Source organism: Pedobacter arcticus A12 (genome assembly GCF_000302595.1).
GTDB classification, from domain to species: domain Bacteria; phylum Bacteroidota; class Bacteroidia; order Sphingobacteriales; family Sphingobacteriaceae; genus Pseudopedobacter; species Pseudopedobacter arcticus.
This window is the reverse complement of sequence record NZ_JH947127.1, coordinates 57,672-115,342: the sequence shown is the minus strand read 5'-3', so window position 1 is coordinate 115,342 and position 57,671 is coordinate 57,672. Positions and strand designations below refer to the sequence as shown.

Below are 57,671 nucleotides of genomic sequence, written 5' to 3'. Positions count from 1 at the left end.
GCTGAAAACCCTGCGTAATTTCAGAAGCTTTTTGAACAGCTTCCTGCGCTTTGATTGTAAAATTGTTAAAGTTCATAATATTGTTCCTCGGGTAGAGTGGCAACAAAAATATAACCAAATAAGGGTTTAGTCAATAAAAGTGACGAATGTCTTAATAGGTTGAGCGATAGTGACTTTTTGTCTTAGGGGCTTGGTTTTTTGCTGACGAAATTTCAGTTGTTTGTTTTGTTCTCGTCGATATTGTATATGAGTAAATTAGATATCCAATTGCTTTAAAAAATTATAAGATATAAAACCACTGCAACTGAAGAGAGCGTTCCAAAAAACGTAGAAAACCTAAACAATCATATGCGAGAACAGCTGGAAAGGGAACGAATGTAAAATTAGTTCTTAAATCTGATTTTTATACGGATAACCTTTGCAGAAAATATAAGGAGCTCTACAATCTGCCGGATTGCATGAACTTTTGATGAATATTGAAAAGAAAATAAAATTTGAAATAAGGAGTGAAGATTAAGAACATCAGAAGATTTAAAAGACCGAAGATTCTTAATCCCCATTTGCTTTATGCCAATGCTTTTTCTAAAGCACTTGTTTGATGATCTACCAGTTTTTGTAACGGGCCACTGGCCATCATTTTCATCATCATATTAAGTTCTGCCGATACAATTAGTTTGGCAGTAGTGCCGTTAACATCTGTAACAACTAACCATTTCATATTTAAAGCAAAAGGTGCTTCTTCTGATGGGTCTATTGATATTTCCGAATTCTCAACTCTCGAACTTACTTTTAACGCCAATTTCGCCATGTTTTGTATGGTGAATTTTGCTTCATCTGCAGTACTGCTCCAGTTATAGATATTTTCGGGCATCAATTGCTGATGGTTGTTTAAATCGCTTAAAAAAGCATAAACTTTTTCTATCGGTTGTGCAATGCTTACGCTACTTTCGAAAGTTGTCATGGTTATTATATTTTGTTTACTGACCCCAAGTTGCAGGATTTTTTCTCCAGTCGCTCAGTAGCTCAATATCATTTTTCTGAATAAAGTTATGTTCAGCAGCATATTCAATTAGTGCGCTGTAGTTGGATAAAGTTGCAAACCTACATTTAGCTTCAGCAAAGTTTTCTGTAGCGATATCAAATCCGTAAGAAAAAATGGCAACTAAGCCAGCTACCTCATAACCTGCTTCGCGTAAAGCATGAACAGCCTGTATGCTACTTTTGCCTGTAGAAATTAAATCTTCTACTACAACCACACGCTGTCCGGGATTGATTTCGCCCTCAATTAAACTTTGGGTGCCATGTTCTTTGGCTTTTGATCTTACGTATATAAAAGGTAAACCTAAATCTTGCGCTACCAAAGCACCTTGAGGTATTCCTGCTGTTGCAACACCGGCAACTACACTGCATGATCCGTATTCTTCCTGTACCAGCTCAGCAAGTTTCTGTCTGATATAAGTTCGGATAGATGGATGTGATAGCGTGATACGGTTGTCGCAATAAATGGGTGATTTCCACCCTGATGCCCATGTGAAAGGGGCGGTTGGTTGTAATTTAATTGCTTTAATTTGCAACAAAAACTCAGCAATTTTCTCTTCAATCTCACTTTTGTTGTACATGACGCGAAAATACAATAATATTAGACAAATAAATTAAACATCATTTAAAAGCTTTTTTATTTTCAAAAAAGGTATCTTCATCAAATGAAAAAACACTACCTGCTTGTTGTTGTTTGTTTTTTATGCTTTTCGGCATTTGCGCAAATTGACACATCAGGAACTGTTGATTTTTTAAAATTAAAGAACAGCAAAAAACTTGTTTTTATTGAACTTCAGTTATCTGATTATAATAAGGTTAAGGTCAAAAAAATTAGAAGCTATTCTTCGCTTACAAATAAAGAAACTGCCACGTTTTTGAGCCAAAATTTCAGATGTTTCCGTATTTCTATTGGCGATAGCTTAACCAGCTTTTTATTTAAAAAGCAATTGCCTAAAATACTGCCTGCTTACTATATTTTTGATGCCGATAGTAATTTGCTACACAGCAGTTTCGGTGTGAATAAACTGGTGAAAGACTTTGAATTAATGAGGGACAGTGCTTTGGAAAAAGCCAAAAAATTGAGTCATCTGAAATTTTATAAGGACAAATTAGCGCAAAATACAATCACAAAAAAAGAATTAAAAGATTTTATCGGGCTAAAATTACAATTGAAGCAATACGATAACGGCGAATTGATAGAAAAATTTGCTACTGAAATGGATGAAGCAGATACTGAAAATTCAGAAATATTACTTTTGATTATGCGGGCAGGACCATTTTACAGTGGCTTAGCAAGTAAGAAGGCGGTTACCCATAAAGAGTTATATAATGCTATTTATAAGAAAGAATACTCTAATTATTCCCCTCGGTTTGATAAAAGGGCATTAACAAATTCCATCGCCTACGCTACAGAAACAAGAAATTTAAAAATGATCCAAAACGTGGCCAGATCCTATCAGTACAGGTATAATAAAAACGATTATGATAAGGAAATATACAGCCCATGGGTGATGATGAACTATTACAGAAGCACAAAAGATACCTCAAACTTCTTGATTTATTTATGCAAGTACTATGATAAATACCTGCTGGTTACACCAGATTCATCTAAAAAATATGAAGCTAAATTAGCTGAAAAAAGAAAAAATGAAATGGTGAAGAGTGGTGTTAAAAACGGCAGTATCGTAACCGTAGGGAGTAAAGATTATTTTCCAGATAGACTATATTACGGGGCAAATCAAATTGTTAAATACCATATTAGAGATCCATTCTATCTGAATAAAGGGATAAATTATTGTCGGCATACACTTTTATTGTCGCCACACTTTTACAGAGCAAAAGCAACGTTAGCGCAACTACTTTACCTATCTGGCTTTTCTGCTGAAGCCGAGAAATTACAGCGGGAAGTAATCAACACTCCGAATATATCCGAAGCCTTACGTTCAAAGTATAGGAGTGATTTAGAAAAAATCCGATACCTCAATGTGGAATAAGCAACAAAAATGCATCTTCTCTTAAAGTCGTGAGATTTTCATGACCAAAGAAAACCAAAAAAGAACCTATGAAAAAGCTATATATCTTACTATTCTTTTTTTACTGTGCTTCAAAGCCGGTTTTTGCACAAACTAACTTTAACGATGTTTTTTATAGCATAGATTCTTTAGAAAGTATCGGTCAACCACAGGCGGCCTTAGCGAAAGTGGAAAAGCTACAAGCTTTGGCTAAAAAGGAAGCCAATGAAACCTTATTTCTGAAGTGTACCGTTTATAAGATTAAGTTCATCAGCTATTTGCAGGAAGATGCCATTGCAAAAATCATCAGCAGTTTAAACCAAGAGATTAAAGTTGCAGCATTCCCAACAAGAAATATTTTACAATCTTTTGAAGCCGAGATTTATAATAAATACTACAATCAAAATCGGTATAAAATAAGTCAACGAAGTGATTTAGCTATCCAAAACACAGATTTTACTTTTTGGGGAACTATCAAACTATTAGAAGAGACAGGCTATTTATATCAAGCTTCATTAAATAATCTTAAAGAATTACAGCGCATTCCAATAGGTAATTACGATGCTGTTTTAATTGGTGACCAAACCACCAGAAAATATCGGCCAACGCTTTACGACTTGTTGCTTAACAGAGCTTTAGATTATTATTTAAGCTATAATGCGACTATCAATCAACCCAAACCGCTGTTTTTGCTTTTTAATCCAGATTTATTTAAACCAACTATTGGGTTTATACAAATTAATTTGACCGACGAACAGGCAAACCACAACTATTTAAAAGGTTTAAAGCTGATTCAGCAAGCTACTGCTTTTCATTTAGCAAATCATAACGAAGAAGCGGTAGCAGATTTGGAACTGAGAAAGCTGGATTTTATTTATAAAAACACCAATATCTATAATAAAGACAGTTTGTATATAAAAAGGTTGGGAGAATTAGCTGGGCAAACAAAGTTAAATGGTATTGCATCTGAAGCTACGGCAAAGCTTGCGCAGTATTATTACAATAAGGCCGAGAAAATTAAGGCATTTGATTATTACCAGCAATTAAAAGAGCTGACATTAGATTCAGCTTATACGATAATTGCAAAAAATGGTATAAAAGCCATTGAGGAGGTAAAAGCGGACTTAACCTTTGAAGAGATAAATACGCCAGATCAGGCTGTTTTAGGATTAGTGAATCATAAGAATGCAAAAAAGCTGGTTTTAGAAATCTATAAAATAAATGATAACGAAATTGGCGCATTAAAGACTAATAATTTTAATTTCGTAACCCAGCATGCAGATAGTGTATTTATTAAATTAAGAAACAAACAGGTTTATAGGATTGATACTTTAAACCTATCAGAATTTACAGATTACCAGAACCATATCTACGAGTTTAAACTGGATGCACTGCCAACGGGTGATTATTATATACTGAATGAATACAGTTCGTCTCAAGAAAAACACAGCACAACCTATCTAAAGGTTAGCAATATTTCCATTATTAGTTCTACGCAAAATAAATACAACAAAAATACCTTCATCGTTCAGGAAAGACAATCTGGAAAGCCTATTAAAAATGCGGAAATCGCTGCTTTGGGGTATAGTAGGCTTACAAAAAAGATGGAAAAAGTTGTGAATGCTGTTGCGGAAGTGAATGATGGTTTATTCGTAATAACTCCAAAAGTAGTAGATAGATACGATTATCTGGACCTAAAGATCATCTATAAAAAAGACACCCTAAACCAGGAAAGAATATCGTTTAACAAAAGGAATTATAAAACACAGTTGGTAGCAGACAAAAACAGTTCTGTAGTTTACACAGATAGGGCTATTTACCGCCCCGGGCAAACCGTTTATTTTAAAGGGATCTGTTTTGATAAAAGAGCGGAAAAAGCAAAGCTTGCAAGCAATTCTGTGGTGGAGTTTCATGCCAAATCTCAGGACGGAACCAAATTAGCCGACATGAAATCCATCACCAACGAGTTTGGAAGTTTTGAGGGGAGTTTTGTTATTCCGCAACAAGTTTTAAACGGTAGAATAAGGTTTGAAGTTAATGATAACGATGCGGGTAGCGTATTGTTAGAAGAATATAAAAGACCAAATTTTGAAGTTAGTTTAATACCAGAAAAGCAAACCTACAACTTAAATGACAGTGTAACTTTTAAAGGAAAAGTACTGGCTTATAATGGTTACGCCTTGCCAAATGCAAAAGTAGCGTATGTTTTGAATCGGTCTTTAAACTACATTCCCAACTTTGAACAATCAAACTTTGGCCAGCAACTTTTGAAAGCAGCTACCGTTTTGACTGACGGTAATGGAGAGTTTAAAGTGAGCTTTTTGGCTTCTCATTTTGTTAGAGTTCCGATAGAAAAGCAATTGATCAACTATAGCTTAGCCGTAACCGTGACCGATGAAAATGGAGAAACACAGATTAAAAGTGCTCACACTCGTGTAAAGAAGAACAATATTTTTATTTATGCAGAAATCCCCTCTAAAGTCACGAAAATTGATGCTAAACCGTTTAAAATAAGCTTAAAAAACTTGAGCTTTCATCCGGTTAATGGAAACATTGAGGCTTCGCTAAGTAAATTAGAACCTAAAAAATTGTATTCAAAAACTAGGTTGTTTAAAAAAGTAGATAGTTCGTTTATTTCGTTAAAAGATTACCAAAAACATTTTCCAGATGTAGCGCCAATTGGAGATACCGAAAAATCATCAAACTCGATTAGGATTGAGTCGCTTACAATGAATGGTGATTCTTCTGCTTTTACGCTGAAATTCGATAAAATAAGCAACCTAGAAACTGGGGACTATCAGATAGAGATTAAAGCTAAATCTGTTGATGGAGATACTGTAAGTCGTGTTTTCGATTTTTATTATATCCATAAACCAGCAATTGCCCAAAAAATCAACAATTGGCTAACGGTAGACCGAACGCAGATTTTACAAACCGAGAAAGCAACTTTTAGCATTAACATGCCCCAAGTCTATGTGTTGATGGAGGTTTTTGATGAAGAGAAAAAAATACAGAGCCAATGGATTAAAACAGGGAAGCAACCAAGATTAATTACCTTAGGTTTAGGGGATAAACCCTTGCTAAATATTTCTTTTTTGATGGTTTACAAAAACAGGGTTCTTACTTTTAATCAAAGCCTTACACTCAAACAAAAGCAAGAAAAGCTGAATTATCAATTTTTAAACTTCCAAAGCAAACTGGAGCCGGGACAAAAAGATAAAATCAGCTTACGCATCACCACACAAAACGGTCAGCCAGCGGATGCAGAAGTGGTAGCGACGATGTACGATGCGTCTTTAGATGCAGTTTATAGCTCTCAAAATTGGCAAACCTTATTTAAAAACAAAAGTGGCTCAAGGTTTTCTTACTTCAACAGTGTATGGAATATCTATAGTTTTAATCGTTCGGTACAAAGCAGTACGAGAAGTGAGTCATATTTTTCTCCATACTTTTCTCCCAAATTTTATGAAAGCATCGACTTTGGTAATTATAACTATGTTGGAAATTATAATTCCGCATTCCGTGAGTACAAAAATCGCGTAAAGCAAATCAGCGTCAACACCTACCAGGATTCTTTGATTAAAGTGCAATATCTGCAAAATGCAAAGGCAGTAAAAACAGGTTTTGATTATAATGGGAGAGTGGTTGATTATCAAACTGGCTTAGGAGTTCCTGGCGCAATTATCAGACTAAAAGATAAAAATATCAGTACGGTAAGTAACTCTTTCGGTTATTTTAAGATCAAAGTTCCAGAAAATAGCAAGATTTCCATTGAGTATGCAGATCAAAAACTTGTAGAAATAACCTGTAAAAGCGATACAAACTATCCAATAATTACCATCAACAGATCAGTTGATAAGGGCATTAAAACCATTAAAGGAAACCCCAATATGGAAATAATGATTAGAGGAACTAATGTTTTAAGCAGTGGAGACGTTCAAATTAATACGTCATTAGGAGAAGGACCCATAAATGGTTTAAATGAAGTTGTAGTAGTAGGTTACGGAACTCAAAAGAGAAGCGACCTAACAGGTGCTGTTGCTGGTGTACAGGCCGAAGCAGTTAATCAGATTTTTACCAGCGCTGATGATTTAGTAGGTAAAACCATGCGGACAAATTTTGCCGAAACGGCACTTTTTATCCCACAATTAAAAGCTGACGAGCGTGGTGTTTTTACAATGCCTTTTACCTTACCAGATGCCTTAACAAAATGGCACTTTAAAGCTTTCGCTTACGATAAAGAACTGAACAGTATAGCTATTGATACGCAACTTGTAGCACAAAAAAGCTTGATGGTACAGAGCAATATGCCTCGTTTTTTTAGAACTGGAGATACCGTAAACGTTAAATTGAGGGTCATCAATCTTACAATAGATAGTTTAAAAGCTAATTTAAGAGTTGAGTTTTATAACCTGTTAAATAATAAGGTTTTAAATGTTTTGATTAACAGCCCGGAAAACCAGTTTAACATTAGCCCAAACAGTAATGCTATGGCAGAGCTTAGTTTGGCGATACCAGAGGGAGTGGAAGCAATAGGCTATCGATTTATTGTAGATGCTGGGAAATTTTCAGATGGTGAACAAAATAGTGCTCCAGTTTTATCAAACAGTATTTTGCTTACCCAAAGCATGAGTATGCTGGTTAAAGAAGGGGAAAGTAAAACTTTTATTTTCGAGGATTTTGTGAAAAATAACAGTAAAACGTTACAGCACAAAAGCCTCACTTTTGAATGGACCGCAAACCCCAATTGGTTGGTAGCGGAAGCAATTCCTTACTTGGCAGAACCTAGATACGAAGGTTCGGAACCAATTTTTAGCGCTTTGTATGCAAATGCGATTGCAACCCGCATTTTGGATAAAAATCCGGGAATAAAAAACTATTTCGCCAAATTTAAAGATAGTAGCAACAATGCCAGCATAACCCAGTTAGCTAAAAATCCCGAGCTGAAATCAATCTTATTGCAGGAAAGCCCTTGGTTAAAAAATGCAGCAAGCGAGAAAGAACAGCAACGAAAGCTTGCATTGTTTTTCCAGATGGATTCGATACAAAAACAGCAATCTATTTACAGCAACAAGCTAAAACAGTTACAGTTGGCAAACGGCGCTTTTCCATGGATGAGCGGTACTTATGAAGACCAATTTATTTCCCAATATATTTTGGCTGGTTTGGGCCAATTAAAAGGTTTCGGAGCGCTAACAACAGATAAAACTCAAGAAGAAGTTACGCAGAAGCTTTTGGTTTATGTGAAAAGTAAAATAGAAGGCAAGGATAATGTTTATTTAGATGCACATGCCTGGTATGCAATCAGCTATTTTGAAAAAACAGTTCCCACGGATTTAAATGTTAAATGGCAGGCTTACGTTAAAGATATAAAAGCACACTGGCTAAGTTTTAGTTTATATCAGCAAACTTTAGCCGCGTTTACTTTATCACGATTAGGCGAAAAAGAGCTTTCCAAAACTATCAGTAGCTCAATAAAAGACCGAGCAATTAAAACCAAAGATATGGGCGCTTATTGGCCAAGCGTAAACTGGGGCTGCTTTTGGTACCAGTTACCTATTGAAACACATGCTTTGGTGATAGAGATGCTGGAGGAAACCGAACCAACTTCAACGCTTTTGCCCGAACTTAAATTATGGCTGTTGCGTCAAAAGCAAACCAATAATTGGGGAACAAGTAAAGCTACTACATTGGCTTGTTACGCTTTGTTAAAACAGTCAAACGTTTTAGAAAATAACCGTATTCCCGAAATAAAATTAGGTGGCAAAAGTGTTTTTGAACTTAAACCAGCTTTAAAAGCCGAGGATCAGACAGGTTATATCAAAACCAATTGGCTCAAAGATGATATCCGTCCGGATTTTGGAAAAGTAGAAATTACCAATGCACCACAAACAGCGTTCGGTGCAATGTACTGGCAATACACCGAAAATCAGGATAAGGTAAAGCCGGGAGCAAATGGCTTAAAGCTGATTCGTAAATACTATCTGAAAAATCAACAGAATAGTACCTATATGGAGATTGACGCAAATTATCTGGCTAAAATTGGTGATCTAATAAAAGTGATTGTTACTTTAAAAAGCGATCGAGATTACGAGTATGTGTTATTAAAAGACATGCGTCCTTCCGCTACCGAGCCTACACAACAGATATCGAGGTATAATGCTCAGGATGGTTTGTTTTATTATCAGGTGAGCAAAGATGTTTCTACCAACTTCTTTATCAATTATTTAAGAAAGGGGAATTATGTGTTTGAGTATGAATTAAGGGTAGCGCAGAGCGGAAAATTTAGTACAGGAATAAGTACAATAGAAAGTATGTATGCTCCCGAATACAGAAGCAATAGCGCCGGAAAATTTTTGTCTTTTGGTAAGTAGAGCTTAGTTTAAATGCACTCGCCAAAAACTTTAACCGACGAATAATTAGCTTATAAAAACGTAGTTTTGTTTAAAAAACGCAGATTATTAAAATAAAAGCATTGGCAACAACAAGTAAATACAATATTTATATCAACGAGAAGTCATTAATTATCACTTCTGAAGTTCCTAAAGATCTTATCAATTATCAATTGGTTGAAGCCCAGTCTTTTGATTTTGAGAAGTTTTATCAAGCCTTGAGGAAAAATCCCAACTCCTTGTTTGTAATGGTTTGTAATGACCCAAAAATGGTATTTAAAACTATCAAAGATAAGGTTCGCGTGATTGAAGCGGCTGGTGGATTGGTGAAGAATGAAGACGGGAAATACCTTTTTATATACCGCAATGGCCGATGGGATTTACCAAAAGGCAAACTTGAACCTAAAGAAAAGAAGAAAGAAGCTGCTGTTAGGGAAGTAGAAGAGGAGTGCGGGCTAAAAGTTAAAAAGCTGAACGAGAAAATAATAAAAACTTATCACGTTTACGAAATTAAAGGTAAGCCCGTTTTAAAAATTTCGCACTGGTATGCGATGCAAGCTAAAGGTAACCAGAAATTGGTTCCGCAGTTAGAAGAAGGAATCACCGAAGTGAAATGGTTTGCCAAACAAGATTTCAGCATTATAAAATCCAACACCTTTGGCAATATTTTAGAAGTAATTAATTTCGTTTGTTAGTTTTTAGTTAGTTAGTTAGTTAGTTATTAGTTAGTATTAGTCATTAGGCTTTTTTTTAACCGAAAGTTCGGTTCGTTATTAGTCATGTCAGACGCTCCCTCTCCTTCGGAGAGGGTTGGGGTGAGGCTCTCTTAGACTTTTCCCAAGCTGCAGATTGTGTCCCTTTAAAATATCTAATTGTTCCGGCAATGGTAGCATAATTCATCATACAGAAATAAAAAGGAATAAAAAGCACTTTTATTTTGATGGATCTTGATTCTAAAACAGCACCTATTATTGCTGACAGATAAAATAAAAACTGCAAAGCAAGGATAATCTGGTAAAGTACCAGCGCTGGATAGCTGATACAGATTGCCACATTCAACAACAGCACAAAAATCATTAACCATGGGGTAATGGTCCATCGTAAAACACGGTGACTGATGTACTGAAAAGTAAGAATGGGATTATGGAAGGGATTGGCCGATTTTCTCAATCTAAAAATAGACTGTATGCCACCCGCAGCAATTCTTATTTTTCGTTTCAGTTCCTCTTTTGTATTTGCAGATGCGGTTTCCAAGGCGTAGGCATTGGGTTCGTAAGCAATGATATATCCTTTTTCGGCAATACGCATGGCAATCATGTGGTCATCCACAATGGTATCTGATTCTACAGGTGGATAAAGCGCTGTTCTAATACTGAACAGCTCGCCAGCGGCACCAACATTCGAGTACAGCTCGTAATCCCATTTTTTTAAAGTTGATTCGTATTTCCAGTAAAAGCCTTCACCTGCAGCGCTGGCATCTGCACTTTGGGCTACCATAATCCTTTTTTCGCCCGCAACGGCACCAACTTTTGGGTTTTGGTAGTGTTTTACCAACTCTTTAATTGCTACGGTATTTAAAAAAGTATTGGCATCAGTGAAAACAGTTATGTCATTTTTGATTAGGGGAAGCGCTCTTTTTATAGCAGCCATTTTCCCCTCCCGAATATTTTCATGCAACAGCGTTACTTCGGAATATCTGGCAACCAGGTTTGGCGTGTTATCAGATGAACCATCGGTAATAAAAATAATTTGTAATTTTTCTTTCGGATAAGCTAAGTTTAAACAGTTTTTGATCTTTTCTTCAATAATATCTTCTTCGTTAAAGGCAGCTATTAATAAAGAAACGGTCGGTAAATCGACATCCGTTGAAAATTTAAATGGCTTTTTGAATGCTTTTTTTAGTTTAACAATTGCAAAAAGAAATATCCCATAGCCAAAAAAAGTGTAAAAAATGATAAATAGAAAAATCCAAAAAAGTACAATCATTATTTTATTTTAAAACCTAAATTTTTACTATTTTTTTGATGTGTTAAATTCCATAAAACTGCTTTCAACACCCATTTAATAAGGCGACTTTTTCCCGTTAAGGCATATTTTACAATCATTTTAGGGCAAGCTATAAAAATATAGTAAGTGCTGAAAAACAAAGTATTTAAAAGACCAGTATTTTTTCGGATAAACAACATCCGATTACGGGTTATGAAATAGGTTTTTATGGCACTTTCTTTTCCAACAGATATCGATTCTTTGTGGTAAATAAAGGTTTTTCCAGTAAAATAAATCTCTTTTCCAGTTTTTTTAAACTTCTCGCACCAGTCTAATTCCTCATAATAAAGAAAATAGTTTTCATCCATTAAACCGGCTTTCTGCATATCTTCTGTTCGGCACATTACGGCGGCGCCATGGCAGAATCCTGTTTTTTGGGTAACTCCATCAAATTGCCCAACGTTTTTTTCGAACTGACCAATCTGTTTATTTCTTGCTGTAAGATAGTTTAACGGAGTATATCCAGCATATTGAATAATGCTTTTATCATCATCGTAAAGAATTAAAGGAGATAATAATCCAATGCTTTCTTCGGCCTCTAATTCTTCAACCATTTGCGTAATACAGCCGTAAGGCACTTCGGTATCGTTGTTTAGAAGAAAAATATAATCACCTTTTGCAATATTAATTCCATAATTATTGCCTCCAGCGAAACCTAAATTGGTTTTTGTACGAATAAAGGTAAGATTGGGATAAGTATTATGGAATACTGCCTCGTGATTTTCCTCGCTGGCGTTATCTACCAATATCACCTCAATGTTTGCATAACCTTGGTTTTTTAAAGATTGAAGCAGTGCAATAGTTGCTAAAGGCTGATTAAAGTTTACGGTAACGATTGATACAAGCTTCATCCAAGATGATTAAGATGCTAAATTAAAATAATTTGTTTTAACGCAATAATACAATTAACAGGATGGAAAGTTCAATAAGTTTTCAAAATATGCAAGAAGCTTCTGTAGATGAGAAATTAAACGACTTAATAGTAGCACTTAATAAAGTGGACATTAATTCTGCCAATATTAAAACCCTGCAACACAAATTTAATAAAGCGATAGATAATAAGTTAAGCGAGTCTGAACTGATTGCCGAATTTAAAACCGTTGATGATGATGAGCTTTCGCGTTTACAGAAATTAGATAAAATTGAATCTATCCTTAAAAATAATTTTATCGATACAAAAGTTGCTAAATCTGTAGCTGTAAAACACTATGTAGAAATGCTTATTCCTGTATTAATTGGGTTTGTAATGGTAACTCTTGGTTTTGCAATGATTATATTGCCAGCACCTAAATACTTCGAAATGTTTACTATATTTTATTTTAGTGTAAACGATGGTTTTACTTTAATGGATTTAATTTCATTGGTAATTGTATTAACTGGGGTGTTTGTTATTGTTAAATCATACTTTAAATTTGCGAACCAATAATTAAAAAGTGGGTAAAAAAATACTTTTAGTTGATGATGAACCTTTTCAGCTTCGCTTGATGCAACAAGTGTTGAGTCAGAATGGTTTCGACGTAGTCACTGCTACATCGGTGGCAACCGCTTTTGAGATTTTAGATAATGAAATTCAGGATTTGATCATTTCGGATATTGAAATGCCCGAAGCTGATGGGTTTGAATTTAGAAGGAGATTGCTAGAAAACAATCAGTTAAAAAACATCCCTTTTTTATTCCACACCGCACACAATAAGGAAATACTGATTGACAAAGGTTTAGCCCTAAAAGCGATTGATTATATTGATAAAAACACACCTATAGTTCAGCTAGTTGCTAAAGTAAAAAATATCTTAGCTGCTGTTGTAGAGCAAAAAGAGAAGTCGATAAACGAGCTTAAGCTTGTAGCAGATAAGCTCAACCTAAAAAATGTACCTAACAAAAGCCTAAAACTCAAAAAATTTGAGGTTGATGTTTTTCACAAAACTTTTCAGAACCACCCCGGCGGAGATTTTATTGATTTTATTAAAATAGATGACCGTTACACTTTTATTGTGCTGGGCGATGTGATGGGAAAGAAATGGGGTGCTTGGTTTTTCTCCTTCACCTTTTTAAGCTATATACGTTCTGCAATTAGGCTCTGTGTGTTTGATGGTAATTTGTCTGTAGCGCAAATTATGCAACGCATTAACCAAGTAATTCATGTAGATGAGTTTTTGGATGATATTTACTCAACCTTAAGTTTGGTTTTAATTGATGATGAAGAAGGGTTGATTACTTATTCAGGAGCTAGTGATTTACCGCTGTTAAAGTTTGGCAACGCAACAAACGAAATTACACAGTACAAATCAAAAGGCTTGTTGCTGGGTTTTTTTAAAAACGGTAATTTCAATGAGCAGCTGATTAGTTCCGAATCAAATGATAAGATATACCTGCTTTCTGATGGAGCCATCGATTTTGAAGCAAACGGAGTAAAGAAAACGGATTTAGGGATGTTTGCCAAGGAGCTTAAGGCCCATTTACAACAGAACCTCACTTTTAAAGAAATTACCTCAAGCATATTTAATAACAAAAAATACCAGGTTGATGATTGCAGCCTAATACAAATTAAACGTCTCTAAAATGGATTACAGTAAAAGCATCATAAACAATGTTGTGCTGATAAATATTAATTTATCGGAAGCAAGTTTGAACCAGTCTGAAGATTTTAAAAAGTTTTTATACGATACTACCGAAGTAACACCGCCAAAACTAGTGTTAGATATGAGCGAAATCCAGTATATGGATAGTTCTTTCATCGGTGCATTGGTTGCAGGTTTAAAAAACGTATTATCGAAAGGTGGAGAGATGGCGCTGGTAAACGTTAATACCGACGTGATGGCCTTATTTGAACTTACCCGTTTAGATAAAGTTTTTAAGATTTATGACACTAAAGAAGAAGCAATAGAGGAGCTTAAATAATGGTCTTTAAATCCCAAAAACTTATTCTTGAAATACCAGCTCAAATTAGTAGCTATAGAACTTTTATAGATACTTGCTGTAACTTTGTCGGTGATTTTGAACCATTGTCTGGTGATTTTAAACGGCTTGCAAAGTTTAAACTGGTGATTATGGAACTGCTTACAAATGCGATGAAGCATACTAAAGCGATATCTTTTTTAGAGCTTGAAATCGGCGCTGACGAAATAAGCATCAGAAAAATAGATGCAGGTAGCAGGTTTTCGTTTTTAGATTCCAAAACCGGAAAATCTTACTGTTTTCCATTAACAGGTTTCCGATATCCAACACAGATGTTAGCAGTTTTTGGAGATAATTATTCGTTAGATATTTTAATTAAAAACGAAGATCTGATCGAATTTTTAGAACCAAAAGAAATTGATTATCTATCTGCCCACGAGCTGCCCGAAAACTTCGGTTTAATGGTGATCAAGCAATGTGCAAGTTCTTTCCATTACCACTACAACGTTCCCGATGGGAGAAATACCTTTGAAGTGGTTTTTAATTTTAAATAATTCTATCTTGCTAGCGTAAAAAAATTAACCAACTTATTGATGATCTCAATAGCGCTCGCAAGTAATAACAATTATGCGGTATTAATGGCAACATTAATCAAATCTATCCTGTACAACCATCATACCGCAGAACCAATAAACTTTTACCTATTAAACGATCATATCTCCAAATCAAATCAAGAAAAAATAAATTCTTTGATTGTTGATGCAGATAAATCGCAGCTCATCTGGAAAAATGCTGAGGAAGTATTTCCGAAAGATGTTAAGTTTCCGATGGATGATTCCGCATTTCCTTCAACAGCATATTTAAGGCTTTTTGCACCATTTGTGGTTCCAAAAGAGGTAAAAAAGCTAATTTATTTTGATGTGGACATGATTGTACAGGCAGATGTATCTGACCTCTGGAATGTAGATATGCAAGGTTATGCAATGGCTGCAGTGTTAGATGTTGGTAAAATAGCTGGTTGTAAATGGGGCGGTATTCCAAACTATAAAGCTTTAGGAATAGATGAAGATGCGCCTTATTTTAATTCGGGAATGATGCTGATTGATTGCGAGCAATGGGTTGCCCAGGATATACCAAATCAAGTTTTTACGGCAATGCGTGAAAATATAGCACATGTGAACTATGCGGATCAGTATGGATTAAACGTGGTTTTTACTGGGAAATGGTTGCAGGTAAATCCAATGTGGAACTGGTTCGCAAATATTTATCATCCAAACCCCAACTGCATTCATTACTTGGATATTAAGCCCATATTTAAATCTTATAACTCGGATCCAATTTTACGAAAAGCATTTTTTAAATATTTAGAAATGACACCATGGCGGGGGATGCCTTTGAAAAGTGATATCAGCCGTTTGATACGCAAAGCTATTATAAAGCTTAAAAAGAGAATTAAAGCTTTAATTCCCTAATCGAGGTTTATTTTATAGTTTAGCAGTTAATTTTTTTTATAAATGGTGGTCTTTAATGATATCTCGGTACTGGTTACCCATTATAATCGGAGCAAATCTTTAGAAAAACTTCTGAAAGGATTACATAGGCTAGAATTAAAGTTCCACGAAATTGTAGTTTCTGATGATGGCAGCAAGCCCGAGCATCTTGATTTTGTTGAAGAATTACAGCGCATTTATCAGTTTACACTGATTAAAACACCAGTCAACAAAGGTCTTGGCAATAATATCAATAAAGGGCAAAAAGTAATAAAAACACCATACACTTTATATATTCAGGAAGATTTTATTCCACAACCTATATTAATTGAGAAATTACAGAAAGCCCACCAATTTTTAGAAAAGGATGCAGACTTAGATTTTGTACGCTTTTATGCCTATTTTAAGTTCCCTTATTTAATACCAGTGAGCGATGGTTTCTCGGAAATGCACTTTAAACACCGTAATTTTTGGGAAGGCTACCGTAAATTTTATGTATACAGTGATCATCCGCATTTACGCCGTCAGAACTTTTTTGATAGATTTGGAGAATATGAAGAGGGGATAAAGCCCGACAGAACAGAGTACAATATGATGATGCAGGTATTGGCAGGTAAGCCAAAAGCTTATTTCTATGATGATATCAACGTTCTATTAGCACAAGAAAATAGTGTTGAAGAGCCTAGTACGATTAAAAGAAATATTTTGCGCAACAGCAACCGTTTATTCTCTGTGATAACTAGAGCAGTTTATCGATATTTACGATTTAATCTAGAATTACTAATTTTTAAAATAAAGCGCAAAACCAATGGCCGTAGCCTTATTTAAATTGCCATCTTGGTTAAAACCGCATCTTTATTTTAATAAAGGTTTTGCCGATTTGAGCAATCTTGAGCTTAATGATATCAGAGAAAGAATCTGCAGATTCAGCGATGATGAAGCTGAGATTTCTGTAATGATTCCCGCTTGGAACGAGGAAAACAATATATTCAGAACTTTATCGTCATTAGCGGCTAGCAATACCACCAGAAAAGTGGAAATTGTAGTGATCAACAATAACTCTACAGACGGTACACAAAAAGTTTTAGACGCACTTAGCGTACGAAGTTACTTTGAACCACAGCAGGGAATTACTTTTGCTAGGCAATTGGGTTTAGAAAAAGCCAAGGGAAAATACCATTTATGTGCAGATTCGGATACTTTTTATCCACCCGGATGGATTGACGCAATGGTTGCACCTTTACAGGCGGATAATGAAATTGTTGGCGTGTATGGCAGGTACGCATTTATTCCGGAAAACGCATACGATCGTTGTGTGTTTTGGATTTATGAGCGCTTTGCAGGTATTATCATCAGGTTACGCAAAAGAAACCGGGAGCATATCAATTTTTTAGGCTTCAACATGGGCTTTATTACTCAAGTTGGTTTGGATAACGGAGGTTTTAAAGTAAAGAATGTACGTAAATTTGACAACGCCATAGGCAGCGAATATTATGTTGATGAATCTGAAGATGGGCGAATGGCAGTTAATTTAATGAAAACGGGAAAACTAAAATTAGTGACTGATCAAAAAGCCACAGTTTTTACATCTTCTCGTAGATTGATTGCTGAGGGCGGGATTTTAAAAGCATTCAAATACCGAATTAAACTTCACTCAAAACGCTTGTTAGAATATTTAAATGGAGGGAAAATTTGACGGCGCATAAAGTACCAAATAACATCATTACCAAACTAATTAGCTTATATGTTAGATTAAGATATGGTAAATTACACTGGGATGTAAGATATTATTACAGAGATACCTACTATTGCCAATTTGTGCAGCTCAAATACATTTTCAAAGATTATTTTTCTAAGAAAAAGTATAAAGTGATTTCTTTTGATGGTGAGTTTGCACCCGAATTGGAGTTTGTGATTCCATTTGCTTATTGGCATTACAAAAATGGTACGCTATTAAGAACGGAAGGCGCAAAGTTTACCAAAGAAATGTATTTCTTTTCGCCCGATCATCAAGAAGTTTATAATGTGCGAACCAACGAAGGCAATTACAATTACGAAACGCCGAGGATTTTATACAGCCATAATTACGATATGAAAAAATGGGAGCAAGTACCTTTTAAAGCCCATTTTAAAAATGATATTTTTGTTTACGATAAGCCAGTTTTGGTGGTTGCAAACCGTTACAATACCGAATGGGACGGCCCACCAATTAGTTTCTTTAGCATAGATATGTTGAAATTCATCTTTGATAAACTTGGTGCACATTATCAGATTATTTATAACCGTCCGCGACCAGAGCAAATTACTTCTGATACCAGTGAAGTGAATGATTTAAATGAATACGACTTTATCAAAAAGGAATATCCGTCAGTGGTTTTAATGGAAGATTTATACCGGGAGAACGCAATTAAAGCAACCAGTTTCAATCATTTTCAGATGTGTGTTTATGCCAACGCCGACAAGTTTTTATCCATTCATGGCGGAACCGCAGCTTTGGCAAGTTGCTTTGAAGGTGAAAATATTATTTTATCCAAACAAGGTCCTGAGCATCATTTTGGGTGTTTCCAAACACTATTTCCCAAATTATCTGGCGCAATAATCCATCATGCTAAAAACGATGAAGAGGTGAAAGCTTACATTAACGATTTTTACACCCCAAATAAAGCATGAAAGGAGAGGGGAATTACTGGCTAAAATCCGGGCTGATTAACGTTTTTCAAAATATGGCAGGCGTTTTATTTGGTTTTGGAAGCTTTTTCTTTTTGGTTAGGGGGTTATCAGAACATGATTATGGTGTTTGGATTGTTTACATGACCACCATAACTATTCTCAATATCTTTAGAGATGGTTTGATTAGAAACGCGTTGATAAAATTTTTATCTGGCGCAAGCGATGAAGAAAAGCCGAAAATTATGTCGGCGGCTTTCACTATCAATTTAATGATTACCGTAGTAATTGTAGTTTTAAACCTTTCTTTGGGTGCGGTTTTGGCTCGTTTACTTAACTCGCCCGAGCTGATTAATCTCTTTTATCTTTTCAATATCGTATATGTTTTAAACGGAATATTAACGCAGTTTAACTGTATAGAGCAAGCTCATTTTAAGTTTAAAGGGGTTTTTGTTTCAAATACTGTTTTCCAGGCTATATTTTTTGCATACGTACTTTATTGTTATGTGCTAAAAGTAAATATTCAGTTAAGTCATTTGGTTTTTGTACAAATTATTGGCTCTGCTACGGCAATGCTAATTGCATTTTTTTACACCAAGCCATTTTTAAATTTTGCGGTTGGTATTTACAAAGGGTGGATGCTAAAGTTATTTAATTACGGCAAATACGCTTTTGGCACTTCAATGAGCTCTATATTATCGGGTAGTGTTGATCAAATGATGCTTTCCAGTATCATTTCGCCAAGTGCTTCTGGCGTGTTCAACGTAGCTGTTAAAATAGTGAACCTGATAGATATCCCAACCAGTGCCGTTGCCAATATTGTGTTTCCGCAAAGTGCCAAACGAATAGAGACCGAAGGGAAAGATGCTATTAGGTATCTTTATGAAAAATCTGTAGGTACAATTTTGGCAATTTTAATTCCAGGCTTAATTTTTATCTATATTTTTCCAAGTTTTGTACTTTACCTTTTAGCTGGCGAAAAGTATACAGATGCAGTCCCATTACTCCGTATTACCTTATTGTACACGCTGTTGATCCCTTTTGGTAGGCAGTTTGGGATTATTTTAGACTCTATCGGGAAAACAAAAACCACCTTCTATATTGTGGTGGTAACCGCAACAATAAACCTAACGCTAAACTATTTCTTTATTTTAAAAATTGGAGTATTGGGTGCCGCTTATGCAACTTTAGCGTCAAATATTGTTGGGTTTATTATAGCGCAGTACATTTTACGTAAGGAATTAGGCGTTAAATTTTACCACACTTTTGTTTACGCCTATCGTTTTTATCCAGAGTTTTATACGTCTTTTGTAAAACCACAAATCACAAAATTTAAAAACAGAAAAAAATGATCGGTGTTAAATTTGACGGTAGGTTAGGCAACCAGCTTTTTCAGTATGTTTTTTTAAAATACTTAAAACAGCGGGAGCCGGGGACTACTGTTTTTTTTACTAATCCTCATCATGCCTATATTCAAAAATATTTTGATTTAGAAGGCAATGATAATGCTTTGCTGGCGTCAAAAGCTTATTCTGCAATTACCAGGTCCTTACCTTTTCTTTTGCAACTAAAGCAGGTTTATATCCATAATTGGATTATCCCGAAAGAATTTGTTGTCAAAAACTGGTCGGTTTATGTAGGTTATTTTCAATCAGATTATTATTACCAACAGCTCCAGCAAAAGCCAATTTTTAAAATCAAACAAACCTATCGCGATGATTTTGAAAATTTATACGGAAAACTTTATCGCGAAAACAAAACAGTAGTGGTTCATATTCGTCGTACTGATTATATGAATTACGGCGAAAGAAGAAAACGTGATATTTCTTTACCAATGGCTTATTTTAAAAAACGTTTAAACGCGATTGAAAACTTACAAGACTATAAAGTAATTTTTGTGAGTGATGATATCAAGCATGTGAAAGAGGTTTTTACAACTAAGCCAAACTATGTTTTCTCAGAAAACAACGAGATTATAGACTTTCAAGTTATTCAGAATGCGGATATCAGCATTATTTCTAATAGTACTTTTGCTTGGTGGGCATCGTATCTTAGTCCTAAAAAGAAAGTAGTTTATGCCCCCAAAAATTGGTTTGGTTTTAAAATAAATGCAGAACATCCAAGAGGCATCATGACAGATAAATTTGTTTGGTGCGATGTGTTGGAAGAAGCTTACTAAGTCAAAAGACTTATGCGTGGATAATACTATACTGTAGTTTAAAGAGTTCGTTATTTTGAACGATATTGAAACATCTCACAAACAGGTATCATACTTATAATAAGCACTCGTTACATGCAGGCGTAAGTCAGCTAAATTGTTAATTCAAAACCTCAAACTGTCCTTAGAGTTCCGCAGGGGGCTAAGGATTAAGGGAATGGAAAAGAGTTTCCAAACTCTTCAATTTCGTAAACCCCATACGTATAGAAATATAAGAGTTTTTGACTTCTATATTCAATCCATATTTTTGTACCTTTATGTCTCAAATTATTACTTCTATGACTACATTAACTATAAAAATAAACGAACGCACCAAAGCCGGAAAGTCTTTTATGGCATTAATCGAGTCATTTTCAAAAAAGGGTGATGGTGTTGAAATCATTTCGGATAAAAAAAACATTTACAATCCTGAATTTGTTAAAATGGTAAAGGAGGCTGAGGCAAATCCTGTCCGTATAAAAGTAGATCCAAAAAATGTATGGCAAAGTTTGAAATAGTTTTAACCGAAAAAGCCAACAAGGATTTACAAGTAATAAGAAAAAGTGGTAATAAGGCTACTATCAATAAAATTGATAAAATTTTTCTCGAACTAGAAGAACACCCACGAACGGGTACAGGAAAGGTTGAAGCATTAAAAGATAACCTTTCGGGTTATTGGTCACGAAGACTAAACCAAAAAGACAGATTAATCTATAAAATAGAAGATGAAATAGTTATTGTAACTGTAATCTCTGCACAGGGGCACTATTCTGATAAATAAAAATCCTTACGTTTCTTCAATCTGTAGAACGCTTCGCTTAATTCTACAGGACCCCGGACTCGCTTTTAACCTCCCGCCTTTACACAAATAAAATTATCTTTGCACAAATGATGTCAGAAAACGTTACACCCTACAAAGACCAACAGGTAGCAAAAAAAGAACAGGTTGCTACCATGTTCAATAATATCTCTAAAACTTACGATTTTTTAAACCACTTTATGTCTTTAGGCATTGATATAATTTGGCGTAAGATGGCAATTAAGGAGCTTTTGAAAGACAAACCGCAAACTATTTTAGATGTAGCAACGGGCACTGGCGATTTCGCTTTTGAAGCATTAGAAATTTTGAAGCCTAGTAAGATTGTAGGTGTAGATATTTCTGAAGGAATGTTGGCGGTAGCCCGAGAAAAAATTATCAAACGTAAAAAGTCAGATGTTTTTGAGGTAAGACTTGGAGATTCTGAAAAATTGCTTTTTGAAGACGACAGCTTTGACGCCATAACGGTTGCCTATGGTGTAAGGAATTTTGAGAATTTGGAGAAAGGAATTGCAGACATGCGTCGCGTTTTGAAACCCGGTGGTAAAGCTGTGATTTTGGAGTTCTCCAAGCCGAAGGTTTTTCCGGTAAAGCAACTTTACAACTTTTACTTTCAACACGTAACACCAACTATCGGAAAAGTTTTTTCTAAAGATGCGAGCGCTTATTCTTATTTACCTGAGTCTGTAAATGCATTTCCAGACGGAGAAACTTTTACTAAGTTAATGGATAAAGTAGGTTATAAAGATACGAAATGCCGTCCCTTAGCGTTTGGGATTTGTTCCATATACACTGGCGTTAAATGATCAAAATAAAAACATTTATTTGTTTTATTCTTTTAATATCATCAATAAGTTGTTTCGCACAAGGTAATTATGGTGGCGGTGTTGATGATGAGACACTACATTTTGGTTTTGGTTTTCAGTATATCAGCTCTGAATACAAGATCCAAAAATTTGCAGATTGGCAAGCGCCTTTTCCAGAATTTGCTTCAGATCCCAACAAAGGTTTAAAGAGCATCCGTTCTATTCAAAACCCCGGTTTTGGGATTGGTTTTGTTTCTGATTTGTATATAACACCAAATGTAAACCTAAGATTTACGCCCATTTTTGTATTTGCCGATCGTATTATCGATTATGAATTTAATGATGGCATGTCACACGATTGGCATGGGGTTAAATCTCCAGAAGGTTTCACACGTAGAGTTGTCAATTCCACCATGTTTGAATTTCCGGTAGGAATAAAACTAAAATCCGATAGAAGAAATAATTTTAGAGCTTACTTACTTGCAGGAGGAAAATACGGTATCGACATTGGTGCTAAAAAGAACGCCGATGATGAAGGAGAGATTGCAATCAACATGCAATTGAAAAATAACAAAGGGATTCTTTCATACGAGGTTGGTATAGGCTTTGACCTTTATTTTGAATTTTTTAAGCTTTCACCAGAAATTAAACTGAGCAACTCTATAAAAAATATCCTAAAAAGAGAAGATCACCCTTACTCAAGTCCAATAGAAAAACTATACTTAAGAAACTTTGTTTTTAGTTTGTATTTTGAATAAAAAAATTATCACTTAGGTCATTATTTGTGGTTCCGCTGATAGTACTTAACGTGAATTAGGTATTTAATTGTCTGATTATCAGTATTATTTGATAAATAAGGCGAGGTTAAAACTAAATAGAAAGCAGTAAAAAAGGAACTAATCCAATTTTTTAATCACTTTAGCAGGGTTTCCCACCGCCATTGAGTTGTCCGGAATATCTTTAGTTACTACAGAACCGGCGCCAATTACGCAGTTGTTGCCAATATTCACTCCGGGTAAAATAATGCTCCCACCACCAACCCAAACATCGTTGCCAATTGTAATTTCTTTAGCATACTCTAACGTTTTGCGGAGTTCTTTATCAATAGGATGCGTAGCAGTATATAACTGAACGCCCGGCGCAAACATTACATCGTTACCAATGGTAACTTTGGCCACATCTAGCACAACACAGTTTACGTTAAAATAAACACGCTCTCCACAGCTAATATTATAACCATAGTCGCAATGGAACGGCGGTTCAATGTACAAGCTTTTTGTCGCTTGAGGTATCAGCTCTTTGATAATCTGCTTGGCGGTTTTGGTAACCAGGTATTCCGTAATGTTTAATTGCCGTAACAGTCGCTTGGCGCTTCTGCGGTCTTTTACCAGCTGTTCGTCGTTGGCATTATAAAATTCGCCGGCAATCATTTTTTCTTTTTCTGTCTTCATCGTATTACGTAAATTAAGAAAGTATCCTAATAAAAAACGGAAAAAGCTAACCTTTTTCCGTTCTAAAATATATTTTCTATTCAGGTTCAAAACCCGTGGATGAATTAGTCTTTTCTTCCGCCAAAAACAGAGAAGCTAACGTAGCGTTTAGGATTTGCTTTTACATCGAGCATCAAGTTGTCTAAGTTTTTAGCAGAGTTGTTTAAATTGTCGTACAGCTTGCTGTCGTTCAATAAAAGTGCAATTGACCCTGTACCTGTATTTATTTTATTTACGGCAGTTTGCAATTCCATAACTGCTTTATTTGCATTATCAATGGTAGTTTGGATTTGCGTTTTTGCCAACTGACCAGAAAAAGAATCCAAATTCGTCATCATTGAATTGATGCGTTCGTTATTGTTTTTAAGGTTATTTGAAATAGATTCTGCATTGGCTAAAATCACATCAATACGTTGAGCTTGGATACTTACCGTTCCATCAACGGTTTTAGAAGTTGATTCTAAATATTCTAAAGTTTTAGCAATACTGGCAAAGCTTCTATTTACGTTTTTCTGAAATTCAGGGTTAAGTATCGTGTTGACAGAAGTTAGTAAGGAATCAAGTTTCGCAATAATTACCTGAGCCTTTTTTTGCACTGGCTCTACTTTCTCGAGCAAGTTAGCTTGTACGTTGGCGTTTAAAGTATCGCCATCTACTGCGTACTTAATGCTGTTTCCTAAATCAAAAACTACGGCTTTACTTCCTAATAAATCAGTGCTTTCTAAGCGAGCTATCGTATTGGTTGGAATTGCATACTTAGGGTCAATTTTAAATTGTGCTAAAATTTGTCCGTTTTCTTGTAGCGTTAATGCAGATACACGACCAACTTGGTATCCATTTACCAGCACTGGCTTTGAAACCGCAAGCCCATCTACCTTGTCGTATTTTGCGTAAAATTCGTTTTCGCTTGAAAAGATGTCATTTCCTTTCAAAAAGTTATAGCCTACAATAAATATTACAATGGCTATAGCGGCTAAAATACCTACTTTGGTTTCGTTAGAGATTTTCAAATGGAATCGATTTAGTTTGTCTTTAATGTAAATTGTTAATTCTCGACCAATTTTTTATACTTCGTAATTGCAGTTAAAATATTATTTACAATCTCGGCTTGGCCACTTTCCGAGTTGATGTATTTTTCCTCTTCTGGGTTGCTGATAAAACCAATTTCTGTTAAAATTGCAGGCATCCCAGCTCTCTGTAAAACCGCTAAACCTTGTTCTTTAATACCTCTATCTACCCGTCCAGAGCTTGTGTACTGCTCCTGCACTAATGATGCCAATCTTATACTCTGATCTCTAAAAGCATTCTTCATTAAAGAAAAAATAATATAACTCTCTGGGTCATTAGGGTCAAAGCCATCGTAGTTGTTTTTATAATCTTTTTCTAAAAGGATAGAAGCATTTTCTCTTATGGCTACATTTTGTTCATTTAAGCGATTATAACCTGCTACAAAAGTTTCTGTTCCTCGTGTGTCTGGATTAGGGATGCTTTTATAAACCGCTTTTCCATTTACAATAAAACGACGACGAACCAAAGGCATGGAATTACAGTGTATAGAAATGAAAATATCAGCTTTTTCTCTATTTGCAATGCCAATTCTATCATAAAGTTTTACAAACACATCGGTTTTTCTCGTGTAAACCACCCTAACATCTGGAAGCTTATCTTCAATTGCTTTTCCTAATTTTAAGGATACCTCTAAGGCAACATTTTTTTCTTTTGAAAAAGCACCATGGGTCGAACCATCTTCACCTCCATGACCGGCGTCGATAACAATGGTTTTTACTTTTGCGCTTGTGGATAAATAATTTTTTCCGTCGCCTGATTTTAGAGAACTAAATAGTGAAAAAGTAAAAGTTGTTAATATTAAACATGTAATAAACCTTTTTGATGTTGTAATTTTCATTAATTTTGGACGTTTTTTGATAACCTTTGTTTACAAAAATATTATTCTTATTTGATTTTGAAATTTAACTATATATTTTTTACATGTGTCTTACTATTTGTAAACATTAGTACAAAAGTCCATGCTTCTTTCCAGCAAGATACACTAAAAAAAGTTGTAGTAACTGATAGCAGTTCTGTTGTTAAAACGGATAGCATAAAGAAAAAGTCTAAACCTGGCGAAATTACTGATGTAATTAAAGCTGTAGCCTCCGATTCTTCTTTTTACGATGTAAAAGAAAATGTGATGTATCTTTTTGGTAATGCCCGGATTACTTACGGCGAAGCCCAAGTTGATGCTGGTTATATAAAAGTTGATTATAAGGATAATACGGTTTTTGCAAAAGGCATAACAGATTCTTTAGGAAGGTTTTCGGGTTTGCCGATTTTTAAAGATCCATCGCAGGGAGCTTTAACCGCCGACTCGGTTTTTTATAATTTTAAAACAGAAAAAGGTAAGATTTTTCAGGTGTACTCTGAGCAAGATGGGGGCTACATTACTGGTGGAAAAATTAAAAAACAGGTGAATGACGAGGTGCACATGAAAAATGTAATCTACTCTACCTGCGATTTGCCTTCGCCACATCAACATTTTGGTATCGTAATTACAAAAGGAATCGCCACACAAAATCAGATTGTAACCGGGCCGGCTTATATGTTTATCGAGGATGTGCCATTGCCCTTTGTTATTCCATTTGGCTTTTTTCCGAAACCTAATAAAAGAGCATCTGGAATTCTGTTGCCTCAAGTAGGTGAGGATGCTACTTTAGGTTTCTTTTTGCGTGATTTTGGCTATTATATTGGTTTAAATGATTATTGGGATTTAACTTTAAAGGGAGGTGTTTACTCCAAAGGTTCCTACGAAGCCAACGCAGCTAGTAGATATACCAAGCGTTATAAATACAGCGGAAATCTTTATCTGTCATATTCCTCTCGTAAGTTTGGGGTAGAGGGAACGCCAGAGTTCGAAAACCCTACAAAAGATTTCCAGATCAGGTGGTCGCATCAGCAAAACCCAAATGCTCGTCCGGGGACTAATTTTGGGGCATCTGTAAATGCAAGTACTAGAGGTGCTTTTAAAAACGTACCAGGTTATAGTTACCAACAGATTGTACAAAACCAACTCAGCTCAAGTATCTCCTACAGTAAAAATTGGGCAAATTCGCCCTTTAGTTTAACAACTGCTTTAACACATAGTCAAGATTTATCAACCGGAACGGTTTCTATCAGTTTACCGAGTTTGAATTTTAGCATGAGCACTTTAAATCCATTTGACTCTAAAGAGAGGGTAGGAGAGCAAAAGTGGTATCAACGGATTGCGGTTGGCTATTCTATGCAGGCAGATAATCAGCTAAATACTTTCGATTCCTTGTTGTTTAAAAACGAGAGTTTGAGAAGATTACGTAGCGGTGTTCAACACAATATTCCGATATCAATGTCATCAAAGGTGTTGAAATTTTTTCAATTTAGCCAAAGCATCAACTATAGCGAAAAATGGTATTTTCAAACCATTAGAAAGCAGTATGTTGCAAGGCCAACCCCTATGGGAACCATTGATTCTGTTGCATTAGATACCATTCCCGGGTTTAGAAGAGCATCTGACTATAGCGTTGGCGGAAGTTTAAGCACCAAAATTTACGGTATGGTGAACTTTAAAAAGGGAAAGCTGATGGCCGTTCGGCATGTTATCACACCCAATGTTGGTTTTTCTTACCGTCCGGATTTTGGGCAGGCTAAATTTGGCTATTATGACAGCTTGCAGGTTGATCAATACGGTAGAAAGCAAGCCTACTCAATTTTTGAGAATAGTTTATACGGTGGCCCAGGAAACGGAAAGAGTGCTGCAATAAACTTTGGGTTAGATAACAATATAGAAATAAAAGTGCGAAGTGCTAAGGATACTACCAATAATGGTATCCGGAAAATCCCGATCTTACAGGGTTTATCCGTAAACGGTTCCTATAATTTTGTGGCAGATAGTTTAAAACTTTCGCAATTAAGTTTTGGTGGACGAACTTTCTTTACCGAAAAATTAGGTGTAAGTTTCTCTGGTTCATTTGATCCATATGTATTTTATACAGAAACCGTAAGTGGCAGGTTGCAAGGTAGAAACATCAATAGGTATCGCTGGCAAGACGGTAAATTACCCCGTTTAACGAATTTCAACTTTTCTTTTGACTACAGCTTAAACTCAACCTCGCTCGGTAAAAACAATAGAGCCAACAATCCACCTCCACCGGGCAATAACGCCGATCTTTTTAACAGAGTAAACGCAGAACAGGCAGAGCAGTTGCAACAAATTAGCCGAAATGCAAATGCTTTTGTTGATTTTAACATCCCGTGGAACCTTAGTTTTTACTATAACTTCAACTACTCAAACAGCGGTTTGCAAAAACAATTGGTACAAACTTTAAACGCCAATGGCGATTTTAATTTAACACCAAAATGGAAAGTGCAGTTTAACACAGGTTACGATTTTAGAAATAATGCAATCAGCTTGACTTCTTTCTCTATTTATAGAGATTTGCACTGTTGGGATATGTCTATTCGGTGGATTCCTTTTGGCCCTTACCAGAGTTACAGTATAGATTTAAGGGTTAAATCCTCAATTTTACAGGATTTGAAATTGAGCAAGAGAAGAGAATATTACAACCAGTTTTAAATATATGCAAGCAGAGCTAATTACCATAGGTGATGAAATTTTAATCGGACAGATTGTTGATACTAACTCTGCCTGGATGGCAACGGAGCTCAATAAAATAGGAATCAAAGTAAAACAGATCAGTTCTGTTTCTGATGATGTAGAACATATTTTGGAAGCTTTAGCAGAAGCAGAAAAAAGAGCAGACTTGGTGCTGATTACCGGAGGTTTAGGGCCTACCAAAGACGATATCACTAAAAAAACTTTAGCTAAATATTTCAATTGCGATGAATTTGTGCTCCACCAGCCATCTTTGGATGTTGTGAAAGAGATTTTTGCAAAATATAATCGACCATTATTAGAGGTAAACATACAGCAGGCAATGGTTCCCAAGGTATGTGAAGTGATTTTAAATGAGCAAGGTACTGCGCCCGCAATGTTGTTTAGAAAAGAGAAAAAGCTTTTTATCTCCATGCCCGGTGTTCCTTACGAGATGAAGGGCATTATGACTAGTTCTGTAATACCGCTCATTCAGAATATCTATCATCTGCCCGCGGTGTATCATCAAACTATTTTAACAGCAGGCGTGGGGGAGTCTTTTTTAGCCGAAATTTTAGAACCTATTGAAGATCGTTTGCCAAACTATATTAAGCTTGCTTATTTACCAAAGTTAGGTTCCGTTAGGTTACGTTTAAGTACCACCGAACATGCTTCAGATGCTTTAATCAAAGAAGTTAACGCTTTCGCTGATGAAATAACAAATGCTATACCCAATGATTGGGTTGCAAAAGAAGACTTACCGATAGAAAAAGTAATCTTGAATTTAATGAAACAGCAATCATTGACCTTATCTGTTGCAGAAAGTTGCACAGGTGGCGATATTGCGAGCACCATAACCCAACATGCGGGTTGTTCATCTGTTTTTTTAGGTGGAGCAGTTACCTATTCAAATAGCTTAAAATCAAAAGTATTAGGTGTAAAAGCGGATACTTTAGCCAAATTCGGAGCGGTAAGTGAGGAAACAGTAAGGGAAATGGCTCAAGGAGCAATAGAAAATTTCGAATCAGATTATAGCGTTGCAGTTAGTGGGGTAGCTGGTCCAGATGGTGGAACTATAGGAAAACCGGTAGGTACGGTTTGGATTGCCGTTGCAAATAAACAGCAGGTGGTGTCGAAGAAGTTTGTTTTTGGTAACAAAAGAGTTCAGAATATTGAACGAGCTACAATGGCCGCTTTTACGCTTTTATTTAAATTATTAAAATCCCATAGTTAAACTCTTCGCCGAAATTTATTGCGTATGACCACCTTGAGAATTGATTTGTGACGTACGCTCAAACACTTTTACCCAAAAAACAGTTGTACGATTGTTAGGCTAAAAGGCATTATATTATTAATTTTGATTTTAAACTTATAAAAACTCCATGGCTCAATACGAACTTTTATTACCAAAAATGGGAGAGAGCGTTGCGGAAGCAACGATTATCAAATGGGCCAAGCAACCTGGAGACCAAATCGAAGTTGACGATAGCATACTTGAAATCGCAACCGATAAGGTAGATTCTGAAGTGCCATCGCCGGTAAAAGGTAAATTACTTGAGCAGTTATTTAAAGAAAATGAAATTGCACAGGTTGGTGATGTAATTGCACTTATCGAAATAGAAGGAGAAGATAGCGGTCCGGAACCCGACAAAGAAGAACCCGCTGTTGAAGAGCCTGAAAGCGAACAAGAAATTCCATATGTTCCAGCAAACGATGAACAAGATATTAAAGAGAAAATTTCTGATTTTTCTACATCTGAGCGTTTTTACTCTCCTTTGGTAAAAAGTATTGCACAAGAAGAAGGTATTGATGTGGCAGAACTTGATCAAATCAAAGGGTCGGGGAATGAAGGTAGAGTGACGAAAGACGATTTGTTGAGTTATATAACAAGCCGTGGTTCTAAAAATGAACCAATTCGCAGTAATGCCAAATCAGAAAATATTGGAGATTCGAGACAAACTTCATCTGCAAACGAATCATCATCTACACCTGCTTTTAATAAAACTGTATTTCCTGCTCATAAACCAATGTCTGACGAGATTGTGGAGATGGATAGGATGCGGAAAGTGATAGCTGAACACATGATTGCTAGTAAAGAAATTGCAGCTCATGTCACTTCTTTTGTAGAAGCAGATGTCACTAATTTGGTTTTATGGAGAGAGAAAGTAAAAGGTGCTTTCGAAAAACGCGAAGGAGAAAAAATAACCTTTACACCAATTTTTGTAGAGGCCGTAACGAAGGCGATCAAGGATATGCCCATGATCAACATCTCTTTGAACGGGAGTCAGATTATCAAGAAAAAAGATATTAATATAGGAATGGCCGCTGCCTTGCCAAACGGAAACTTAATTGTTCCAGTGATAAAAAACGCCGATCAGTTAAGTTTAGTTGGTTTAACTAAAGCGGTAAATGATTTAGCAAAACGAGCCAAACAGAACAAACTTGTACCTGATGAGGTAAAAGGAGGAACATTTACATTGACGAATATTGGTGGGTTTGGAAATATTATGGGAACACCTATCATCAACCAGCCACAAGTAGCTATTTTAGCGGTAGGCGCTATCAAAAAGAAGCCTGCAGTTTTAGAAACTCAATATGGGGATGTTATCGCAATTAGACACATGATGTATCTTTCGCTATCTTATGATCATAGAATTGTAGATGGCGCTTTAGGTGGCACTTTTGTAAAACGCGTTGCAGATTACTTAGAGCAGTGGGACGTAAATAGGGAACTCTAAACATAACCTATTAGGTATGAGTTAATTCTATTTACTGGTGAAAACTTAATGTTGAAATAGAATAAATAAAAAAAACCGGGCTGTCTCTTTATCAGACACAGCCCGGTTTCATTTTAAACGGATAATTAATTTTGCCCTGCAGCCGCGGCTTTCGCTGCGTCTTGCTGAGCTTTCAATTCTTTTTGCTTTGCTTTTTGATCATCTGTCAACGTTGCTTTAAGCACATCGCTGTACTTTTTGTTGATGGCTTTCATCTCATCAGCATCTGGTTTGTTGCCTTCGCCAGCAGCTAATTTTAAGGCATCTGTAGCTTTTATTTTTTCTACTGTTGCATTAAAAATTACTGTTTTTTGTTCCGCAGAAAGGGAAAGATTAGTTGCCAAGGTCTCGGTTGGCTTTGTTGCTCTTTCTTCAACAGTTTTCTTTTGTGCGAAGCCTGCGGTACTTAGTGCCGCAAATAGGGCGATTGATAAAATGTATTTCTTCATTTTCTATGAGATTTATAGCACTATGAATCAGAAAAATTAAAAAGGTTTAATCTACATAATTAATTTTTTCTTGCTGTAATTGACTGATGGAACGCTGCATCTGTGACATCATAGTTGTTAAACTTTCCATTGTTGGTTCGGGCGTTGGTTGTGGCATTTCTGTAGAGATATAGCCTTTAGCTCTCCATATTTCCATAATCTCATCGGCTGTAATGTAATACGGGTCATAAACCTGATTATCAGATACTAACTTTAGGCCTTTGTCGGCTTTTATCTTAGAACCAATTCTTTTGTAAACAACACCTTCATTGCTACTAATAACTACCGCTGTTTCCCCAACTTTTAAATCGTTCCAGTTTTCTACATATTCGGAAATAATGATAGAACCAGATGGAAGTGGCAACATAGAGTCTCCTTTAATTTCAAAAGCCCTGTAGGTACCCTGTTTAAAAATGGGTAAAGAAAATTTAGGTAGCGTAGCCACATACTCTGGGTCGCTATAACCATTTAAATAACCGGCACTTGCTTTTACTGGCACTAATTCAATGTTTTCGTTATCGTCTTTATCTACCGTTATGCTAAGTATCCTAACGTTAGAACCATCACTTTTTGGCTTTGGTTTCCAAGCAGCATCAATTTTTTCATTTATAAGCTCATCGATACTTAACTCAAAGAAATCGGCAAACTTTTTAAGTAGATCGTATTTTGGATCAGCTCGCTCTTCTTCATAGGCACCCACCAGCGATCTTTTAATCTCCATAGTGTCTGCAAATTGCTGTTGCGTAAGTCCTTTTTTCTTTCGAAGGAACTTGATGTTTTCTGATATTTTACTCATTTCAAAAAAAGATTTGTTTTTACTAAAAAAGTTAGCATCTTTATGCCAATAAAATTAGTAATTATTTTTTGATTTCAGAAACAGAATTTTTAAACATTTTTTAAATCTTAGGTATGAGCACATTAATTAGTAGCGTAAGCAGAAACAAGAACATAAAAAAATACGTTTTTATAGTTACAGATCGTAATCGCAATAATCTGCATGTAGGTTTAAGTGCTGATATTTTGAAAACAATGGACTTTTACAAAAAAATGCCAAGTTTAATGTTCGACGCTAGCCAGCAACTAACACGCTTGGTTTATTTTGAGGAATTAAATGACGAAACAACCGCAACTACTCGGTTTAACCTACTTAATAGATACACACGTATTCAAAAAGAAAGAATGGTAAGAACCGTGAATGCTGATTGGTTAGATTTAACCATGGCTTTAAAAAATGAAAATCTTATTAATACAGTTAGGTTGCCCCAGCATATTCTAAGTTTTGCATCTTAGTTTTCTCACAGGGCTTTCGGTTTTTCTAGCTGTGGTCTTAATTTCGAAAAACTATTTTAAGCTTTAGAAAAATATTCTAATCATCAGTAGCTAAAAAATCTTGATATTGATTACTTTGCGTAATTATATTAATTAGTTGTGTTTTTTGTTCAGATGAAGCTTAATTATAAATTATATCTTTTATTTATAGGTTTCTTATTTAATTTCCATAGTGCTTCGGCACAAAATATTTCTAACGAGGGTGCAGACTTTTGGTTGTGTTTTCCAGATCATATACCAGCTGACGATAAGGTGGCAGCAATGTCCGTATTTATCACCTCTAAAAACAACTCCAGTGGTGTTGTTTCTTGCGGAAACTACACAGAAACATTTGCGGTAAGTGCTAATACGGTTAAAGAAATTCTTGTGCCAAGAGATATTTCTTTTATTGGCAGAGGTAGTAAAATAGCCCCAAGCAAAGGTATAAGAGTAAAAGTTGACGAAGGCAAATCAAAAGTTGTAGTATATGCCCACGTTTTTGCTGGCTTTAGATCTGCCGCAACTTTGGTTTTACCTTATGAAGCGTTAGGTAGAAAATATTTCGCTATGGCATATGATCAACAGACAGGACTCGATAAAAACTTTCGCTCGCAATTTAATATTGTAGCAGTAGATGCCAATACAACCATTAATATTAAACCGGTAGTCAATGGTATTCCACAAGCTGGGTTTTCTCAAACTCTAACCAATGTTGGAGACGTGTATCAATATCAAAATGTTCAGGATATTACAGGAACACTCATCGAAGTTGACTCTGTATTGTCTGGATGTAAGCGAATAGCGGTATTTTCTGGAAGTTCGGGTATTGCAATTAGCACACCCACCTGCGATGTGGTGGCTTTAAGCCACACAACATCAGATCCGCTTTTACAACAGCTTTATCCTATTGAAAGCTGGGGAAAAACCTTTCCTTTGGTTCCTTTCTATAATAGAAATGCCGGTAGTATTTATCGGGTAATTGCTTCTGAAGATAATACAACCGTTACGGTAGATGGCGTTAAAGTAGTTTTAAATACGGGTAAATTCTACACTTCGCCACCAATTACTAACGTTTCGCTAATTCAAGCGGATAAACCTATTTCTGTAGCGCAGTTTGCCATTAGTCAGTTTTGCTCTGACAGTAGAAATGAATTTGCCGATGAAATAGTTGGCGACCCAGATATGGTGATTTTAAATCCATTGGAGTATAGCATAGATAAAATTACGCTATACTCTTCTTCTAGATTGGATATTACCGAACAGTATTTAAATATCGTTATCCCAACCACTAAAGTCTCAACGTTTACGCTTAATAATGTAAAGTTTACCAATAGCTTTTACCCTGTTCCCAGCGCTAAAGACTATTCCTATGCACAGCTAAATTTAACTGGACTAGGCGCAAACTTTAGTTTAGCAGCCGATACAGGCTTTAACGCCATGGCTTACGGCTTTGGCCAATTGGAATCTTATGCTTATTCGGCAGGAACCAGTTTAGCAAGCACCACCGTTGTTAACGCGGTAAAATATGGCACAAATGATGTTGTGCGGGTTGCTTGCGTTAACCAGCCCTATGATTTTAAATTGTATTTGCCCTACAAACCTACCAAGTTGGTTTGGCAATTGGGTGTTAACACAGCGTTTATTACACAAAATGCACCTGCCCCCGAAGAACAGACCGTAGTTAATAATAAACTGCTGTACCAATTTAAGTTGCCCGCTAATAAAGTTTTTACAACCAGCGGTACAAAAAATATTACGGTTGTTTCGGCTATACCAGTTGGTGCTAATGTATGCTCTACCGTAGATGAAGAGAAAATAGATTACATTTTTGAAGTAAGTGATCTGCCGGTTGCCGAGTTTACGGCTCCAGCAAAAAGTTGTATTACGAAGCCTGCAAAATTCACCTACGTTGATAAAAATATCGGCGAGCCGGTAACCGCATGGGTTTGGGACTTTGGTGATGGTACGTATTCTAATGAACAAAGTCCTTCCCATGTTTACACAGCGCTAGGAACCTATCAGGTTAAGCTCAACCTCATGAGCAAAGCAGGCTGTAACTCACTCGAATTCGAAAAAAGCATCGAAATTATTAAGCCCTTAACCAATAAATTTGAGATTGTTAGCCCATTATGCACCAATACCAATATTTCCTTTATTGATCAAACAGTTTCTGCCGATGGGATTATGGAGTGGCTGTGGGATTTTGGTGATGGAAAGGTGTCGACAGAACAAAATCCTGCTCACATTTATTCAAAAAGTGGAACCTATCAAGTACGCCTTACTACAGCATCGCAAACAGGTTGTACAGAAATTTTGGAGAAAACAATCAAGGTTGTGGATCCAGCAGAAATTGACTTTGCAGATCCAGGTTCGTGTATTGATGATTTGGTCGCTTTTAATGCAGTGCTTAAGAGTGGAACGGTGATTTCATGGTTTTGGGATTTTGGTGATGGCTCGATAGACGATGTTGAACGTGTTAAACAAAATCCGCAACATAAATACCTGAGCACCGGAACGTATAATGTGAATTTAAAAGCAACTTCGCCCCAAGGATGTGTAACTAGCTTAACCAAAACAATTACCATCAGTGGCTCAAACCCTAACGTGATTTTTGAGGTTTTAGATAAAAATAACTTGTGTAGCAACACGCCGGTTAGTTTTAAAAATACCTCTACCATTTTTTTTGGAAAGATTGTGAGGCTTGATATAAGCTACGAAAACAAAACCAGTGGAACTTCAATAGTTTATACTGATGATGAACCTGCATTCGGAAAGATTTATACGTACAAATATCCAAAATCTGCTACAGATCAAAACTATCAAGTTGTTTTTAGAGCCTACTCTGGACAAGCTTGTTATCAGGAATCGGCGCCCATAACCATTACTGTAAATGGCAGCCCCGAAGTGAGTTTTGACAATGTAGAACCTGTATGTTTAAATAGTGCTAAATTTTTATTGAGCGTGGCAAAAGAAACAACGGGCATAAAAGGAACTTTTAAACTAGAAGGAAAAGGAGTTTTAGGCAACTACTTTGACCCAGCGGCTGCAGGGGTTGGTGATCATTTGATTACTTACACTTTTACCGCAACAAAAGGTTGCCAAGAAGTAATTACAAACACCATTAAAGTGGTTGATATTCCTAAAGTTGATGCAGGCAAAGATTTAGATATTTTGTTAGCAGGCGAGAAACGGATCGAAACGAAGGTGACGGGCAATAACGTAACCTACAAGTGGACTCCTACTACAGGCTTAAGTGATGACAGTATTTTAAATCCGATAGCGTCTCCCACTGAATCTACAAAATATACTTTGCTGGTTACTTCAAAAGACGGTTGCATGGTTGCTGATGAAGTATTTGTTACCGTTCATATTGATCCGATGATTCCAAACGTTTTTTCGCCAAATGCAGATGGAATTAACGACACATGGTCTATCAAGTATTTAGAAACTTTTGTGAAAGCCAATATTCGTATTTTTAATAGAGGTGGTCAACAAGTGTTTTTTTCTAATCAATATACCACGCCCTGGGATGGCAGATATAATAACGCAGATGTTCCCGTAGGTGTTTATTATTACATCATCGAACCAAATAACGGACGTAAAAAGTACACCGGTTCTATAACCCTGTTGCGGTAAAATGAAAAGATTTACGCTTCTTTTTTTGCTCCTCGCAAACTCCATATTTGCACAACAGAGACCATATTATACGCAGTATTTGCAAAATATGGAAATCATTAATCCGGCATTAACCGGGATGTACAAGGCGGTGAACGTAAAAATGGGTTTTAGAAACCAATGGATTGGGATAAAAGATGCACCTAAAACAGCTTATCTTACCGCAAGTATACCTTTAAATTTAGATGGTAGCCCATTAATTGCTGGCTCTGCGGATTATGGAATTGAAGAACCTTATACCAGATCTGATAAGGATTCTTACTACTCGTCCGATAATCACCACGGAATAGGGTTGAGTTTTATTAACGATAATACAGGACCAATCAATCGTACTACTGCTAATTTAACGTATGCTTACCATCTGTTGCTTGGCGATATTGCAAATTTATCGTTTGGAGTAGGAGCAGGGATGAGTAGGATTGGATTAAACACAACAGGTTTGGTTTTTGAAGACCCAAATGACCCTGTGGTTACCAACGGAGAAATTATTAATTGGACTCCTGATGTTAATTTGGGTTTTTACCTATATGGCTCTCAGTTTTTCTTTGGCGGATCCATCCAACAGGTTGTTAAAGAAAAACTTTCTTTCAATGATATTTCGGATAAAAGCGCAGAGGTCTCACATTATTTTTTAACCGGAGGATATCGATTTTTTGTTGGAGAGGATATTTCTTTTACGCCCTCCATTATGGCGAAATACGTTGCACCTTTTCCACTTTCGTATGATTTAAATCTTAAAGTTGCTTTCAGAAATAATTTTTGGATAGGTGGTTCGTTCCGTAAAAAAGATGCTTTTTCTGTTTTGGCAGGTTTCAGCATCAATAAAATGTTAGATGCAGGTTATGCCTTTGATCATAGTATTTCGACTATTAAAACCATAACCTCGGGTTCTCATGAGTTTGTTTTGGGGATTAAGTTTTAGCGTTCATTTACTGTTTTTTCAATTTTGGTTTAATTAGTTTTGGTCTTTATAAACAGCTTTTAAATCATCTCTCAAGATATCTAAAACACGGTGTTGGGTAAGAAACTGATCCGCTAAAACCTTCATTTCGGCTTTAATCTCTTTCGGCGTGACTTTTAGATCGGGCAACAGTCGTTTTGCTTTGGCTTCTATTTCTAATTCGGGCAAAAAGTTTATCGCTTTCATACACTCTTCTACGCAAATCAGCTTTAAGCCCTCGTCTTTTAAATCTCCACTTTTTGCAATCATCCAGCTTAAAGCATAAAATGCAGCTTGTGATATGTTAATGGTTTCAGTAAGGTTTTTAGAAGAAGGCATTACATTAAACTTACTTTCTATGATATCTTTCGTTAGGTAAACGCTTAGTTTTTGTGATAAATCATCTGGTTTCAGTTGGATTAAACCGTCTAGTGCTTGTGCGTAAATACTAATCCAGCGAATCTGCCGTCTAAACTCATGCACACCATGTTCTAGATCTTTAAAGTTTAATTCTCCGGTTTTATAATCTTTTTCGATGCTTTTGATTTCTTTTGCAATAGTTTTGGCAACCGCTTTGCGGTCGTCATCAGGGCTTAGCCAATCTGCTTTTATCAATTCTTCATTTATCTCCACCAGTTTGTTGTCCAGCCATCTGTTAGCAACTAATAAATTCCCGAGTTTTTGTAGCTCCTGCTGGTAATTGACGCGTAAATGCTCACTGATCTTTTTCGGGAAACTGGGCAACACAGCTAATTCTTTATAATAAGCATCAAAATAATCTATTTTTCCGAGCTGGTCTTCCAAGCTTTTAAAGTCGTTTTTAAAACCCTTAAATAGTTTCTCATTGTGTATTTCTTTGTATATGCGAGATAGCGCTTCTAAATAAAAAAGAATTTGCCGAGCATTTGAACTATAAAAAGTAAGCGCTGGGTTCTGTGCTTCTTTAGCCAATGATAGGAGGTTTTTTAAGCTGTTGAGCTGATTAGTAAATCTTGTTAAACCAGTATTTTTTGTCATGCTGTTCGGTTCTGGAATTTATATAAAAGCAATTATTGATAATTGTTTAGGTAGTAAATATGTTATTAGCTGGTTAATACAGACGATTAAGTTTGATGTACTCCATTTTTTTTGGGATGAAGCGCAATTAGTTGGATAATCTCGTTTCTCAGATCATTTAAGATATGCTCAAATTTTTCAGTCTGTAGTTCTAGCTGTTGCTCTTCTACAGCAAAGTTCGAAGAGTATTTGGAGGTAACTTGCCATAATTCAATAACTTCTGATTGGTTCAGCTGCTCGTTTTTAAATTTGTCAATCAGTAATAATTGAGCATTTGCTAAGTTATATGCACATCTGCTGAATTGCAGTTTTTCGGTATTATGAATTATATAAAGGTAGTTTAGGTTAATGTTCTGAAGCTGTGCTACCTTAGAGCCAATAACGATGTCACCTTTTTTTAGATTTAAATTTGGAAGATTTTTGCCGACTTCAAAAGCTCTTAGTTCAGTTTCCGAGTCGTTGATAGGGAAAGATATTTTGGGAAGCTTTTCGATAAAAGTGGAGTCGTTATATTTATTGATGTATTTTTTTTGAGCGTTTGCGCTAACCAAGTCAATAAAAGGAAATACGTTATGCTGCTGACCTGGTATCATTTCTTGTAAAGAAACCTTAACTAAACTTTTAACTTCCGTATCGTTGGGATTTAAAATCCAATTATAATCTTTTTCGAAATATTTGCAAAGTAAATTTAACGATTGATATGTGGGGTATTGCTTTCCTAACTCTATCTGTGAATAATTGCTTCTTGAAATTTCTAATATCTTAGCAAGCTCTTCCTGAGATAGTTGCTCTTGAACTCTTAAGGATTTTAACCTTTTTCCTAGAATTCTTTTTGACGTTATTTCTTGCATTGTTATGATTTAATAGTTAGATTCGTCGAGACTATTTCTTGCAATTGCATGCAATGTTTATGCCGTTAAAACTATTGGGCTTATGTTAGGCTATTTTTCAATGTATTAAACAATTTTGGAGCAATCCTCTACCTAAATATTCTAAAAATGAAAGTAAGCGATACCATTAAGAATTCGATTTTATATGCAAGAATCCGATGAAATGTCATTAACCGTAGTAGAACTTAAAGCTGTTCTAGATAGTGCGGTTAGTGAGTATTATATATTAATTAGCCCCGACTATAAAATTCTTTTCTTTAACAAAAGCATTCAAAAAGTTTACACTAAACAAACGCTTGCTGTCTTAGCTCAAAATACAAATATTTTGGATTATATTCCTGATGAGTATAAAAAGAAATTCGTTAAAAGTTTTAAAGTTGCGATAGAGAAGAAGGCGCATGCCGAGGAAATAGAATTTTTCAATGCTTCCATAAATAGCACCACATGGCTCGAATTTCAGTTTAATCCCGTCCGACTAGGGGATAGGTTGTTAGGTGTGTCTGTTATTATCAGAAACATATCTTCTAAAAAGAGTAAAGATGTTGCTCTTGTAGATAAAAACAAAACCCTACAAGAGTATGCTTTCCTCACTTCACATAAATTAAGAGCTCCATTAACTAATATCTTGGGGCTTTCCAGTTTAATTGATGATTTAGATGACGAAGTTTCTGAAGATTATTCAAAGGTAAAATACCTCTTTAAAAATATCCAAAACCAAGCAGAAATCTTAGATAATATAATTCATGTATTAAGTAAGTTAATATCAGACAATCAGAAAATGGAATTCAATAAAAATGACGATAGGGAAATCAAACGCATCATTTTAATAGATGATGAACCTATTGTAACGATGCTTAATAGCAGGATGATTGAGAAAGTGAATAGAAATATAGAGCGCTTATCTTTTAATAACCCAAAAGAAGCGCTGAAATATTTAGAAAAAAACAAAGCAGATCTTATTCTTTTGGATATTAACATGCCTGAGATGAATGCTTGGGAGTTTTTAGGTCAAATGAGAAATCTGTTATTAAATCATAACGTAATTATCGTTTCTTCCTCAATCAATCCGCAAGATCGCATTAAAGCTTCTACGTACGAAAACGTAAAAGGCTTTCTTAATAAACCTTTAATGGTAGATGATTTGAAGATGTTTTTACCGGTGGCTTAATGACGATGTATTGGCTATGATAAATTTAGATTTTTGTTAAGAGAAAGTTTTTTTGTAAGAAGAATATCTTAAATATTCTATTGTTTAAAGCTCAAAACAAACGCCTTTTTGTGGAATGGTAACTTCCAGTTTGTTAAGTTCCATGTTAACTTTTAAAGCTTCCATACTTTCAGGTTCACCGTGTACCAAGAAAACCCTTTTTAAAGAACGGTTGGGGATTTTTGTAACGTATTCCATAATATCGGAATGATCGCCGTGTCCGCTCAGTAAATCCGTTTTTTTTATGGTAGCCATTACGGAAAGCTCTTTGCCTTTGATGTTAACGAAAGAATCGCCACGTAATAACTTATGACCTAAAGTGCCTTTTGCACAAAAGCCAATAAATAGTAGGGTAGCATAAAAGTTTTCGATATTTCTGAAAAGATGATCCTGAATTCGGCCACCTTCTAACATCCCAGCAGAAGAAATAATGATACAAGGCTCAAAGTGGTTTGATATTTCCTTGCTCTCTTTTAGTTCTTTTACATAGTTGAGATTTTCAAATTCGTACTCATTACCATGTTGCTTATAAAAAGATTTGGCTTCGTTGCTTACGTATTTGTGGTGTTTTCTGTAAACTTCTGTTGCGGTAGTGGCCATTGGGCTATCCACAAAAACAGGGATAGGTGGCAGCAGACCTGTTGAGAAAATGTTATTTAGCGAAAACACCAAAGATTGCGTTCTACCTACACTAAAAGCAGGAATAATTAACCTGCCGGGTTGGTCAATACAAGCCTCGGTAATCACTTTAATTAATGTGTTTTGTAAAGTGTCTGTGGTGGTATGGAAGCGTCCGCCGTAAGTTGATTCGCAAACTAAATAATTAGTTTCTGGCAGATACTCTGCATCATTTAAAACTGGGTAATTTTTGCGTCCGATATCGCCTGTAAAGGCAATCGTCTTTTCTGTCCCTTGGTCGTTTAACGTAAAATGAGCTGCGGCAGCACCCAACAAATGCCCAGTAGCAACCAACCTTAGCGTAATGTCTTTATTGATTTTAAAAGGCTTGTTGAAAGCAATAGCTACCGTTCTTTCCGCGGTATCATTTACATGTTTCTGGAGGTATAAAGGCTGGTTGTGATTTATGAATCTGTTTTTCTTGAATTTTCCCCTGCTCCGCTTTTTTTCCTGTTGCTTTCGCATAAAAATATTTACGGAATCAGAAAGTAGAAGCTGAACCAAGTCTGCCGTGGGATAGGTACATAAAACCTGACCCATAAAACCGTTTTTTATCAAGGTGGGTATATTGCCACTGTGGTCTATATGTGCATGGGTTAAAACCACTAAATCGATGTCAGCTGGCGAAAATGGAAAGTTTTCATTGGCTGATAACTCAATTCCCCCTTCATAATTTAGCCCGCAATCAACCAGAATACGGTAATTATCAACTTCTAACAGGTGCATACTTCCAGTCACCTGTTCGGCTGCGCCCCAAATTGTTAATTTCATTTACCGCTAATTTTGATATTCAAATTGCAGAGAACTCAAGCGTTTGTATAAACCTTCTTGTATTTGCGATAGTTCTTTGTGTGTGCCACTTTCTACAATCTGTCCGTGGTCTAAAACGATGATTTTATCGGCTTCTCTAATGGTTGAAAGACGGTGAGCGATAATGATAGATGTTCTGTCTTTCATTAAAACTTCTAAAGCTTCCTGTACCAGTTTTTCAGATTCAGAATCTAAAGACGAGGTAGCTTCGTCCAGAATTAAAATAACCGGATCTTTCAATAAAGCTCTTGCTATGGCAATTCGCTGTCTTTGTCCGCCGGATAATTTAACACCACGTTCTCCAACAACAGTTTCGTAACCTTCTGGAAAACCTGAAATAAATTGGTGTGCATTGGCTTTTTTAGCAGCTTCTTCAATTTCTTTATCGCTTGCGCTGAGCTTTCCGTAAGCAATATTTTCTTTGATGGTTCCGCCAAATAAAATCACGTCTTGTGGTACAATGGCAACCTGATTTCTGATATCGGTTACCGCCAAATCTTCGATGGAATGTCCGTCAAATAAAATTGAACCTCTTTGTAAATTGTAAAACCGTAAGATTAAGCCAGCAATAGTCGATTTTCCAGCACCAGATGGACCAACAATAGCAATTTTTTCTCCTGCTTTGGCTTCAAAAGAAACGCCGTTTAGTACAGCAATATCCGGACGAGATGGATAGCTGAAAAAAGCATTTTTGAAACTGATATCGCCGTTTAAAACATGTTTGATTTCATTGTTTTTTGGATCCATTGAAATGGGCTCATGTTCTTCATCCAAAATCTCCAGTACTCTTTCCGATGCACCAATGGCTTTTTGAACGTTGGCGTACATTTCTGGGAAACTTCCCATAGCCGCTCCAACAAAAAAGGAGTAGAATATATAAGCTAATAAATCACCTACAGATAAATCGCCCTGTTTTACTAGAAATGATCCGTACCATAAAACGCCCATGATAGCTCCAAATAGGCAAAAAACAATAAAGGAAGCAAATAACCCACGGTAATTGGCGCCTTTCAATGCAATTTTCACCACTTCGCGTAAGCTTTTGTCGTACCTGCTTGCCTCAAAAGCCTCGTTAACAAAAGCTTTTACGTTTGATATTCCCTGTAAAGTTTCTTCAACAATGGTATTTGATTCTGCTAATTTATCCTGTGCATCTCTTGAAATCTTGCGCAAAGCTTTCCCAAAGAAAATACCAGCCACTACAACAACTGGCATTATGGCTAATAAAAATAAAGTTAATTTGCCAGATACGTAAACCAAGATTGCGATACCACCAACCAATAAAATAACTTGGCGAATCATCTCTGCTAAAGTGGTGGTCAAAGTATCTTGTATCTGCGATAAGTCGGAGGATATTCTACTATTAAGTTCTCCAACTCTACGATTTGCGAAAAAGTTCATTGGTAAAGTAATCATCCTAAAATAGGTATCTCTTCTAATATCTGCCAGTGCTTTTTCAGCAACCTCCACAAATAGCCTAATCCTAAAAAAAGACACAACAGCTTGAATAAACAAGATGCCAAACGCAATTAAACCAATTTGATTGATAGAGTTGGGTAAGCCATATTTGGGGGCTTTATCTGTTGCTACATCAACCATCACCTGTATAATAGCTGGGAAAGCGAGGCCCACAACGCTTGATAATAGCAAAAACACCATCCCAAACATAAATTTGCTTTTATACGGCTTTATGTACGCTAGTAAAGCACTTATTTTCTGGATGTTTTCTTTATTGATTTTTGATTTTGTAAACTCTTGAGCAGGAGTGGAGCTGCTGTTTAATCCGTTTCTGGCCATTTATAGGGTGTTATGTAAATAGGGAAAAACGCTCTCCCAAAAACAATGGCTGCAAAACTAAGATATAATTTGAGTTATAGCCTTGATTTAGCCGAAATTTTACGGAACACAAACAGAGCTAAACCAATGATAGCTAAGGCTAGTGCGAAGGACACAAGCTGATAAAACCTTTTTCCGTGTTTAAACTCCTGTATATCTTTGTTTAAGGTGTCGTTTTGTGTTTGCAGTTTATTGATGGTACGCATATAGCCAATGTTTCTACCTTCAGACTCTTTGGATTCTGATACAACTTTTTCTTGCTGGTAGGTTTTAAAATCCAACAATGTTTTGGTCTCTTTTAAAATAGCATTATCCGTTTCTATAATCTGTTTCAAAATATCCATGCTTTTTTGCATGTCTTTTTTTGTTTTGAAACCAAAAATGCCAGTTTTTTGGTTAAGGCTTTCGGTAAACTGTCCAAACTTGGCAACCCGCGAATCCAGCATGCCATTTATTTTATTCCGCTGTAACTGATAAGCCAAGCTATCTGAGTTTTGGAAACAAAACGCCGGCAGTGTGAATATTGTTAATAAGGTAATTACTAATAATTTCATTTTCGGTTTATTTTCAATTTTCAGCTTTATTTTATTTACTGATGTTGTTCAAATTTGTAGCAACTGCTTAACTAAGGATTCTTATCGTTTGAGAATTCAATTAAAATGGTGTCATTGGCTTTTAATCCCAGTAAACCACTAGCGTTACCTTTATTTATAGCAATCTCTAAATGATCTGAAATACCAAATAAACACAATTTATCGCCCTCCGTTACTTCATCGTAATGCCAACTCAATTGACTGATAGATTCGCCACGTTTAAAATGCAGTTCAAAATTTCGGCCAGCCTGCACCTTGTTAAACAGATCTTTTGTAATGTTAGTAATCACGTTTTCAAAAGAATCAATAAAAATCACACTTCCTTTTATACTGTCTTTTTCAATCACTGGATGAAAATTCATTTTCTCCTCAATCTCAAAAGTGCTTACACCAATTTCTTTTAAACTACCGCCGGAAGCCAAATGGCAGGCTGCTTTTACAAAAATATCTGCTAAGGGGAAATGTAAAAATTTTAAATCCTGTAAAATATTTAGTTCAACAACTTCTTGTGGCGTTTCCTCAAAAATTAAGGAAAATATACCGTTATCAGAGCCTACAAAAAAATGATCGCGATATTTTACAGCTAAATATTTATTCGAAGCGCTGTAAACGGTATCAATCCCAATTAAATGAACCGTATTTTTTGGAAAATAATGGTAGCAGTTTTTTAATAAAAAGGCAGCTTTCGAAATATTAAAAGCCTCTATCTCATGGGTAATATCAATTATATTAACAGAAGGCAAAGTACTCAAAATACTGCCTTTCAACGCCGCTTGATAAAAATCTTTATAACCTAAATCTGTGGTTAAAGTAATAATTGCCATTAATATTATGAATATTTATTCTTAATCTTGTATCACAGGATTAACAGTACAAATATTAAATTTTTAATCCACATTCATATCAGAAACATAAAAACTATACATTGAACGAACTGAAAATTACTTTAGAAGCAGTGAACCCAGCGGTACTTTGGGGACCCAATAATGAGTATTTTGAGTTAATAAAACGTTCTTTTCCAAAACTTAAAGTAGTTGCCAGGGGTGATGAGGTAAAAGTTTTAGGCGACGAGCAAGAGTTGATTCATTTTAACACTAAACTTACCGCAATTATCAATCATCTCGATAAATATCAGAATTTATCGACCAATGATATTGAATCTATTTTAGGAGAAAACGCCAGACCGTTGCCAAAACCAGAAACGGCAGAAGGTGGCGAAAGCAATGCGGTTGCATCTAGCTCAGAGGTTATTGTTTTTGGTCCTAACGGGATTATGGTGAAAGCCAGAACCGATAACCAACGCAGAATGGTGGGCAGTATTGTGAAAAACGATGTGCTTTTTGCCATTGGCCCGGCTGGTACAGGTAAAACCTACACGGCGGTTGCTTTAGCGGTGCGGGCATTGAAAAACAAAGAAATAAAACGGATTATATTAACGCGTCCGGCAGTTGAGGCAGGGGAGAATTTAGGTTTTTTACCCGGCGATATGAAGGAGAAAATTGATCCTTACCTGCGTCCGCTATATGATGCGCTGGACGATATGCTTCCGCCAGATAAATTGAGGCAATATTTAGAAAACAGAACAATTGAAATTGCACCATTAGCCTTTATGCGTGGTCGTACTTTGGATAATTGTTTTGTAATTTTGGACGAGGCGCAGAACGCAACCGAAATGCAGTTGAAAATGTTTTTAACACGTATGGGGCCCTCTGCCAAGTTTATTGTTACAGGCGATGTTACGCAGGTAGATTTACCAAAAAAGCAGATGTCGGGTTTATTTAATGCTTTAAGAATTTTAGAAGGTATTAAAGGAATTGAAGTGATTTACCTAAGTGGTAAAGATGTTGTTCGCCATAAATTGGTGGTTAAAATTTTAGAAGCTTACGGGGATATCCAATAAGTTAAAAGTTTAATGTTAAAAGTTTAAAGTGAAAATCGGACTTTGAAAGTCAAAATTTAAAGGCATTAGCTTTCTACTTTTTACTTTCAACTTTCAACTCCATAAAAATGCAAGCAATAAAAGAAACAAATTTCAAATTCCCTAAACAAACAGGGTTTTATAAGGGTAAAGTTAGAGACGTTTATACTATTGATAACCAGTATTTGGTTATGGTGGTGAGCGATAGGATTTCGGCCTTTGATGTGGTTTTGCCAGAGGCTATTCCTTATAAAGGCCAAGTGCTGAATCAAATTGCCGCTATTTTTTTAGAAGCAACTAAAGATATTGTACCTAACTGGGTAGTTACCGTACCAGATCCAAGCGTAACTATCGGTAAAATATGTGAGCCATTTAAAGTAGAAATGGTTATTAGAGGATATTTAGCTGGTCATGCTGCCAGAGAGTATGCAATGGGTAAGCGAGAAGTTTGCGGTGTTAAATTGCCTGAAGGTTTAAAGGAAAATGATAAGCTTCCAGAACCAATTATAACTCCAACTACCAAGGCGTCTGTAGGGCATGATGAGGATATCTCAAGAGCGGATATTTTAGCAAAAGGCATTGTAAGTGAAGTAGATTATTTGAAACTAGAGGAATATACAAGAGCTTTATACCAAAGAGGAACCGAAATTGCTGGCGAAAGAGGTTTGATTTTGGTAGATACGAAATACGAATTTGGAAAAGTAGGTGATGTTATTTACCTAATCGACGAGATCCATACGCCAGATTCTTCAAGATATTTTTATAAAGATAGCTACCAGGAACTGCAGGATAAAGGCGAATCACAAAAGCAACTTTCTAAAGAATTTGTTCGTCAATGGTTAATCGAAAATGGTTTTCAAGGCAAAGAAGGGCAGCAAGTTCCTGTGATGGATGCTGATAAAGTTGCTTCCATCTCAGCTAGATATATTGAGCTTTACGAGAAAATAACCGGGAAGGAATTTTTGAAAGAAGATGCCGATAACGTTTATAAAAGGGTGGAAACAAATATTTTATCGGCGTTAAAAGCGCTTTAATATTATATTTTTTTTTAAAAGAAAATAAAGTAACTTAGACAAATAAGTTGTTATATGAAATTTACTGTAGATAAACACGACAAATACATTTTGATTAAACTTGATGAAACGAAGCTGAATTCTTTGGTTTCGCCCAAGTTGAAGTCGGAATTGATTCTAACAAATACCGAAGGACAACGAAATATTATTTTGGATATGTCTGAGGTTAAATATGCCGATTCTAGCGGTTTGAGCAGTCTTTTAGTGGGACATCGTTTGTGTAAAAATGCAGAAGGTGTGTTCATTTTAACGGGGATTAACGACGCCGTTTCTAGGTTAATTAACATCTCTCAGTTAGATAATGTAATTACTATTGTGCCTAGCGTAGAAGAAGCAATTGATCTTATCTTTATGGAAGAGATCGAGAAAGAACTGAAGAGAGGCTAATTTTCTGCCCTCCGAGAAATATACAAGCGTATGAAATTTGAGGTGACGATTTTGGGCAGTAGTTCTGCGACCCCTATATTTCATAGAAACCCTACTTCCCAGATACTAAATATTAACGAAAAGCTAATGATGATTGATTGCGGTGAAGGCACTCAACAGCAAATGCTTCGTTATGGAATAAAGTATCATAAAATAGATCATATTTTTATTAGCCACTTACATGGTGACCATTTCTTTGGTTTAATTGGGCTGATTTCTTCCATGCATTTAAACGGCAGAACAAAGGCTTTAAACCTGTATGCACCACCAGAAATTCAAGAAATTTTGGAGTTGCAGTTCAAGTACTCTGGAACCATTATAAAATTTGAGATCGCTTATCACTTTACACAAGTTAAAGAGCGGTCTATTATATTAGAAACGAATGATTTAATAGTTGAAACTTTCGTTTTAAACCATCGGATACCTTGCACAGGTTTTATTTTTAAAGAAAAAGAAAGACTCCGTAAAATCGATAAGGAAAAAGCCGAAGAGTTAAATATTCCACAACAGTATTATGCGCTGCTAAAAAAAGGGATAGATTTTGTGGACGGAAATGGAGTGACACACAAGGCAGTAGATTTAACCTTTGATCCAGACGAGCCTAAAACATACGCATATTGCTCTGATACAGTTGCGGACGGTTCTTATGATATTCACATAGAAGGTGTTGACACACTTTATCACGAGTCTACCTTTATGCATGACATGGTTGATAGAGCGAAAGAAACTTTCCATACAACCTCATTGGAAGTTGCGCAGCTTGCAAAAAAGCAGTCAGTTAAAAAATTATTAATCGGTCATTTTTCTGCCCGTTACCGTGATTTAACACCAATGTTGTTGGAAGCAAAAGAAGTATTTCCAAATACTTACCTAGCACAAGAAGGTGAAACTTTTATGATTTGATTAATATTGCTTAGATTTTATTAATTGTTAATTCTGATTTTACAAAAGCCAAATGAAAATACCATTAACGGTACTCGCAATCTTGATCTTTATAACCGCTTATGGACAGAATCAGAAGTATAAAAAGGTATTGAAATCCAACTTTATCAACATACGTAATTTAACAGTTTTCGAGTTTTTAGAAGTACTCAAATTAGAACAAATCAATTCGAAAGAACCTATTAGAACTTTGACAGTTGGGGGAATTCAAACTACTACAGACTGGGTAAAAGCAAATGAAATTGACAGCTTAATTAGTTTGATGAGTTCTATTGAGCCTGCAAAATGTATAACCTCACCACTATCTCCTTACGTGGAGTTAATTGAAAATTCAACAATTGGAGGGCAAGTAATTGTTATTCTAGAAGCGTATAAAAACGGAAGAGAATATCCATTTAATTTGACTATTTGTGGCAAAATAGACAAAGCAAGGATAGCAGAGATAAAGCAGTGGTGGAAGCAAGAAAAGAATAGAAACCGGGACTTACGATAAATTATTAGATTTCGGACAATTTTTTGTACATTCTTTTTTCTGAACTTAGTGTCCCTAACAAGCGTTCAATAATTACAATTTTAGATCCTAAGTCAGTATTCTAAAATCTAAATAATACGGTATACCAAAATCTTGGTTTTAAAACCAACAATTCAGTATCTCTTGATAAAATTATTTTGACCTTAATATTATTGGCTTTTCCTTCTGTGTTTTATAAAGCTTTTAGCTATTTTAGCCCGCGTTTAAAAACAATATAAAAATCACGATTTATCATATCAAATAATGAAAGTTTTAAAATTTGGAGGCACATCTGTAGGTAGTCCAGAGCGGATGAAAAAATTGTTGGATATCATTGATCCAACACAGAAGCAGATTGTGGTTCTGTCGGCAGTTTCTGGTACCACAAATAATTTAGTTGAAATTTCTCAGGCATTTTTAGCCTCAGATAAACAGAAGGCCAACGAATTAATTAAAACGCTACAGGATAAATACGAGGTTTTTATAAAAGAACTGCTAAATAAGCCTGAGTTTTTAGCTCAAGGAAAAGAGGTAATTGATTATCATTTTGATATTCTTTATGCTTTTTCTAACGACTTATTCACCGTTGCTGAGGAAAAAGTAGTTTTAGCCCAAGGAGAATTGTTGTCCACCACACTTTACCATATTTATTTAAAGGAAATTAATGTGCCATCGGTATTGTTGCCGGCTTTAGATTTTATGAAGACTGACGAGGATAACGAGCCAGTTGTTGATTACATCACAGAACATTTGCAACCAATGCTTGATGAAGCTAAGGATGTGAATCTTTTTATTACCCAAGGTTTTATCTGTAGAAATGCTTTCGGCGAGATTGACAACTTACGTAGAGGAGGCAGTGATTATACTGCGTCGCTAATCGGTTCGGGTATAAAAGCCGATGAAGTTCAAATTTGGACAGATATTGACGGTATGCACAATAATGATCCTCGTATTGTTAAAGGCACTAAACCAATTGCCAATTTGTCTTTTGATGAGGCCGCAGAGTTGGCCTATTTTGGAGCTAAAATCTTGCATCCGCAATCTGTTTTTCCAGCACAGAAGTACAAGATTCCGGTTAGGATATTAAACACCATGGATCCAAAAGCTTTTGGTACATTGATATCTTCTGAAAGCGAAAAAGGTAAAATTAAATCTATTGCAGCCAAAGATGGCATTACCGCGATTAAAATTCAAAGTAGCCGGATGTTATTGGCTTACGGTTTTCTACGCCGCGTATTCGAAGTATTTGAGCGTTACAAAACGCCAATCGATATGATTACTACCTCTGAAGTTGCGGTTTCTGTAACTATTGATGATACCCGTTATTTAGGTGAGATCACCAAAGAACTGAGCGATTTTGGAATTGTAGAAGTTGATGTTAACCAATCAATTATTTGTGTAGTAGGAGATTTAGGCGCCAGTTCACACGGTTTTGCAGCTCGCGTTTTCGATTCTTTAAAGCATATTCCGCTAAGAATGATTTCATACGGAGGTAGCAATTGCAATATCTCTTTTTTAGTGAAAACTGACGATAAAGTAGAGACTTTAAGAAGTTTACACAACCGTTTATTTGAATAAGAATGACTAAAATGTTTAATCAAAAAATTGTTGATTCTTTTGAAAACAAAGAAACACCTTTTTACTATTACGATTTATCGCTACTTAAAAGTACATTAACAGCATGCGCTGAGGCTGCAAATCGATATAATTACCATGTACATTTTGCGCTAAAAGCTAATTTTAACGACAAAGTCTTAGCAGCCATAAAAGCGCAAGGTTTTGGTGCCGACTGTGTTTCTGGCGGTGAAGTTAAAAAAGCCGTTGAAACAGGATTTACACCGCAACAAGTTGTTTTTGCCGGGGTAGGGAAGTCTGATCGTGAAATTAATTACGCTTTAGATCAGAATATATTTGCTTTCAACGTAGAATCTATACAAGAGTTAGAGGTAATTAATGAGCTGGCAGCAGCAAAAGGGAAAACTGCCAAAGTAGCTGTAAGAATCAATCCAAATGTTGATGCGCATACGCACCATTACATTACCACAGGCTTAGATGAAAATAAGTTCGGTATAAACTCTTGGGATTTACCTGCTGTTGTTGAAATGCTTAAAAAGTCTAAGAATTTAAGCTTCTTGGGTATTCATTTTCATGTGGGTTCACAGATTTTAGACATGAATGTTTTTAAAAGTTTATGTGTTAAAGTGAATGAAATGCAGGCGTGGTTTGAAGAACGCGGAATGCCGGTTAAGGTACTTAACGTAGGAGGTGGTTTGGGTGTTGACTATCAACAGCCCGATGAAAACCCGATTCCAGATTTTGAAGCTTATTTTAAAATCTTCGCAGATTTTTTAACAGTAAAACCTCATCAAGAAGTTCATTTCGAGTTAGGTAGAGCTTTAGTTGCTCAGTGCAGTAGTTTGGTTTCTAAGGTTTTATATATCAAGAACGGAATTAAAAAGAACTTTGCCGTATTAGATGCAGGGATGACGGAATTAATGCGTCCAGCTTTATATCAGGCTTATCATAAAATTGAAAATATTTCTAAGTTAAAAGTAGGAAGTCAAAAGTTAGAAGATGCTGACTCCTCCACTTTGAACTTTCAACCTTCCACTATACTTTACGATGTTGTTGGACCAATTTGCGAATCGTCAGACTGTTTTGGTAAAGATGTAGCAATGCCCGAGACTAAACGTGGTGATTTAATTGCGTTAAGAACCGCGGGAGCCTACGGAGAGGTAATGGCATCAGCTTATAACTTACGTCCGGATATTAGACATGTATTTTCCGAGGATTAAGACACATTAATTTCTAATACAAAGCCCGGTTAAATTTACTGTTTAATCGGGCTTTTTTTGTTTTATACTAAAGGTCAAAGGTTAAACCCGTAGTTAGAAATAGATTATGATGTGCAGTGTGCGTAAAGTTTTCTAAACGATACTGTGCACCCAGCATCAGTTTCGATTTTGGAGATAAATCCCATGAGGCCTCCGCATAAAACCGGTTTTCATACTTAGGTTTAATCGGCTTTGCCATAGTCAAAACCAGCTCATTAGCAATGTAAACTTGATCACAGAATACCTTAGTTTTAAAACTTGCTCCAGCTTTATAACGGAAGCGAAATTTAACGTTTGAATCATAAATTCTTTCTTCAACCCTTATCCGATGCTTTAGTAAGGCTTTATCGTGTTTTTTCCATTCATACTGCTGTATTAAGCGTAGTTCATTCTCTTCCCCTTCTTCCATCTCAGTACGGTATCTTATTCCAAACCCTAAATGTTCGTTTGCCCCTAAGCGATATTTAGCCTGGTAACCAAATTCAAGGTGTTTTACCTTAAAATCTAGTTCGTTCTCTTGAAAAATAAAATTCCTGTTTTCTATCTCAAAACTTTGACTAATGGTTTTGCTTAAAGAATGGTTTAGGGTAACAGTGGGCATAAAATAACCCGTAAAGTTGCTTTGCGCAAGACTTGATTTGGTAACCAACGTCATTATAATAATAACTAGAAAACGCTTTAAGCTTTTCATTTTTATATTTAATTAAAAAAAGACCCAGAATTTGGGTCTTTTGATTTGTAAAGTAAGTAAAATTAATTTGCTAAATCACTCACTAATTTGCCGGCCTGCTCAAAAAGCAAAGTCCTTTCTTTACCTAAAAATTGTGCTATTTCAACCTTATAAGTTGTTTTGCTATTAAACTGAGTAGTCTCAATCTCGTCTATCTTATATTTGGGATATTTAACCTTTACAGCGTTAGTGATACTTTTCGGAAGATCTTTTGCTTCTATTTCTTTCTTCATCTTTATTAATTTCCCTTCTTTATTGTACCGGATTTCGTGGTCTAGTCTGCCTATCTCAAACTCTACTTCATAATTTTCACCTTTTAATTCCCATTCTGCATTTATTACTTGAGGGTAAACGTTTTCAAAAGCTGTAAGCGCCTTGAGCGGTACTTGTGAAGTAGGTAAGTTTTGCGCATTTACAGCCAAACTTACAAATGTAATTAGGGTTGCTATTTTTAATGTTTTCATGATTTTTTGTTTAATTTCCTTCAAAGGAACTTGCTAAAACTGGAATAAGTTGGGAACATAGAAATATAAGTTATAGTGTTTTCCCATTTGTTTTTAGAAACAACCTATATTATTGTAGACAAAATGCAGATTTTATGAAAATTTTAATTGTTGAAGATGAGCCACAAATGCTCGAAAATATGAAGCAGACTTTAGAGTTGGAGCATTATACAGTAGAATCTGCGTCTGACTACAGTGTTGCAGTTAACAAAATCAGCAACTATGATTATGATTGTATTTTGTTGGATATCAATCTTCCAGATGGTAATGGATTTGATTTGCTAACTAAATTGAAAACTATGAAAAAAGCTGATGCTGTAATTGTAGTATCTGCAAAAAATTCTTTAGATGATAAACTGTTTGGGCTTAATAACGGTGCAGATGATTATTTAGCCAAACCTTTTCATATGGCGGAGTTGCATGCAAGGGTTAAAGCTGTATTAAGGCGGAAGTATTTTGAAGGTAACAAATTAATGCAAGTAGGTAATTTACAGATAGAACCTGAAAACAGAAATACGAATATAGATGGAGAAGAAATTGTTTTAAATAGGAAAGAATTTGATATTCTTTTGTATTTGATGACTAACAAATCTCGATTGGTTACCAAAGCAGCGTTAGCAGAACATGTTTGGGGAGATCATATTGACCAAGCTGACAGTTTCGACTTTATATATTCGCAGATTAAAAACCTTAGAAAGAAATTGGAAAAAGCCACGTTAACCATTGAAGCTGTTTATGGGATAGGCTATAAACTGGATTTTGTAAAATGAAGCTCTTAAATTATACATCAAAATACCTGTTGATTTTACTGGTTCCATTGATTACAATTTGGGCAGTAATTTTTTATTACGCTTTATTAGATGAAATTTATGATAGTTTAGATGATGGCCTAGAAAATCAGAAAGTGATGGTTTTAGAACATCCGGAACTGATAGAAAGCGCTTTTGAAAACCAAAACTTCAAAAAAGGCAATCATGTGATTGAAAAGATTGGGGAGCAGGAGTATCATAATTTCGAAGAAAGCTATAGGGATAGTTTGATGTATATGCAAAACGAAAAGGACTATGAGCCGGTACGGGTTTTTGAAAGTACTTTTAAAGATAGCGGAGCATACTATAAAATTAAAATCATCACTTCTATGGTAGAGGAGGATGATTTGATCAAAAATCTGGCGACTTATTTAATCATTCTTTACCTTCTAATACTTATCAGCATCGTTTCATTAAACAACTTTGTGCTACGTAAAATCTGGAAGCCTTTCTATAGTTTAATTGATCAATTGAAAAGCTTCCGTATTGAAAATGAAACAACCCTTAAAATTAACAAAACAGATATTGACGAGTTTGAACTGTTGAACCAAACCATGGAGCAGCTGACAGAAAAGTCGAGAAAAAGTTATTTAAACCAAAAGCATTTCATCGAGAATGCATCGCATGAATTACAAACTCCTTTAGCAATTAGCATCAACAAGCTCGAACTTTTTTCAGAAAAAAATGACTTAACTGAGGAACAGCTTAAAGACGTAGGCTTTGTTTTGGATAACCTTGCTCGTTTAACCCGATTGAATAAATCACTTTTATTACTTTCTAAAATAGAAAACCAGCAGTTTGTAGAAGTGGAACGTGTTGATTTTGAAAGTTTAGTTAATCATATCGCTCAGGATTTTGAAGATTTGCTGTTGCATAAAGGCACTACTTTGAATATCGTTGTTAAAAATGAATTGCAGTATCAAATGAATAAGGATTTAGCAATTATTATGTTAACGAATTTAATGAAGAACGCAATTGTACACGGTGTAAAACAAGGGACAATAAATATTGTTATTTTAGGCAAGCAATTAATTCTGAGTAATTACGGCGTAAACCATGCATTGGATGATGACAAACTGTTTTCGAGATTTGAAAAAATGAATACAGACTCAAGGTCAACCGGATTGGGTTTAGCAATTGCAAAAGCCATTACACAGAAATATCAATTACAGCTTAACTATACTTATTCCACCATCCACAATTTTATAGTCGTTTTTCCTTAGCTTTTGTTTCACGGCAATATTTATCCAAAATGTTTCCAGTATTGGGTGTTATCATTGTGTTTAACAATAATACCTGAAGATGAGAAACAAAACCAAATTATACGCAATAGCTCTTGTATCCCTAATCATTATCACTGCATTTACCTTTGACAAAAGGCATCAGGAAAACAAAGAGCAGTTAAAAGTAGATTATAGCATTACCAATACTTGGGAACTTCCTGCTGAGCTAAATGAAGTGAGTGGTATTAGCTGGGTTGCTGATGATTTAATTGCATGTGTACAAGATGAGCAGGGGACAATCTTTATCTATGACTTGAAGCAAAAGAAAATAGTAAAAGAGATATCTTTTGCCGGAGCTGGAGATTATGAAGGCATTGCTGTAGTTGGTAAAGATGCATATGTAATGCGGAGCGACGGGCTATTGTACCACGTCAAAAATTACCTAAACAGCAATAAAAAAGTTAGTGCAAGCCAAACAAGGTTCGTTGCGAAAAACAATATGGAATCATTATTTTTTGATCAGAAAAACAACTCATTGTTAAGCATACCAAAAGAAAGGGACGAAGATGATCAATACAAGAATATCTATCAGATCGCTTTGAATACCGAAAAGGCAGAGACAAAAATATTCACTAAAATTTCGATGGAAGCAGCGCTTTTTAAAAGTTTTAAGGATAAAAAAGTCTACAAAACTTTAAATCCATCAGAAATTGCAATCAACCCCAAAACTAACGATGTTTTTGTGTTGGAAGGTAAGCGTCCTAAACTTTTAACTTTAGGGATTAATGGTCAACTAAAAAAGCTTTATATGTTAGATAAAGCTATTTTTACGCAACCAGAAGGTTTAACTTTTAGTCCAGATGGTAGAATGTTTATTTCAAATGAAGCAGGCAAAAATAGTAAAGCTAACATTTTAGAGGTTGTGCTTCAGAACTAAAATGGCGGTTTAGCTTAAGATATCAGCTATTTCGTCGTAACCTTTTTCTTTCGCCAAATCAGATGCTAGTTTACCACCTTCCATTCTAATTTTAACATCGGCACCTTTCTCTAGCAAAAGAATGATAAGTTCTATATTGCCATTTTGTGCAGCAGAATGCAAAGGAGTCAATCCAGATTGTTGTACAATGTTTACTTCTGCACTATTTTCGAGTAACATTTTACTGATGCCTACAAAATTACCAGCTACTGCAGCGTGTAACGGAAAAACATTGAAGCCATTTTTTGAGGGTAAATTTACTTCTGCGCCTTTTAGAACGAGGTAACGGGCTACCTCTTCTTTGCCAAAATAGCAAGCTAAGCCCAAAGCGGTAAAGCCATCTTCAGAAAATTTGTTAATATCATCTGGCTGTTGGTAAACTTGGTGTGCAACTTCATCAAATTTACCTACAGAAGCGGCTTCAAACAGTGATAGTTCTTTTACAAAATCTAAAAGGACTGGAGTAATATCGGGTTTGTTGAAAAAACAGGACAGCATCAAGGGTGAAACACCGTGGCTGGTACTTCCGTTTATTAAAGACGGATTCTCTAAAAGCATTTTTCTTATTCCCTCCTTATCGCTATTAATAATTAACTCTTCTAACAAATCCGCTGGCATGTTTGTGGTTTAAGAGAGTAATATTATAAATAAATTACAGTTCAAAAAAATATAATGTACTTTTTAAGTATGAAAGTGGAATATTTAAAGTCTGCCAATTCAAATCTTCCTGTTAATAATGGTAATTAATAGGCTTTGTATGGATATATTGTTTTTATTCAATTTTTAATTGTAAAATGCATTTAAAAGAAAAGGCAGAACGTTTTCCAGAATTAAAGAGATTATTGTTCGCAAAGCCTAATCATTAAATTATATTTGTTGTGAAAATATACGTTAAGAATGCTCGGTAGAGGAAATCAATTTAAAGCAAATACATTTAGGGGCGAGGAGAAAGCAGGTGCCGAACCTTTTAAAAAGAAATCTGAAGGTGGAGGCA

Annotated in this window: 54 protein-coding genes (2 of these 54 cut by a window edge); 35 read left to right on the top strand and 19 right to left on the bottom strand. The window is 35.6% G+C overall.

Annotation, left to right across the window (positions count from 1 at the left end):
* From clpB to pyrE, 3 genes are all read right to left on the bottom strand, one after another.
* Window positions 1-76, bottom strand: the beginning of a protein-coding gene (gene clpB / locus B176_RS0112065; RefSeq protein ID WP_017259073.1) for an ATP-dependent chaperone ClpB. The gene continues 2,555 nt to the left of window position 1, outside the view; 76 of the gene's 2,631 nt are visible here — the first part of the coding sequence; its start codon is at window positions 74-76; its stop codon lies off the left edge, out of view.
* A 489-nt stretch (window positions 77-565) separates the two neighbouring features.
* A complete protein-coding gene (locus B176_RS0112060) occupies window positions 566-961 on the bottom strand; it encodes an SRPBCC family protein (protein ID WP_017259072.1) in 396 nt (131 codons plus the stop codon).
* Between the two features lie 16 nt (window positions 962-977).
* On the bottom strand, window positions 978-1,619 hold the full coding sequence (gene pyrE / locus B176_RS0112055; protein ID WP_017259071.1) for an orotate phosphoribosyltransferase: 642 nt from the start codon (window positions 1,617-1,619) through the stop codon (window positions 978-980).
* A gap of 84 nt (window positions 1,620-1,703) precedes the next feature.
* On the opposite strand from pyrE, the gene B176_RS0112050 reads away from it, so the two are divergent.
* The 3 genes from B176_RS0112050 (at window position 1,704) to B176_RS0112040 (ending at window position 10,137) form a co-directional block, all read left to right on the top strand.
* Window positions 1,704-3,032, top strand: a complete 1,329-nt coding sequence (locus tag B176_RS0112050) for a hypothetical protein (protein WP_017259070.1) — start codon at window positions 1,704-1,706, stop codon at window positions 3,030-3,032.
* Window positions 3,033-3,100: 68 nt separating this feature from the next.
* Complete coding sequence (locus tag B176_RS19515; RefSeq protein WP_017259069.1) at window positions 3,101-9,424, top strand: alpha-2-macroglobulin family protein; 6,324 nt, start codon at window positions 3,101-3,103, stop codon at window positions 9,422-9,424.
* A 101-nt stretch (window positions 9,425-9,525) separates the two neighbouring features.
* Window positions 9,526-10,137, top strand: coding sequence for an NUDIX domain-containing protein (locus B176_RS0112040; RefSeq protein WP_017259068.1), 612 nt, complete (start codon window positions 9,526-9,528; stop codon window positions 10,135-10,137).
* Between the two features lie 82 nt (window positions 10,138-10,219).
* Here B176_RS0112040 and B176_RS19510 read toward each other — a convergent pair whose 3' ends face one another.
* A complete protein-coding gene (locus B176_RS19510) occupies window positions 10,220-11,428 on the bottom strand; it encodes a glycosyltransferase family 2 protein (RefSeq protein WP_017259067.1) in 1,209 nt (402 codons plus the stop codon).
* Entirely contained in the window at window positions 11,428-12,339 is a 912-nt protein-coding gene (locus B176_RS0112030; RefSeq protein ID WP_017259066.1) for a glycosyltransferase family 2 protein, read from the bottom strand. The genes B176_RS19510 and B176_RS0112030 overlap by 1 nt, the downstream gene beginning before the upstream one ends.
* Window positions 12,340-12,401: 62 nt before the next feature.
* On the opposite strand from B176_RS0112030, the gene B176_RS0112025 reads away from it, so the two are divergent.
* The 14 genes from B176_RS0112025 to porT all read left to right on the top strand — a co-directional run bounded on the left by B176_RS0112025 (window position 12,402) and on the right by porT (window position 23,118).
* Window positions 12,402-12,914: a hypothetical protein gene (locus B176_RS0112025; protein ID WP_017259065.1), complete on the top strand. Its 513-nt coding sequence runs from the start codon at window positions 12,402-12,404 to the stop codon at window positions 12,912-12,914.
* 7 nt (window positions 12,915-12,921) lie between these two features.
* On the top strand, window positions 12,922-14,046 hold the full coding sequence (locus B176_RS0112020; RefSeq protein WP_017259064.1) for a PP2C family protein-serine/threonine phosphatase: 1,125 nt from the start codon (window positions 12,922-12,924) through the stop codon (window positions 14,044-14,046).
* Window position 14,047: 1 nt separating this feature from the next.
* Window positions 14,048-14,386, top strand: a complete 339-nt coding sequence (locus B176_RS19505) for an STAS domain-containing protein (protein ID WP_017259063.1) — start codon at window positions 14,048-14,050, stop codon at window positions 14,384-14,386.
* Window positions 14,386-14,937, top strand: a complete 552-nt coding sequence (locus B176_RS0112010; RefSeq protein WP_017259062.1) for an ATP-binding protein — start codon at window positions 14,386-14,388, stop codon at window positions 14,935-14,937. Before B176_RS19505 ends, B176_RS0112010 begins: the two co-directional genes overlap by 1 nt.
* A 39-nt stretch (window positions 14,938-14,976) precedes the next feature.
* The gene (locus B176_RS0112005) at window positions 14,977-15,855 is read left to right on the top strand and encodes a glycosyltransferase family 8 protein (protein ID WP_017259061.1); all 879 of its coding nucleotides are present in this window, start codon (window positions 14,977-14,979) and stop codon (window positions 15,853-15,855) included.
* 42 nt (window positions 15,856-15,897) lie between these two features.
* Window positions 15,898-16,701: a glycosyltransferase family 2 protein gene (locus B176_RS0112000; protein WP_017259060.1), complete on the top strand. Its 804-nt coding sequence runs from the start codon at window positions 15,898-15,900 to the stop codon at window positions 16,699-16,701.
* Entirely contained in the window at window positions 16,682-17,569 is an 888-nt protein-coding gene (locus B176_RS0111995) for a glycosyltransferase family 2 protein (RefSeq protein WP_017259059.1), read from the top strand. The genes B176_RS0112000 and B176_RS0111995 overlap by 20 nt, the downstream gene beginning before the upstream one ends.
* Window positions 17,566-18,543 (top strand): hypothetical protein, encoded by a 978-nt coding sequence (locus B176_RS0111990; protein ID WP_017259058.1) that lies wholly within the window; start codon window positions 17,566-17,568, stop codon window positions 18,541-18,543. Before B176_RS0111995 ends, B176_RS0111990 begins: the two co-directional genes overlap by 4 nt.
* Entirely contained in the window at window positions 18,540-19,892 is a 1,353-nt protein-coding gene (locus B176_RS0111985; protein WP_017259057.1) for a flippase, read from the top strand. Before B176_RS0111990 ends, B176_RS0111985 begins: the two co-directional genes overlap by 4 nt.
* The gene (locus B176_RS0111980; RefSeq protein ID WP_017259056.1) at window positions 19,889-20,719 is read left to right on the top strand and encodes an alpha-1,2-fucosyltransferase; all 831 of its coding nucleotides are present in this window, start codon (window positions 19,889-19,891) and stop codon (window positions 20,717-20,719) included. Before B176_RS0111985 ends, B176_RS0111980 begins: the two co-directional genes overlap by 4 nt.
* A 317-nt stretch (window positions 20,720-21,036) precedes the next feature.
* A complete protein-coding gene (locus B176_RS0111975; protein WP_017259055.1) occupies window positions 21,037-21,255 on the top strand; it encodes a DUF2683 family protein in 219 nt (72 codons plus the stop codon).
* Complete coding sequence (locus tag B176_RS0111970; RefSeq protein WP_017259054.1) at window positions 21,237-21,518, top strand: Txe/YoeB family addiction module toxin; 282 nt, start codon at window positions 21,237-21,239, stop codon at window positions 21,516-21,518. The genes B176_RS0111975 and B176_RS0111970 overlap by 19 nt, the downstream gene beginning before the upstream one ends.
* A 110-nt stretch (window positions 21,519-21,628) precedes the next feature.
* Complete coding sequence (ubiE, locus tag B176_RS0111965) at window positions 21,629-22,360, top strand: bifunctional demethylmenaquinone methyltransferase/2-methoxy-6-polyprenyl-1,4-benzoquinol methylase UbiE (RefSeq protein WP_026063299.1); 732 nt, start codon at window positions 21,629-21,631, stop codon at window positions 22,358-22,360.
* A complete protein-coding gene (porT, locus tag B176_RS0111960; protein WP_017259052.1) occupies window positions 22,357-23,118 on the top strand; it encodes a type IX secretion/gliding motility protein PorT/SprT in 762 nt (253 codons plus the stop codon). Before ubiE ends, porT begins: the two co-directional genes overlap by 4 nt.
* A gap of 138 nt (window positions 23,119-23,256) precedes the next feature.
* Here the strand turns inward: porT and B176_RS0111955 are convergent, their stop codons facing one another.
* The 3 genes from B176_RS0111955 to B176_RS0111945 form a co-directional block, all read right to left on the bottom strand.
* Entirely contained in the window at window positions 23,257-23,811 is a 555-nt protein-coding gene (locus B176_RS0111955; protein WP_017259051.1) for a sugar O-acetyltransferase, read from the bottom strand.
* A gap of 104 nt (window positions 23,812-23,915) precedes the next feature.
* Window positions 23,916-24,860, bottom strand: a complete 945-nt coding sequence (locus tag B176_RS0111950) for an MlaD family protein (protein WP_017259050.1) — start codon at window positions 24,858-24,860, stop codon at window positions 23,916-23,918.
* Between the two features lie 35 nt (window positions 24,861-24,895).
* Complete coding sequence (locus B176_RS0111945; RefSeq protein WP_017259049.1) at window positions 24,896-25,756, bottom strand: N-acetylmuramoyl-L-alanine amidase family protein; 861 nt, start codon at window positions 25,754-25,756, stop codon at window positions 24,896-24,898.
* A 57-nt stretch (window positions 25,757-25,813) separates the two neighbouring features.
* On the opposite strand from B176_RS0111945, the gene B176_RS0111940 reads away from it, so the two are divergent.
* From B176_RS0111940 to B176_RS0111930, 3 genes are all read left to right on the top strand, one after another.
* Complete coding sequence (locus B176_RS0111940; RefSeq protein WP_193372307.1) at window positions 25,814-28,456, top strand: putative LPS assembly protein LptD; 2,643 nt, start codon at window positions 25,814-25,816, stop codon at window positions 28,454-28,456.
* 4 nt (window positions 28,457-28,460) lie between these two features.
* Window positions 28,461-29,708, top strand: a complete 1,248-nt coding sequence (locus tag B176_RS0111935; protein ID WP_017259047.1) for a competence/damage-inducible protein A — start codon at window positions 28,461-28,463, stop codon at window positions 29,706-29,708.
* Between the two features lie 148 nt (window positions 29,709-29,856).
* Window positions 29,857-31,212, top strand: a complete 1,356-nt coding sequence (locus B176_RS0111930) for a dihydrolipoamide acetyltransferase family protein (protein ID WP_017259046.1) — start codon at window positions 29,857-29,859, stop codon at window positions 31,210-31,212.
* Window positions 31,213-31,337: 125 nt separating this feature from the next.
* On the opposite strand, the gene B176_RS0111925 is transcribed toward B176_RS0111930, so the two are convergent.
* Together B176_RS0111925 and B176_RS0111920 are read right to left on the bottom strand one after the other, a co-directional pair.
* On the bottom strand, window positions 31,338-31,700 hold the full coding sequence (locus tag B176_RS0111925) for a hypothetical protein (RefSeq protein ID WP_017259045.1): 363 nt from the start codon (window positions 31,698-31,700) through the stop codon (window positions 31,338-31,340).
* A 46-nt stretch (window positions 31,701-31,746) separates the two neighbouring features.
* On the bottom strand, window positions 31,747-32,535 hold the full coding sequence (locus B176_RS0111920) for an XRE family transcriptional regulator (protein WP_017259044.1): 789 nt from the start codon (window positions 32,533-32,535) through the stop codon (window positions 31,747-31,749).
* A gap of 113 nt (window positions 32,536-32,648) precedes the next feature.
* Here B176_RS0111920 and B176_RS0111915 point away from each other — a divergent pair, with 113 nt between their 5' ends.
* The 3 genes from B176_RS0111915 (at window position 32,649) to B176_RS0111905 (ending at window position 37,644) form a co-directional block, all read left to right on the top strand.
* Window positions 32,649-33,029, top strand: a complete 381-nt coding sequence (locus tag B176_RS0111915; RefSeq protein WP_017259043.1) for a GIY-YIG nuclease family protein — start codon at window positions 32,649-32,651, stop codon at window positions 33,027-33,029.
* Between the two features lie 153 nt (window positions 33,030-33,182).
* On the top strand, window positions 33,183-36,683 hold the full coding sequence (locus tag B176_RS0111910; RefSeq protein WP_017259042.1) for a T9SS C-terminal target domain-containing protein: 3,501 nt from the start codon (window positions 33,183-33,185) through the stop codon (window positions 36,681-36,683).
* Between the two features lies 1 nt (window position 36,684).
* Entirely contained in the window at window positions 36,685-37,644 is a 960-nt protein-coding gene (locus B176_RS0111905; protein ID WP_026063297.1) for a PorP/SprF family type IX secretion system membrane protein, read from the top strand.
* A gap of 33 nt (window positions 37,645-37,677) precedes the next feature.
* Here the strand turns inward: B176_RS0111905 and B176_RS0111900 are convergent, their stop codons facing one another.
* Window positions 37,678-38,679 carry a hypothetical protein gene (locus B176_RS0111900; RefSeq protein ID WP_017259040.1) on the bottom strand — a complete coding sequence of 334 codons (1,002 nt, stop codon included), beginning with the start codon at window positions 38,677-38,679 and terminating at the stop codon, window positions 37,678-37,680.
* Window positions 38,680-38,765: 86 nt separating this feature from the next.
* Complete coding sequence (locus B176_RS20315; RefSeq protein ID WP_017259039.1) at window positions 38,766-39,569, bottom strand: helix-turn-helix domain-containing protein; 804 nt, start codon at window positions 39,567-39,569, stop codon at window positions 38,766-38,768.
* Between the two features lie 184 nt (window positions 39,570-39,753).
* On the opposite strand from B176_RS20315, the gene B176_RS20310 reads away from it, so the two are divergent.
* Window positions 39,754-40,776: a response regulator gene (locus tag B176_RS20310; protein WP_017259038.1), complete on the top strand. Its 1,023-nt coding sequence runs from the start codon at window positions 39,754-39,756 to the stop codon at window positions 40,774-40,776.
* Between the two features lie 84 nt (window positions 40,777-40,860).
* Here B176_RS20310 and B176_RS0111885 read toward each other — a convergent pair whose 3' ends face one another.
* The 4 genes from B176_RS0111885 to B176_RS0111870 all read right to left on the bottom strand — a co-directional run bounded on the left by B176_RS0111885 (window position 40,861) and on the right by B176_RS0111870 (window position 45,556).
* Window positions 40,861-42,264, bottom strand: a complete 1,404-nt coding sequence (locus tag B176_RS0111885; RefSeq protein WP_017259037.1) for an MBL fold metallo-hydrolase RNA specificity domain-containing protein — start codon at window positions 42,262-42,264, stop codon at window positions 40,861-40,863.
* Between the two features lie 6 nt (window positions 42,265-42,270).
* Window positions 42,271-44,100 (bottom strand): ABC transporter ATP-binding protein, encoded by a 1,830-nt coding sequence (locus B176_RS0111880; RefSeq protein WP_017259036.1) that lies wholly within the window; start codon window positions 44,098-44,100, stop codon window positions 42,271-42,273.
* Between the two features lie 74 nt (window positions 44,101-44,174).
* Complete coding sequence (locus B176_RS0111875; RefSeq protein ID WP_017259035.1) at window positions 44,175-44,693, bottom strand: hypothetical protein; 519 nt, start codon at window positions 44,691-44,693, stop codon at window positions 44,175-44,177.
* A gap of 71 nt (window positions 44,694-44,764) precedes the next feature.
* The gene (locus B176_RS0111870; protein ID WP_017259034.1) at window positions 44,765-45,556 is read right to left on the bottom strand and encodes an SAM hydrolase/SAM-dependent halogenase family protein; all 792 of its coding nucleotides are present in this window, start codon (window positions 45,554-45,556) and stop codon (window positions 44,765-44,767) included.
* Between the two features lie 101 nt (window positions 45,557-45,657).
* Between B176_RS0111870 and B176_RS0111865 the strand changes: the two genes are divergently transcribed.
* The 7 genes from B176_RS0111865 to lysA all read left to right on the top strand — a co-directional run bounded on the left by B176_RS0111865 (window position 45,658) and on the right by lysA (window position 52,397).
* The gene (locus B176_RS0111865) at window positions 45,658-46,632 is read left to right on the top strand and encodes a PhoH family protein (RefSeq protein ID WP_017259033.1); all 975 of its coding nucleotides are present in this window, start codon (window positions 45,658-45,660) and stop codon (window positions 46,630-46,632) included.
* A 107-nt stretch (window positions 46,633-46,739) separates the two neighbouring features.
* A complete protein-coding gene (locus B176_RS0111860) occupies window positions 46,740-47,684 on the top strand; it encodes a phosphoribosylaminoimidazolesuccinocarboxamide synthase (RefSeq protein ID WP_017259032.1) in 945 nt (314 codons plus the stop codon).
* Between the two features lie 54 nt (window positions 47,685-47,738).
* Entirely contained in the window at window positions 47,739-48,110 is a 372-nt protein-coding gene (locus tag B176_RS0111855) for an STAS domain-containing protein (RefSeq protein WP_017259031.1), read from the top strand.
* Window positions 48,111-48,140: 30 nt separating this feature from the next.
* A complete protein-coding gene (locus B176_RS0111850; protein ID WP_017259030.1) occupies window positions 48,141-49,052 on the top strand; it encodes a ribonuclease Z in 912 nt (303 codons plus the stop codon).
* Between the two features lie 52 nt (window positions 49,053-49,104).
* Entirely contained in the window at window positions 49,105-49,584 is a 480-nt protein-coding gene (locus B176_RS0111845; protein ID WP_017259029.1) for a hypothetical protein, read from the top strand.
* 282 nt (window positions 49,585-49,866) lie between these two features.
* On the top strand, window positions 49,867-51,180 hold the full coding sequence (locus tag B176_RS0111840; RefSeq protein WP_017259028.1) for an aspartate kinase: 1,314 nt from the start codon (window positions 49,867-49,869) through the stop codon (window positions 51,178-51,180).
* A gap of 11 nt (window positions 51,181-51,191) precedes the next feature.
* Entirely contained in the window at window positions 51,192-52,397 is a 1,206-nt protein-coding gene (lysA, locus tag B176_RS0111835; protein WP_026063295.1) for a diaminopimelate decarboxylase, read from the top strand.
* Between the two features lie 67 nt (window positions 52,398-52,464).
* Here the strand turns inward: lysA and B176_RS0111830 are convergent, their stop codons facing one another.
* Window positions 52,465-53,127 carry a DUF2490 domain-containing protein gene (locus B176_RS0111830; RefSeq protein ID WP_017259026.1) on the bottom strand — a complete coding sequence of 221 codons (663 nt, stop codon included), beginning with the start codon at window positions 53,125-53,127 and terminating at the stop codon, window positions 52,465-52,467.
* A 62-nt stretch (window positions 53,128-53,189) separates the two neighbouring features.
* Window positions 53,190-53,630, bottom strand: a complete 441-nt coding sequence (locus B176_RS0111825) for a PepSY-like domain-containing protein (protein WP_017259025.1) — start codon at window positions 53,628-53,630, stop codon at window positions 53,190-53,192.
* A 134-nt stretch (window positions 53,631-53,764) separates the two neighbouring features.
* Between B176_RS0111825 and B176_RS0111820 the strand changes: the two genes are divergently transcribed.
* From B176_RS0111820 to B176_RS0111810, 3 genes are all read left to right on the top strand, one after another.
* Window positions 53,765-54,439 (top strand): response regulator transcription factor, encoded by a 675-nt coding sequence (locus B176_RS0111820; RefSeq protein WP_017259024.1) that lies wholly within the window; start codon window positions 53,765-53,767, stop codon window positions 54,437-54,439.
* A complete protein-coding gene (locus B176_RS0111815; RefSeq protein WP_017259023.1) occupies window positions 54,436-55,701 on the top strand; it encodes a sensor histidine kinase in 1,266 nt (421 codons plus the stop codon). Before B176_RS0111820 ends, B176_RS0111815 begins: the two co-directional genes overlap by 4 nt.
* A gap of 79 nt (window positions 55,702-55,780) precedes the next feature.
* Window positions 55,781-56,638: an SdiA-regulated domain-containing protein gene (locus tag B176_RS0111810; RefSeq protein ID WP_017259022.1), complete on the top strand. Its 858-nt coding sequence runs from the start codon at window positions 55,781-55,783 to the stop codon at window positions 56,636-56,638.
* A gap of 9 nt (window positions 56,639-56,647) precedes the next feature.
* On the opposite strand, the gene B176_RS0111805 is transcribed toward B176_RS0111810, so the two are convergent.
* On the bottom strand, window positions 56,648-57,295 hold the full coding sequence (locus tag B176_RS0111805; protein WP_017259021.1) for an ankyrin repeat domain-containing protein: 648 nt from the start codon (window positions 57,293-57,295) through the stop codon (window positions 56,648-56,650).
* 279 nt (window positions 57,296-57,574) lie between these two features.
* Here B176_RS0111805 and B176_RS0111800 point away from each other — a divergent pair, with 279 nt between their 5' ends.
* Window positions 57,575-57,671: the start of a DNA translocase FtsK gene (locus tag B176_RS0111800; RefSeq protein WP_017259020.1), read on the top strand. Its footprint extends 2,495 nt past the window's final position; the window shows 97 of its 2,592 coding nt (coding positions 1-97); the start codon lies at window positions 57,575-57,577; the stop codon falls past the right edge of the window.

Excerpts from the sequence above, each read along its gene's own strand:
- B176_RS0111945 (WP_017259049.1), bottom strand. The coding sequence starts at position 25,756 with ATGAAAATTACAACATCAAAAAGGTTTATTACATGTTTAATATTAACA.
- B176_RS0111885 (WP_017259037.1), bottom strand. The coding sequence starts at position 42,264 with ATGAAATTAACAATTTGGGGCGCAGCCGAACAGGTGACTGGAAGTATG.
- ubiE (WP_026063299.1), top strand. The coding sequence starts at position 21,629 with ATGTCAGAAAACGTTACACCCTACAAAGACCAACAGGTAGCAAAAAAA.
- lysA (WP_026063295.1), top strand. The coding sequence starts at position 51,192 with ATGTTTAATCAAAAAATTGTTGATTCTTTTGAAAACAAAGAAACACCT.
- B176_RS0112005 (WP_017259061.1), top strand. The coding sequence starts at position 14,977 with ATGATCTCAATAGCGCTCGCAAGTAATAACAATTATGCGGTATTAATG.
- B176_RS0111925 (WP_017259045.1), bottom strand. The coding sequence starts at position 31,700 with ATGAAGAAATACATTTTATCAATCGCCCTATTTGCGGCACTAAGTACC.
- B176_RS0111955 (WP_017259051.1), bottom strand. The coding sequence starts at position 23,811 with ATGAAGACAGAAAAAGAAAAAATGATTGCCGGCGAATTTTATAATGCC.
- B176_RS0111900 (WP_017259040.1), bottom strand. The coding sequence starts at position 38,679 with ATGACAAAAAATACTGGTTTAACAAGATTTACTAATCAGCTCAACAGC.
- B176_RS0111980 (WP_017259056.1), top strand. The coding sequence starts at position 19,889 with ATGATCGGTGTTAAATTTGACGGTAGGTTAGGCAACCAGCTTTTTCAG.
- B176_RS0111810 (WP_017259022.1), top strand. The coding sequence starts at position 55,781 with ATGAGAAACAAAACCAAATTATACGCAATAGCTCTTGTATCCCTAATC.
- B176_RS0111870 (WP_017259034.1), bottom strand. The coding sequence starts at position 45,556 with ATGGCAATTATTACTTTAACCACAGATTTAGGTTATAAAGATTTTTAT.
- porT (WP_017259052.1), top strand. The coding sequence starts at position 22,357 with ATGATCAAAATAAAAACATTTATTTGTTTTATTCTTTTAATATCATCA.
- B176_RS0111905 (WP_026063297.1), top strand. The coding sequence starts at position 36,685 with ATGAAAAGATTTACGCTTCTTTTTTTGCTCCTCGCAAACTCCATATTT.
- B176_RS0111845 (WP_017259029.1), top strand. The coding sequence starts at position 49,105 with ATGAAAATACCATTAACGGTACTCGCAATCTTGATCTTTATAACCGCT.
- B176_RS0111910 (WP_017259042.1), top strand. The coding sequence starts at position 33,183 with ATGAAGCTTAATTATAAATTATATCTTTTATTTATAGGTTTCTTATTT.
- B176_RS0112030 (WP_017259066.1), bottom strand. The coding sequence starts at position 12,339 with ATGAAGCTTGTATCAATCGTTACCGTAAACTTTAATCAGCCTTTAGCA.
- B176_RS0111815 (WP_017259023.1), top strand. The coding sequence starts at position 54,436 with ATGAAGCTCTTAAATTATACATCAAAATACCTGTTGATTTTACTGGTT.
- B176_RS20310 (WP_017259038.1), top strand. The coding sequence starts at position 39,754 with ATGCAAGAATCCGATGAAATGTCATTAACCGTAGTAGAACTTAAAGCT.
- B176_RS0111855 (WP_017259031.1), top strand. The coding sequence starts at position 47,739 with ATGAAATTTACTGTAGATAAACACGACAAATACATTTTGATTAAACTT.
- B176_RS0111985 (WP_017259057.1), top strand. The coding sequence starts at position 18,540 with ATGAAAGGAGAGGGGAATTACTGGCTAAAATCCGGGCTGATTAACGTT.
- B176_RS0111970 (WP_017259054.1), top strand. The coding sequence starts at position 21,237 with ATGGCAAAGTTTGAAATAGTTTTAACCGAAAAAGCCAACAAGGATTTA.
- B176_RS0112010 (WP_017259062.1), top strand. The coding sequence starts at position 14,386 with ATGGTCTTTAAATCCCAAAAACTTATTCTTGAAATACCAGCTCAAATT.
- pyrE (WP_017259071.1), bottom strand. The coding sequence starts at position 1,619 with ATGTACAACAAAAGTGAGATTGAAGAGAAAATTGCTGAGTTTTTGTTG.
- B176_RS0111840 (WP_017259028.1), top strand. The coding sequence starts at position 49,867 with ATGAAAGTTTTAAAATTTGGAGGCACATCTGTAGGTAGTCCAGAGCGG.
- B176_RS0111805 (WP_017259021.1), bottom strand. The coding sequence starts at position 57,295 with ATGCCAGCGGATTTGTTAGAAGAGTTAATTATTAATAGCGATAAGGAG.
- B176_RS0111935 (WP_017259047.1), top strand. The coding sequence starts at position 28,461 with ATGCAAGCAGAGCTAATTACCATAGGTGATGAAATTTTAATCGGACAG.
- B176_RS0112025 (WP_017259065.1), top strand. The coding sequence starts at position 12,402 with ATGGAAAGTTCAATAAGTTTTCAAAATATGCAAGAAGCTTCTGTAGAT.
- B176_RS0112000 (WP_017259060.1), top strand. The coding sequence starts at position 15,898 with ATGGTGGTCTTTAATGATATCTCGGTACTGGTTACCCATTATAATCGG.
- B176_RS0111825 (WP_017259025.1), bottom strand. The coding sequence starts at position 53,630 with ATGAAAACATTAAAAATAGCAACCCTAATTACATTTGTAAGTTTGGCT.
- B176_RS19515 (WP_017259069.1), top strand. The coding sequence starts at position 3,101 with ATGAAAAAGCTATATATCTTACTATTCTTTTTTTACTGTGCTTCAAAG.
- B176_RS0111860 (WP_017259032.1), top strand. The coding sequence starts at position 46,740 with ATGCAAGCAATAAAAGAAACAAATTTCAAATTCCCTAAACAAACAGGG.
- B176_RS0111915 (WP_017259043.1), top strand. The coding sequence starts at position 32,649 with ATGAGCACATTAATTAGTAGCGTAAGCAGAAACAAGAACATAAAAAAA.
- B176_RS0111995 (WP_017259059.1), top strand. The coding sequence starts at position 16,682 with ATGGCCGTAGCCTTATTTAAATTGCCATCTTGGTTAAAACCGCATCTT.
- B176_RS20315 (WP_017259039.1), bottom strand. The coding sequence starts at position 39,569 with ATGCAAGAAATAACGTCAAAAAGAATTCTAGGAAAAAGGTTAAAATCC.
- B176_RS0112060 (WP_017259072.1), bottom strand. The coding sequence starts at position 961 with ATGACAACTTTCGAAAGTAGCGTAAGCATTGCACAACCGATAGAAAAA.
- B176_RS0111875 (WP_017259035.1), bottom strand. The coding sequence starts at position 44,693 with ATGAAATTATTAGTAATTACCTTATTAACAATATTCACACTGCCGGCG.
- B176_RS0111880 (WP_017259036.1), bottom strand. The coding sequence starts at position 44,100 with ATGGCCAGAAACGGATTAAACAGCAGCTCCACTCCTGCTCAAGAGTTT.
- B176_RS0111850 (WP_017259030.1), top strand. The coding sequence starts at position 48,141 with ATGAAATTTGAGGTGACGATTTTGGGCAGTAGTTCTGCGACCCCTATA.
- B176_RS0111930 (WP_017259046.1), top strand. The coding sequence starts at position 29,857 with ATGGCTCAATACGAACTTTTATTACCAAAAATGGGAGAGAGCGTTGCG.
- B176_RS0112050 (WP_017259070.1), top strand. The coding sequence starts at position 1,704 with ATGAAAAAACACTACCTGCTTGTTGTTGTTTGTTTTTTATGCTTTTCG.
- B176_RS19505 (WP_017259063.1), top strand. The coding sequence starts at position 14,048 with ATGGATTACAGTAAAAGCATCATAAACAATGTTGTGCTGATAAATATT.
- B176_RS0111830 (WP_017259026.1), bottom strand. The coding sequence starts at position 53,127 with ATGAAAAGCTTAAAGCGTTTTCTAGTTATTATTATAATGACGTTGGTT.
- B176_RS19510 (WP_017259067.1), bottom strand. The coding sequence starts at position 11,428 with ATGATTGTACTTTTTTGGATTTTTCTATTTATCATTTTTTACACTTTT.
- B176_RS0111975 (WP_017259055.1), top strand. The coding sequence starts at position 21,037 with ATGACTACATTAACTATAAAAATAAACGAACGCACCAAAGCCGGAAAG.
- B176_RS0111820 (WP_017259024.1), top strand. The coding sequence starts at position 53,765 with ATGAAAATTTTAATTGTTGAAGATGAGCCACAAATGCTCGAAAATATG.
- B176_RS0111920 (WP_017259044.1), bottom strand. The coding sequence starts at position 32,535 with ATGAGTAAAATATCAGAAAACATCAAGTTCCTTCGAAAGAAAAAAGGA.